The 56618-nt window shown below is 56.3% G+C and carries 58 protein-coding genes and 1 other annotated feature (2 of these 59 cut by a window edge); of the genes, 24 read left to right on the forward strand and 34 right to left on the reverse strand.

What is annotated here, in order from left to right; translation table 11 throughout:
- The 5 genes from F1381_RS01620 to F1381_RS01635 all read right to left on the reverse strand — a co-directional run.
- Window positions 1–463, reverse strand: partial view of a class I SAM-dependent methyltransferase gene (locus F1381_RS01620; RefSeq protein WP_151733073.1) — the 5' portion only. Its footprint begins 314 nt before the window's first position; 463 of the gene's 777 nt are visible here — the first part of the coding sequence; its start codon is at window positions 461–463; its stop codon lies off the left edge, out of view.
- A gap of 36 nt (window positions 464–499) precedes the next feature.
- Window positions 500–1012: a GNAT family N-acetyltransferase gene (locus tag F1381_RS01625; protein ID WP_151733074.1), complete on the reverse strand. Its 513-nt coding sequence runs from the start codon at window positions 1010–1012 to the stop codon at window positions 500–502.
- A gap of 28 nt (window positions 1013–1040) precedes the next feature.
- Complete coding sequence (locus F1381_RS01630) at window positions 1041–1628, reverse strand: TetR/AcrR family transcriptional regulator (RefSeq protein WP_151733075.1); 588 nt, start codon at window positions 1626–1628, stop codon at window positions 1041–1043.
- 86 nt (window positions 1629–1714) lie between these two features.
- Window positions 1715–1945, reverse strand: a complete 231-nt coding sequence (locus F1381_RS28045; protein ID WP_187355138.1) for a hypothetical protein — start codon at window positions 1943–1945, stop codon at window positions 1715–1717.
- Between the two features lie 300 nt (window positions 1946–2245).
- Window positions 2246–3154 (reverse strand): L,D-transpeptidase family protein, encoded by a 909-nt coding sequence (locus F1381_RS01635; RefSeq protein WP_246187866.1) that lies wholly within the window; start codon window positions 3152–3154, stop codon window positions 2246–2248.
- Between the two features lie 200 nt (window positions 3155–3354).
- Between F1381_RS01635 and F1381_RS28710 the strand changes: the two genes are divergently transcribed.
- The 6 genes from F1381_RS28710 (at window position 3355) to F1381_RS01665 (ending at window position 10157) form a co-directional block, all read left to right on the forward strand.
- Window positions 3355–3813: a hypothetical protein gene (locus F1381_RS28710; RefSeq protein ID WP_246187867.1), complete on the forward strand. Its 459-nt coding sequence runs from the start codon at window positions 3355–3357 to the stop codon at window positions 3811–3813.
- A 199-nt stretch (window positions 3814–4012) separates the two neighbouring features.
- Window positions 4013–5008 (forward strand): ABC transporter substrate-binding protein, encoded by a 996-nt coding sequence (locus tag F1381_RS01645; RefSeq protein ID WP_151733076.1) that lies wholly within the window; start codon window positions 4013–4015, stop codon window positions 5006–5008.
- A 120-nt stretch (window positions 5009–5128) separates the two neighbouring features.
- On the forward strand, window positions 5129–6814 hold the full coding sequence (locus tag F1381_RS01650) for a helix-turn-helix domain-containing protein (protein WP_151733077.1): 1686 nt from the start codon (window positions 5129–5131) through the stop codon (window positions 6812–6814).
- A 573-nt stretch (window positions 6815–7387) separates the two neighbouring features.
- On the forward strand, window positions 7388–7981 hold the full coding sequence (locus F1381_RS01655; protein ID WP_151733078.1) for a hypothetical protein: 594 nt from the start codon (window positions 7388–7390) through the stop codon (window positions 7979–7981).
- Between the two features lie 171 nt (window positions 7982–8152).
- On the forward strand, window positions 8153–8887 hold the full coding sequence (locus tag F1381_RS01660; protein WP_151733079.1) for a glycerophosphodiester phosphodiesterase: 735 nt from the start codon (window positions 8153–8155) through the stop codon (window positions 8885–8887).
- Window positions 8888–8891: 4 nt separating this feature from the next.
- The gene (locus F1381_RS01665; protein ID WP_151733080.1) at window positions 8892–10157 is read left to right on the forward strand and encodes an SLC45 family MFS transporter; all 1266 of its coding nucleotides are present in this window, start codon (window positions 8892–8894) and stop codon (window positions 10155–10157) included.
- A gap of 60 nt (window positions 10158–10217) precedes the next feature.
- Here the strand turns inward: F1381_RS01665 and F1381_RS01670 are convergent, their stop codons facing one another.
- A complete protein-coding gene (locus F1381_RS01670; RefSeq protein ID WP_151733081.1) occupies window positions 10218–11069 on the reverse strand; it encodes a GGDEF domain-containing protein in 852 nt (283 codons plus the stop codon).
- Between the two features lie 289 nt (window positions 11070–11358).
- On the opposite strand from F1381_RS01670, the gene F1381_RS01675 reads away from it, so the two are divergent.
- From F1381_RS01675 to F1381_RS01700, 6 genes are all read left to right on the forward strand, one after another.
- Window positions 11359–12510: a phosphodiester glycosidase family protein gene (locus F1381_RS01675; RefSeq protein ID WP_151733082.1), complete on the forward strand. Its 1152-nt coding sequence runs from the start codon at window positions 11359–11361 to the stop codon at window positions 12508–12510.
- A 185-nt stretch (window positions 12511–12695) separates the two neighbouring features.
- Window positions 12696–13682 (forward strand): helix-turn-helix transcriptional regulator, encoded by a 987-nt coding sequence (locus tag F1381_RS01680; RefSeq protein ID WP_151733083.1) that lies wholly within the window; start codon window positions 12696–12698, stop codon window positions 13680–13682.
- An 82-nt stretch (window positions 13683–13764) separates the two neighbouring features.
- Complete coding sequence (locus F1381_RS01685) at window positions 13765–14217, forward strand: SRPBCC domain-containing protein (protein WP_151733084.1); 453 nt, start codon at window positions 13765–13767, stop codon at window positions 14215–14217.
- Between the two features lie 212 nt (window positions 14218–14429).
- Window positions 14430–14687 carry a FeoA family protein gene (locus F1381_RS01690; RefSeq protein WP_151733085.1) on the forward strand — a complete coding sequence of 86 codons (258 nt, stop codon included), beginning with the start codon at window positions 14430–14432 and terminating at the stop codon, window positions 14685–14687.
- Complete coding sequence (locus F1381_RS01695) at window positions 14680–15411, forward strand: FeoB small GTPase domain-containing protein (RefSeq protein ID WP_151733086.1); 732 nt, start codon at window positions 14680–14682, stop codon at window positions 15409–15411. Before F1381_RS01690 ends, F1381_RS01695 begins: the two co-directional genes overlap by 8 nt.
- Complete coding sequence (locus F1381_RS01700; RefSeq protein ID WP_151733087.1) at window positions 15389–16798, forward strand: nucleoside recognition domain-containing protein; 1410 nt, start codon at window positions 15389–15391, stop codon at window positions 16796–16798. Before F1381_RS01695 ends, F1381_RS01700 begins: the two co-directional genes overlap by 23 nt.
- A gap of 746 nt (window positions 16799–17544) precedes the next feature.
- Here F1381_RS01700 and F1381_RS01705 read toward each other — a convergent pair.
- Window positions 17545–18975, reverse strand: coding sequence for an aminotransferase-like domain-containing protein (locus tag F1381_RS01705; RefSeq protein ID WP_151733088.1), 1431 nt, complete (start codon window positions 18973–18975; stop codon window positions 17545–17547).
- Between the two features lie 158 nt (window positions 18976–19133).
- Between F1381_RS01705 and F1381_RS01710 the strand changes: the two genes are divergently transcribed.
- Window positions 19134–20114, forward strand: coding sequence for a DMT family transporter (locus F1381_RS01710; protein WP_151733089.1), 981 nt, complete (start codon window positions 19134–19136; stop codon window positions 20112–20114).
- A 97-nt stretch (window positions 20115–20211) separates the two neighbouring features.
- On the opposite strand, the gene F1381_RS01715 is transcribed toward F1381_RS01710, so the two are convergent.
- Window positions 20212–21381: a YsnF/AvaK domain-containing protein gene (locus tag F1381_RS01715; protein WP_151733090.1), complete on the reverse strand. Its 1170-nt coding sequence runs from the start codon at window positions 21379–21381 to the stop codon at window positions 20212–20214.
- A gap of 346 nt (window positions 21382–21727) precedes the next feature.
- On the opposite strand from F1381_RS01715, the gene F1381_RS01720 reads away from it, so the two are divergent.
- The 4 genes from F1381_RS01720 to F1381_RS01735 all read left to right on the forward strand — a co-directional run bounded on the left by F1381_RS01720 (window position 21728) and on the right by F1381_RS01735 (window position 25211).
- Window positions 21728–22039, forward strand: a complete 312-nt coding sequence (locus tag F1381_RS01720) for a (2Fe-2S) ferredoxin domain-containing protein (protein ID WP_151733091.1) — start codon at window positions 21728–21730, stop codon at window positions 22037–22039.
- A 163-nt stretch (window positions 22040–22202) separates the two neighbouring features.
- The gene (locus F1381_RS01725) at window positions 22203–23066 is read left to right on the forward strand and encodes an AraC family transcriptional regulator (RefSeq protein WP_151733092.1); all 864 of its coding nucleotides are present in this window, start codon (window positions 22203–22205) and stop codon (window positions 23064–23066) included.
- Window positions 23067–23145: 79 nt separating this feature from the next.
- Complete coding sequence (locus tag F1381_RS01730) at window positions 23146–24135, forward strand: aldo/keto reductase (RefSeq protein WP_151733093.1); 990 nt, start codon at window positions 23146–23148, stop codon at window positions 24133–24135.
- A gap of 167 nt (window positions 24136–24302) precedes the next feature.
- On the forward strand, window positions 24303–25211 hold the full coding sequence (locus F1381_RS01735; RefSeq protein WP_151733094.1) for an aldo/keto reductase: 909 nt from the start codon (window positions 24303–24305) through the stop codon (window positions 25209–25211).
- Window positions 25212–25286: 75 nt separating this feature from the next.
- On the opposite strand, the gene F1381_RS01740 is transcribed toward F1381_RS01735, so the two are convergent.
- Both F1381_RS01740 and msrA read right to left on the reverse strand, forming a co-directional pair.
- Window positions 25287–26018 carry a ZIP family metal transporter gene (locus F1381_RS01740; protein ID WP_151733095.1) on the reverse strand — a complete coding sequence of 244 codons (732 nt, stop codon included), beginning with the start codon at window positions 26016–26018 and terminating at the stop codon, window positions 25287–25289.
- Between the two features lie 85 nt (window positions 26019–26103).
- Window positions 26104–27081: a peptide-methionine (S)-S-oxide reductase MsrA gene (gene msrA / locus F1381_RS01745; RefSeq protein WP_151733096.1), complete on the reverse strand. Its 978-nt coding sequence runs from the start codon at window positions 27079–27081 to the stop codon at window positions 26104–26106.
- Between the two features lie 181 nt (window positions 27082–27262).
- Here msrA and F1381_RS01750 point away from each other — a divergent pair, with 181 nt between their 5' ends.
- Window positions 27263–28459 (forward strand): MFS transporter, encoded by a 1197-nt coding sequence (locus F1381_RS01750; RefSeq protein WP_187355139.1) that lies wholly within the window; start codon window positions 27263–27265, stop codon window positions 28457–28459.
- Between the two features lie 6 nt (window positions 28460–28465).
- On the opposite strand, the gene F1381_RS01755 is transcribed toward F1381_RS01750, so the two are convergent.
- From F1381_RS01755 to F1381_RS01775, 6 genes are all read right to left on the reverse strand, one after another.
- Window positions 28466–29884, reverse strand: coding sequence for a M20 family metallopeptidase (locus tag F1381_RS01755; RefSeq protein WP_151733098.1), 1419 nt, complete (start codon window positions 29882–29884; stop codon window positions 28466–28468).
- A gap of 54 nt (window positions 29885–29938) precedes the next feature.
- Window positions 29939–31162, reverse strand: coding sequence for an MFS transporter (locus tag F1381_RS01760; protein WP_151733099.1), 1224 nt, complete (start codon window positions 31160–31162; stop codon window positions 29939–29941).
- A gap of 179 nt (window positions 31163–31341) precedes the next feature.
- Window positions 31342–32643, reverse strand: coding sequence for a helix-turn-helix domain-containing protein (locus F1381_RS01765; protein ID WP_151733100.1), 1302 nt, complete (start codon window positions 32641–32643; stop codon window positions 31342–31344).
- 138 nt (window positions 32644–32781) lie between these two features.
- Window positions 32782–33111 (reverse strand): hypothetical protein, encoded by a 330-nt coding sequence (locus tag F1381_RS01770; protein WP_151733101.1) that lies wholly within the window; start codon window positions 33109–33111, stop codon window positions 32782–32784.
- On the reverse strand, window positions 33098–33274 hold the full coding sequence (locus F1381_RS28050; protein ID WP_187355140.1) for a hypothetical protein: 177 nt from the start codon (window positions 33272–33274) through the stop codon (window positions 33098–33100). The genes F1381_RS01770 and F1381_RS28050 overlap by 14 nt, the downstream gene beginning before the upstream one ends.
- Window positions 33271–33522: a hypothetical protein gene (locus F1381_RS01775; RefSeq protein WP_151733102.1), complete on the reverse strand. Its 252-nt coding sequence runs from the start codon at window positions 33520–33522 to the stop codon at window positions 33271–33273. Before F1381_RS01775 ends, F1381_RS28050 begins: the two co-directional genes overlap by 4 nt.
- Window positions 33523–33722: 200 nt before the next feature.
- Here F1381_RS01775 and F1381_RS28055 point away from each other — a divergent pair, with 200 nt between their 5' ends.
- Window positions 33723–34007, forward strand: coding sequence for a DNA-directed RNA polymerase subunit alpha C-terminal domain-containing protein (locus F1381_RS28055; RefSeq protein ID WP_187355141.1), 285 nt, complete (start codon window positions 33723–33725; stop codon window positions 34005–34007).
- A gap of 95 nt (window positions 34008–34102) precedes the next feature.
- The gene (locus F1381_RS01785) at window positions 34103–34519 is read left to right on the forward strand and encodes a GNAT family N-acetyltransferase (protein ID WP_151733104.1); all 417 of its coding nucleotides are present in this window, start codon (window positions 34103–34105) and stop codon (window positions 34517–34519) included.
- A gap of 951 nt (window positions 34520–35470) precedes the next feature.
- Here the strand turns inward: F1381_RS01785 and groL are convergent.
- The 7 genes from groL to F1381_RS01825 all read right to left on the reverse strand — a co-directional run bounded on the left by groL (window position 35471) and on the right by F1381_RS01825 (window position 40685).
- Entirely contained in the window at window positions 35471–37099 is a 1629-nt protein-coding gene (gene groL / locus F1381_RS01795; RefSeq protein ID WP_151733106.1) for a chaperonin GroEL, read from the reverse strand.
- 66 nt (window positions 37100–37165) lie between these two features.
- Window positions 37166–37447, reverse strand: coding sequence for a co-chaperone GroES (groES, locus tag F1381_RS01800; RefSeq protein ID WP_151733107.1), 282 nt, complete (start codon window positions 37445–37447; stop codon window positions 37166–37168).
- 264 nt (window positions 37448–37711) lie between these two features.
- Window positions 37712–38479, reverse strand: a complete 768-nt coding sequence (gene tatC, locus F1381_RS01805; protein WP_151733108.1) for a twin-arginine translocase subunit TatC — start codon at window positions 38477–38479, stop codon at window positions 37712–37714.
- Between the two features lie 111 nt (window positions 38480–38590).
- Window positions 38591–38827 carry a twin-arginine translocase TatA/TatE family subunit gene (gene tatA / locus F1381_RS01810; protein WP_151733109.1) on the reverse strand — a complete coding sequence of 79 codons (237 nt, stop codon included), beginning with the start codon at window positions 38825–38827 and terminating at the stop codon, window positions 38591–38593.
- A 139-nt stretch (window positions 38828–38966) separates the two neighbouring features.
- Window positions 38967–39452 (reverse strand): MogA/MoaB family molybdenum cofactor biosynthesis protein, encoded by a 486-nt coding sequence (locus F1381_RS01815; RefSeq protein WP_151733110.1) that lies wholly within the window; start codon window positions 39450–39452, stop codon window positions 38967–38969.
- Window positions 39453–39584: 132 nt separating this feature from the next.
- On the reverse strand, window positions 39585–40058 hold the full coding sequence (moaC, locus tag F1381_RS01820) for a cyclic pyranopterin monophosphate synthase MoaC (protein ID WP_151733111.1): 474 nt from the start codon (window positions 40056–40058) through the stop codon (window positions 39585–39587).
- Window positions 40059–40061: 3 nt separating this feature from the next.
- On the reverse strand, window positions 40062–40685 hold the full coding sequence (locus F1381_RS01825; protein ID WP_151733112.1) for a 5-formyltetrahydrofolate cyclo-ligase: 624 nt from the start codon (window positions 40683–40685) through the stop codon (window positions 40062–40064).
- Window positions 40686–40928: 243 nt separating this feature from the next.
- Between F1381_RS01825 and abc-f the strand changes: the two genes are divergently transcribed.
- Window positions 40929–42884 carry a ribosomal protection-like ABC-F family protein gene (abc-f, locus tag F1381_RS01830; RefSeq protein WP_151733113.1) on the forward strand — a complete coding sequence of 652 codons (1956 nt, stop codon included), beginning with the start codon at window positions 40929–40931 and terminating at the stop codon, window positions 42882–42884.
- Between the two features lie 372 nt (window positions 42885–43256).
- On the opposite strand, the gene F1381_RS01835 is transcribed toward abc-f, so the two are convergent.
- From F1381_RS01835 to F1381_RS28060, 9 genes are all read right to left on the reverse strand, one after another.
- Window positions 43257–44813 carry a 2-isopropylmalate synthase gene (locus tag F1381_RS01835; RefSeq protein ID WP_151733114.1) on the reverse strand — a complete coding sequence of 519 codons (1557 nt, stop codon included), beginning with the start codon at window positions 44811–44813 and terminating at the stop codon, window positions 43257–43259.
- A gap of 200 nt (window positions 44814–45013) precedes the next feature.
- Window positions 45014–45309: a binding site (T-box leader), on the reverse strand.
- Between the two features lie 738 nt (window positions 45310–46047).
- A complete protein-coding gene (gene tsaD / locus F1381_RS01840; RefSeq protein WP_151733115.1) occupies window positions 46048–47112 on the reverse strand; it encodes a tRNA (adenosine(37)-N6)-threonylcarbamoyltransferase complex transferase subunit TsaD in 1065 nt (354 codons plus the stop codon).
- On the reverse strand, window positions 47109–47633 hold the full coding sequence (gene rimI / locus F1381_RS01845) for a ribosomal protein S18-alanine N-acetyltransferase (RefSeq protein ID WP_151733116.1): 525 nt from the start codon (window positions 47631–47633) through the stop codon (window positions 47109–47111). Before rimI ends, tsaD begins: the two co-directional genes overlap by 4 nt.
- Entirely contained in the window at window positions 47630–48460 is an 831-nt protein-coding gene (tsaB, locus tag F1381_RS01850; protein ID WP_151733117.1) for a tRNA (adenosine(37)-N6)-threonylcarbamoyltransferase complex dimerization subunit type 1 TsaB, read from the reverse strand. The genes rimI and tsaB overlap by 4 nt, the downstream gene beginning before the upstream one ends.
- Complete coding sequence (gene tsaE, locus F1381_RS01855; RefSeq protein WP_425495239.1) at window positions 48457–48948, reverse strand: tRNA (adenosine(37)-N6)-threonylcarbamoyltransferase complex ATPase subunit type 1 TsaE; 492 nt, start codon at window positions 48946–48948, stop codon at window positions 48457–48459. The genes tsaB and tsaE overlap by 4 nt, the downstream gene beginning before the upstream one ends.
- A gap of 124 nt (window positions 48949–49072) precedes the next feature.
- On the reverse strand, window positions 49073–50059 hold the full coding sequence (locus F1381_RS01860) for a DMT family transporter (RefSeq protein ID WP_151733119.1): 987 nt from the start codon (window positions 50057–50059) through the stop codon (window positions 49073–49075).
- 157 nt (window positions 50060–50216) lie between these two features.
- Window positions 50217–50927, reverse strand: coding sequence for an HAD family hydrolase (locus F1381_RS01865; RefSeq protein ID WP_187355142.1), 711 nt, complete (start codon window positions 50925–50927; stop codon window positions 50217–50219).
- A 97-nt stretch (window positions 50928–51024) separates the two neighbouring features.
- Window positions 51025–51210, reverse strand: a complete 186-nt coding sequence (locus F1381_RS01870; RefSeq protein WP_151733121.1) for an H-type small acid-soluble spore protein — start codon at window positions 51208–51210, stop codon at window positions 51025–51027.
- Between the two features lie 27 nt (window positions 51211–51237).
- Window positions 51238–51408 carry a hypothetical protein gene (locus tag F1381_RS28060; RefSeq protein ID WP_187355143.1) on the reverse strand — a complete coding sequence of 57 codons (171 nt, stop codon included), beginning with the start codon at window positions 51406–51408 and terminating at the stop codon, window positions 51238–51240.
- A 273-nt stretch (window positions 51409–51681) separates the two neighbouring features.
- Here F1381_RS28060 and ku point away from each other — a divergent pair, with 273 nt between their 5' ends.
- From ku to ligD, 3 genes are read left to right on the forward strand one after another with little or no spacing between them, the layout of a single operon-like run.
- Complete coding sequence (ku, locus tag F1381_RS01875) at window positions 51682–52641, forward strand: non-homologous end joining protein Ku (protein WP_151733122.1); 960 nt, start codon at window positions 51682–51684, stop codon at window positions 52639–52641.
- Window positions 52642–52693: 52 nt separating this feature from the next.
- Window positions 52694–53647, forward strand: coding sequence for an ATP-dependent DNA ligase (locus F1381_RS01880; RefSeq protein ID WP_151733123.1), 954 nt, complete (start codon window positions 52694–52696; stop codon window positions 53645–53647).
- A gap of 28 nt (window positions 53648–53675) precedes the next feature.
- On the forward strand, window positions 53676–54557 hold the full coding sequence (gene ligD, locus F1381_RS01885; protein WP_151733124.1) for a non-homologous end-joining DNA ligase: 882 nt from the start codon (window positions 53676–53678) through the stop codon (window positions 54555–54557).
- 196 nt (window positions 54558–54753) lie between these two features.
- Here the strand turns inward: ligD and F1381_RS01890 are convergent, their stop codons facing one another.
- Window positions 54754–55590 (reverse strand): YitT family protein, encoded by an 837-nt coding sequence (locus F1381_RS01890; RefSeq protein ID WP_246187887.1) that lies wholly within the window; start codon window positions 55588–55590, stop codon window positions 54754–54756.
- 196 nt (window positions 55591–55786) lie between these two features.
- A protein-coding gene (gene cls, locus F1381_RS01895) for a cardiolipin synthase (protein WP_151733126.1) crosses the window boundary here: on the reverse strand, window positions 55787–56618 show its 3' portion. The gene runs 599 nt beyond the window's last position; 832 of the gene's 1431 nt are visible here — the last part of the coding sequence; its start codon lies off the right edge, out of view; the stop codon is at window positions 55787–55789.

The following is a 56618-nucleotide window of genomic DNA, read 5'->3' on the forward strand; positions in this document are numbered from 1 at the left end:
AATAACCGCGCAGATGTCCCGCACTACCGGGCAACGCGCAATCCTCCGGCGTACGGTCCTGAACAAACAGCCGGCCCCGCGGACGCAGAACTCTCCAGGCTTCGCGGAAGCAAACGTCCAGCTCGCTGATATGGTGGATCAGTGCCCGCTGCAGCAGCAGATCATAGCTTTCCGCCGGTTGCGGGATATTCAGGGCGCTCCCTTGCCTAAAGGATAGGTTAGAAATTCCGCGGCAATCCGCTTCTGCTCCCTGCAGCATCTCCGCTGAGAAATCCATACCGGTCACCTGCCGTGCACCCGCGAGCGCCAGTGCCCTGGTATAGATGCCCCCGCCGCAGCCCAGATCCAGAACCGCCTTGCCCTGTATGGCGGAGAAATCCCAAATCAGCTGAATCCAGCGGCTATCCGCTGTCCTGGCGGTATAACTGTATTTATTGGTGCTGTCATGAAAATTGATCGGCATGCGGGAAGCCCCCTTCTCCATAATGCATTACGCCGCTTACGGCGCCGGACTTACCTCCAGGCTGGTCTGCATCTCAATGGATACAATCTTCTGCCCGTCCGGATTGATCAGATACTTGTACCCGCAAGGCTGAAAGCCATGCTTGCAGTAGAACAGCAGCGCCCGTGTATTCGTGCAGTGGTAAAATAATTTAAGCGTCCGCAGCCCGTACTCACGCCGGGCGGTGTCCTTCATCGCAGCAATCAGCGCAGGAGCTGCTCCGGTACCGCGGCAGGCGGGGCTAACGATGACATTCCCCAGCCAGCAGCTGCCTGAGGCCTCGTCCAGGTCATACAGATTGGCATATCCGAGCGGCCCGCTGCCGTCTTCGGATACAATGACCGTCGGGCTGAAGCGGTTCTCCAGCGCCCGCTGCATTTGCTCCGCAGTCAGCGGATGATGGAATTTCGGGCTGATGTTAAATACCTCGGCGGCGTCAGCGGCGAAGGTGCAGACTGTCTCCAGATCGCCCGGCTGCAGCGCCCTGGCTTTAAATCCTGTTAACTCCATACAGAAGAATCCCCCCGGCTTTTGCGGATTAAGGCCCGATCATGCGGAGCAGCAGCTCGATAGTCGTTTCATCCGGCTTCTCGTGCATCCGCATTTCGAGCAGCATCAGGTTCTGAATCAGTGTGGCGAACAGGCTCATCAGCTGTACGGGATCACCCTGCATCACCGTTCCGTCTTGCTGACCTTCAATAATAAGGGTACGCAGCAGTTCCTTGTTGACTCTTCCGCGCGCACGGATGACTGCTTTATCGCCGTCGCTCAGCAGATCGGTGGAAAGCGCCTGCAGCAGTACCAGATAGGAGTCTGCGCTGCCCTCGCGGGGCAATGACAATTCGGCAAGGTAGCGGAATTTATCTTTTGCCGTCCCCTCCATCTCAATCGCCGTCCGCAGCTTGTCTTCATAGCTGTGCTGCCCTTGCTCGATGACCGCGAGCAGCAGTTCTTCTTTGGATTTAAATGAGTTGTAGACATGTCCATGACTGAGACCCGCTTCGGCGGCAATATCGCTGATTTTGGCGAGCAGTCCTTTGCGGGCAAATATACGGGCTGCGGCATCAAGAATCTGCTGGCGCCGCTCCCCGCGCAGTTGCCGGTCGCGCTCCGGATTACGTGGCATTGTTAATGAATCCTCCTACTGTGATCAGGTATTTACAGTTTACCAGAGCCGGAGGAAAAAACACCATTGTTTAGGACAAAGTTTGCTTACCTGAAACTGAACCATAAGCATAATGAGTCTGCCCTAGAACCAGGTTTCTTTACAACATCGGTTGCTGAAAATTGTAGTTTTAATTGTTGTTCTCTGTCTCTGTATTCTACTGCGCTATCGTCTAAAGTGGTTATTTCGTCAATAGACCCGATATTATCTACGTATACATAAACAATGTTCTTCTCTTCATCAATGGCCGTCATTTTTATATTTTCTTGTTGAGCCATTTGTTGATTAAGGTCTGTTTGGACATTCAATAGATGTTTTAATGAGTGCTTTGTGGAATGATACTTAACCGTGCTATCTAATTGAACGCCACTATTAAACGTTTCAGTTTGCTCATTTTAAAATCACCTCATAATGGTGTATACAATGCTGACCAGCAGCACTTCCTCATAATACCAGTACATTTGAAAATATATCCATTCCTTTTTTGTACTAGATTTTGCCTTTCTATCTCATTCTATGACGATTGTAGAAAAAAGCCGTCCTCTGCAATGGTCGAGGACAGCTTCATTTAAGCACTCTTACGGGATCGTAATGGTTCTGCCTGCAGGGTCCCACTTGAACTGCACTCCGAATACCTGCGGAAAAGCGCTCAACGGGATCATCAGCCTACCGTTCAGGTACCGGGAGGGTAATACTTTAAGCTTCTTGCCGTTTACTGTAACGGCATCGCCGAGCGGTTTCATCACTGCCTTGTGACTACCCAGCGTAATGACCAGCGCGCCGCCGGCCTCCTGGCTCAGTCCCGCGCCGAGCACATTCGCCGTCTCCCGCAGCGGGACGTATACCCGCGACTCGGCCAGCAGCAAAGGCTGCTGCAGCTGCACCACTTTTCCGCCGGCAACGATTGTACCTTCAAAGGTCTGCCCGCCTAGCGGATAGCCGTGCTTCTTGGCAATCTCCTCCATCCCTTTTGTGGTGGACGTAATGATGACCTTCGTGTTCTTCGGTACCCGCGGATACAGCCAATGGATATCCTCATTATGCATCCGGATGCAGCCTGCGCTGACATATTTGCCGATGGACGCCTCATTGTTGTTCCCGTGGATGGCATAGGTGGTGCCCATCGTTCCATTCACTTCAAGCCCCAGCCAGCGGTCGCCTAGCGGATTGGCCGGATCGCCGCCGGGAATCTTCTCCTTGTAATACGGGCGGTTCTTCACCTTGACCACAATTTGGAAGGTGCCCTCGGGAGTCAGCTCCCTGGTCTTCCCGGTGGCTACCGGAAACACCCGCTCCAGTCTACCTGCCGTGAAGAACGCGAGCTGATTGGTCTTTTTGTTGACGATGATTAAATCGGATGAAGCTGCGGCTGAAGCCCTGGTTCCCGCAAAAGCAAAGCTGCCCATGCACAACAACAATAACGCGATGGCAAGCGCCGTCAGGCGTGTGCCGACAGTCCGCTGCCGGACGGCCGTCTGCAGATTCATGTTGCTACACCTCCAGGATTGGACGAATATGGTAATTTATATTCCGTTCTACATAGACGCAAACGGCCGGCATTAGTTGCAGGGGAACCTGTACCCTTTTTGCCGGGGATGTCCAAATCTGACGCCTTGGTGAATATTCCTGAACCGGCCTCGGGATAATAAAGCCGCATAACAAAACCAATGCCAAGGAGGCAACCGCATTGTATTCCAACATTTCGAACCAGATTAACCAGTGTGAGCAAATCATCCAGCAGCTGGTGAACCAAACCCAGCAGGCCAGCCAAAATTATCAGCAGCTGCTGCAGCAGGAGCAGCAGAACGCCGCCCGCCTGGAAGAGCTGTCCCAGCGGGAGCAGAAAGCAGCCCAGATCATCCAGACTGCGCTGCAGGGCCACCATACTGCAATTCAGCAGCTGCAGCAGGTGACACAAAGCCTGCGGCAGATCGAGCAGAGCTCCGCAGCGGGTTACAGCACCGCAGGACAGTCCTTTAATCCGGTGCACACGCCGGCGTTTACGCCATCCTTTAACCAGCAGCCTCTGCACCTGAGCCAGGCGCCTGTGAACACTGCATTCGGCTCGCAGCAGCAGGCACATATCCCTTCTTCCATGGGACAATCCATCGGCTCGCCTATGAACCAGGGCCGCAGCTTCCAGTAACTCCGTGCTTTAATACAGGCCGCCCGGCTGCAGCAGCTTGCTGTGGAGGGCGGTCTTTTGCATCCAGCGCGCTGAATTGTACATATAAAAATACCCTCATTCGGTTTGTCCATTGAGCAGTGAAGAGCAATCCCTTATCATAATCCTTAATTGAGATTGATTATCATTATTGTCGATCGAACTTTTAGGGGGTAAATAGATGAAATACATGAAACAGCCTGTAGCGCTCCTATTTCTGATGTTCCTGATGAGCACTTTACTGCTGGCATGCAGCAGCGGAGATAACGGTGCGGCAGCAACCGGAAACGGCAGCAACACAGCGGCGGTCTCTCCATCGGCGTCAAGCGCCAGCGAAGCAGATTGGACTTATACCGACTCAGTAGGACATACTGTGCAGATTCCTGCCCATCCGGAACGGATCGTCTACTCCGGAGAAACTTACGGTGACCTGGTTGCCCTAGGTGTAAAAGCGGTCGGTTATCCGCTGTCGATGGGTGAAGGGAAAATGTTTGAGGATCAGCTCGGCGGTGTGGAGGATGTGGAGTTCCCGATCAACCTGGAAAAGACGCTGGAGCTTCAACCGGATCTCATCATTTATGCCGGAACGGATGAAGCCGATTACGAAGCCTTGTCCAAAATCGCCCCGACCGTGATCTTCGATACCTTCGCCCCGCTGGAGGAACGGATGCCGGAGATCGGCAAAATCCTGGGCAAGAGTGACGAAGCTGCTGCATGGCTGGACCGGTATAAAACCGCAGAAGCAGCGATGTGGCAGCAGCTTAAGGATGCCGGACTGCAGGAAGGCGAGACCGCCTCGGTCTTCACTTATTATCCGGGGGACAGGCTGTATGTAATGGCCGGAACCGGACTGCCGCAGATGCTGTACGAGGAGAACGGCTTTACGCCGCCCCCTGCCGTCCAGAAGGTGATCGATGAAGGCATGGGCTTCCAGCAAATATCGCTTGAGGTGCTGGAGGAATTCGCCGGCGACCGGATCTTCATTCTGACTCCTGTAGACCAAGAAGCCCAGGTATCGACAGAGACGATGAAGCAAAGCCCGATCTGGCAAAGCCTCCCTGCAGTCAAGAACGGGAAGGTCTATACCATGGATATTATGAAAAGCTCCAGCGATGCCGCAACCCGGAATTGGCTGCTGGATGAAATCCCTAACATACTCGGTCAAACGGGCAAATAGGCCGCACGGACAAATACAGCGTTCAAAAAGAGGCGAATCAACAACTGTTGATTCGCCTCTTTCTTTTTTATACAATGAAATAATTGATAATCATTCTCACCGGTGAAAGGAGCTTTGCCCATGCCTGTACTACCCGCACCGCCTGTCCCGCTCCGTTCGCTGCTCTTTCAGTTGGCCGAGGCTCATCATGTGGTTCAACCGCTTTCTTGTGGCCCGCTTCCCTCCCATCCTGATTGCCATACCCTTATTGTGGTTGCTGCAGGATCGGGACTGCTCCGTTTCGGCGGCCGGATGATGTCCATACATGCAGATATGTGTTATCTGCCGCCTGCCGGCGCGCCCCATGCGATCGAGGCAGAGAGCGGAATGCTCGACTACTGGGTGTTCCGCTTCCGGGTCCTGCGCGCTGCAGATGAGGTGGAGCCTTATACCGGAGAGCTGTTTCCGGGGAAAATAGAGCTTCTTTATCATCCGTTCAACAAAATCATCCGGCTCGCCCAGGAGACGGCTGCAATCAGCCCTGAACAGGGTCATGAAGTCGATCAATTGAAACGTCAGCTGAAATTCCAGGAGCTGCTGCTGCTGCTGTTCGAGCATCATCATCCCTCCTGCCAGGTGCCGAGTCCGGCTCAAGCTGTAGAAAGCACGGTTCAGTACATACAAGAGAATTATACCGAGAATGTCACAGTCAAACAGCTTGCTGAGATGGCCGGAGTATCGCCCTGGCAATACACGCCGATCTTTCAGAAGCTTACCGGGAGGAAGCCGCTCGACTATCTCGCCGAACAAAGGATTGAGCGCTCCAAGCAATATTTGCAGGAGACTGCCGAGCCTGTCCGCGAGGTCGCCCGCCTTGTCGGCTTCGCCGACGAGTACTACTTCAGCCGCCGTTTCCGCCAGAAGACCGGAATGTCGCCGGGGCAGTACGCTCTGGAGCACAAGCCGCGGACACAAGCCACAGACTGGACCGGTCATACCGTGGAAATCCCGGACCGCCCCCGGAGAATTGTCTATCACGGAGAGACGATGGGCGATCTGCTGGCCCTTGGCATCAGACCGGTCGGCGGGGACAAAGCTTTCACGCAGAACAGCGTTTTCAAGCACCGGCTCAAATCCGTGGCCAATGTCGGTTTTCCGCTGGACCCGGCGGTCACGCGGTCTTTAAAGCCCGATCTGATTATTCTGGCGAGTCCCGATGAGCAGGTTTATGAGACGGCAGCGGGCATTGCCCCGACGCTTACCTTTGACACTTTCGCGCCGCTTGAGCAGCGCATGCGGATCCTCGGGGAATGGTTTGGCAAGCAGCAGGAAGCCGAAGCCTGGATTGCCGGATATACCGGCAAAAATGCCGCCATGTGGTCACAGCTTTACCGGCAGTCGCTGCGGCCGGGTGAATCCGCCACCGTGCTGATCTACGACCACGGTGACCGGCTGTTTGCTATGGGTACCACGGGACTGTCCAGTGCCCTGTACGTCCCCGGAGGCTTCCGGCCTCCGCAAGCGGTCAAGTCCATCCTGGACGCCGACCTCGGCTTCGCGGAAATCTCTCCGGCACAGCTGCCCCATTATGCAGGCGACCGGCTTTTCATGCTGGTCCCCATACGCAAGGACTCGCGGGCAGCCATGGAGCGGCTGATACGGAGCCGGCTCTGGAGAAGTCTCCCCGCTGTACAGCGGGGCTGCGTATACTTGCTGGACGGCGCCAAATGGAATTTCGGCGATGCTTTAACACGGGAGAAGCTGATAGCACTGCTGCCTAAGCTGTTTGCACGGCAAAGCGACAATTCCTTCTCCCGTATGTGCTGATTGCACGTTTGACCTTGGCGGAGCGAGCCGGCTCCGCCGCATGCAATAGAATTGATCAGCAAATCAATGATTAAAATAGCTCCAGGACAGAAAAATACATATCACTGCTATTAAGAAAAAGAGGATAGAAAGCCGGGGATTTGACCGGAATTTGAAGCCATAGGCACCAAAAAATATCGCGGCCGATAATTTAGCGATACCTTGATAATATCCATAATCCGCAAAAAATGAACTGCTAAAGACTACTGCAATAAGCAAGGCGGATATAATAAGAATTTTAAACCATAAGGGCTCCCATAAAAATTGTTTATACATACCGATAATTCGCTGCATTATGGTCTCCCCCTCCATTAATAGATATATGTAATTATAGCAATAAATCACCTTTACCGGCATATCTATTAGTAACCCTCATAGGCTCACAAAACTAAGCCCACGCTTACGAAGCAAGTTTTGTACGCAGCCGACTCAATGATGCTTTGCTCACAAAACTAAGCCCATGCTTACGAAGCAAGTTTTGTACGCAGCCGACTCAATGATGCTTTGCTCACAAAACTTTTAGGAGGCGGTAACATGCTTTATGCCACTGCCATCATCTGCGCCGCGGCCGGAATTGCCCTCTTGCTCGCGGCGGCGGTGCTGCAATTTAGGCAGCCTGCGCCATCTGCCCCGGCGGTGAATATGCTGGCGCGCTCGCTGGCAGGCTTCAATCTGAACTGCCCCAAGCAATTCATTACGCCCGACCAGTCGCACATCATCGCGCTGGACGAGAGCGGCAAATCCATGGCCGTCGGCACTTATCTTCCGGGCGCCGGGGCGCCGCCTGTGGCCAAGCTATATTCCTTCGACGCCATCCTGGGCTCCGAGCTGGTGGAGAATGCCCTGACCCTCAGCAAGGTTAGCAAGACAAGCCGGATCACGAGCAGCCAGGTGCGTTCCAATTTCATGGCGCACCATGGTCCGGCATCCGCAGCAGCGCCTGAACCTGCTGAGGAGGTCAATGAGCTGGTCCTCAAAATCTACCTGCAGAACGAAGACACCCCCGTCCTGTCGATCCCCTTCCTTCCCGGCCAGTCTCCGGCCAGAAAAACCGATCCGCAATATAACGAAGCCATCGGCGAAGCCCGGCATGTGCATGAGATGATCCGCGGGATTGTGTCGGCATGACACAATCTCTTTTTTTATCATCACAATGTAATCTCCCGGTAAAATTTCAAGAAACGGCAATTTTCCTTCCGCCCGGTACAGGGTTATCCGGCACGGTGTGGAATACAGAAAGGGAGGTCCGCAGCGATGCGGCCCCATCAACCTTTTACAGAGTCGGAGGGAATCACTTACATGAACATCATTAATTTTGCACATCGCGGCGCATCGGCAGTCTGTCCGGAGAATACCATGGCGGCATTCCGCAGAAGTCTGGAGCTCGGAGCAACCGGCATCGAAACCGACGTTCAAATGTCCCGGGACGGCAGGCTGGTGCTCATCCACGACGAAGAGCTGAGCCGCACAACAACCGGTACGGGTTTCATTAAAGACCATACTTGGGGCGAGCTGCAGCAGCTCGACGCCGGTTCCTGGTTTGCCCCGGAATTCCAAGGGGAGCGCCTGCCGCTGCTGGAGGATTTGCTGGAGCTGCTGCAGGACCGCGATACGATTCTGAATATTGAACTGAAGAACGGCGTCTTTCTGTATCCGGGGATGGAGGAGAAAGTCATCGCACTGGTGAGGGCTTACGGGCTGACCGAACGCGTCGTATTGTCCAGCTTCAACCACTATTCCCTCGCGTACTGCAAATCGCTGGCGCCGGAAATCCGCACGGGAATTCTGTATGGGGAAGGGTTGTACCGTCCATGGGATTATGCCGCCACCCTGCATGCGGATGCGCTCCATGCATTTCACTTCGCCGTCTTGCCGGAATTCGTTACCGAAGCGGCTGAACACGGCGTGGTCTATCATCCCTTCACCGTCAACGATCCCAAACGGATGGCCGAACTGATCGACGCCGGTGTGGCGGGAATCATTACCGATCACCCGGACATGCTGGCCGGGCTGCTGGCTGCCAGGGGAGTGTGACTGTGTGAAAAAAGTCTGGCTGCTCGGCTTCGGCTTTTTCAGCATCAGCATCACCTGGAGTTTATATAATGCGTTTGTTCCGTTCTTCCTGGAAAAATATGTGCACAGCGTCGCTCTCATCAGCTTTATGATGACGATCGACAATTATTTCGCGCTGTTCCTGCAGCCGTGGGTCGGCAACCGCAGCGACCGGACCGCCACCCGGTTCGGGCGGCGGATGCCTTATCTGCTGGTCGGAATGCCGCTGGCGGCCGTGCTTACCATGCTGCTGCCTTTTCACAGCGGGCTCTTCACGCTGCTGCTGTTCATGATGATGATGAACCTGGCGATGAGCCTGTACCGTTCGCCGACCGTGGCGCTGATGCCGGATATTACGCCGGATGCGCAGCGTACGAAGGCCAACGGACTGATTAATTTTATGGGCGGCGTCGGCTCCATCCTGGCCTTCGGCGCAGGCTCCTTCCTTTACGAGACAAGCCCGGCGCTGCCCTTTCTGGTGGCCGGACTGATCACGCTCCTCTGCCTGTTCATTGTATCGCGCAGCATCAAGGAGTCCAGGGACGGAGTGAACCGGATTGCGGATCCAGCCGCAAAGGCTGCAGGGCAAGATGCCGCGGATCACTCCGGGCCGGGGACGGCAACCGGCGTGTCAGGTAAGCCTCCGCGCATCTCCCTGCTGCGGCAGTTGGACCGGACTACGGTATGGCTGCTGGCTGCGATTTTCTTCTGGTTCGTCGCGTATCAGGGCGTGGAGACCCTGTTCACCCTGTACGGCAAAAACCATTTAGGGCTTAGCGAGCAGGCGGCTTCCTTCTCGCTAACATTCTTCTCGCTGGCATTTGTGATCTTTGCCATCCCGAGCGGGTGGCTGGGCGGACGTTACGGGAAAAGGAAGGTCATTACGATAGGCGTCATCGGGCTGATGACGGTGTTCCTACTGGTGAGTTTAACGGAGAATCTGCTGGCTCTGCGGGGGCTGCTGCTGCTCGGAGGCATGTTCTGGGCCTGCATCAATATTAATTCCTATCCTTTTGTAGTGGCGACGGGTACTGAGGAGAGTATCGGGACCCGCACCGGCATGTATTATCTGGTCTCCTCGCTGGCGGCGATCAGCTCTCCGCCCCTATTGGGACTGCTCATCGACCTGACGGATTACTCCATTCTGTTCTATGCGGCTGCGGTCAGCATGGCGCTGGCTCTCTGCAGCCTGTTCCTGATGAAAGGAAGCGGCACCAAGGCCGGAACCGCCGCCTATTCCCGGAAAGCGTAAAGCTGCAGGGATTAATTCCCCGCAGCCTGCTGTTATCTGCTATTCTCCGGCGGTTCCGGATCAATTGGCCTTGGAGCTGCCGAGCCACGGCACCGGCTGTACCGGATTGCCCTGGCGGTAGACGGCATAACGTCCTTTGCCGAGCTGCTTGGCGCTGTACATGGCGGAATCGGCTTCTTTCAGGAGGCGTGCCCGGTCAACCTTGCCCTGGCTTAGCGTAACGCCGATGCTGACCGAAAGATAGACATTATGCTGCTCCAGCAGATAGTGGCCGTTGACCCGCTCCATGATCTGCACGGCGAGCCGTTCGGCCTCCTTCCGCCCGCAGCGCTTGGCGATAATCACAAACTCATCTCCGCCGACCCGGAAAATATGCCGTTTGTTCTTCAGGGAGAACTGCTGCAGACTGCCGCCGACCGCCTGCAGAAGCAGATCTCCGATATGGTGGCCCATACTGTCGTTGATCGACTTGAAGCGGTTAAGATCCATATAGAATACGGCAAGCTGCTCGCCCGGTTTGCAGCGATTCCAGAAATGCTCCATGCCGTTCTTGTTCATCAGACCGGTTAAAGTGTCTTTGTAAGCCAGCTCCTTGAGCTGTTCCCGCTCTGCCAGCAGCCGGCGGGTCCAGCTGAACAGCCAGAGAAAACCGGCAATTGTCAGAGCATACAGCCCCATGACCACGATCTGGCTGCCTTCGGGCTGCACAAACCCGGAGATGGTCTGCTTGCCCAGCAGATGCATCATGCATAATGCGCCGCCTGCGGCGGCAATATTTAGGCTCGTGCGAACCGCACGGGTCTTGGAGTCTTTGCCGGCGAAATGCCGGGACAGCCAAAGCATGCCATAAGCGGCCGCTGCCGCGATGAGAACGGTACATACGATAAATAGATAATTGCGTGCTTCTTCCAAGGACAATCACATCCTTCAGCTACTGTTAATCTATTTATCGGCAGACGCCGTCCGTTCTTTGATGGAAGGTTCTGGCGTCTCTACTCCTTCTGCACATGCCCGTATACAGATACTCCCATCCTTCGGAGCTCAGCCGCCCGGCAATACCCGCCGCCTGGAGCAAGCCTTCTGACCGATTGACGATGCGCGCATGTTATATAATAATGAATTCGGCTGCTAACAGTGGTCCATACATACATTCTTGGTTACAGCAGAGCCGCTGTACAAGTTAAAGGAGACTCACCGTCTTATGAAAAAAGCAAGCATTCTGATCCTCTCCCTCTTCCTCTCGCTCACGGCCGTATTCTCCGCGCCGCAGTCCGCAGCCGGAGCAGCAACGCCCAAAAATGCCGCGTACCTTGACAAGGCAAATTCCGCCTTCGTCCCGCTGCGCTCTTTAAGCGGCCTTGACGGCATCGTCACCACTGTGAAGAATGACGGCAGCATCATCATTGCAAGAGGCGACCGTACGCTCAGCCTGGTCCGCGGCAGCATGAGCGCAGCAGACGCAAGCGGCCGCACGTTCAACCTGGCCAAGCCGGCCTTCGCCAGCGGCGGAACCACCTATGTTCCGCTCTCTGCGGTAAGCGGCGCGCTGGACATCGCGCTACAGTGGGGCAAAGCTCCTGTATCGCTGACGCTGACAGCGGGCGGGGACTCGGTCACCCTGCCCGTACAGAGCGGCAGTCTGATTGCGTCAGACACGCCTGCGGCGTCAAGCGCGAAGCGCACATTCAAAGTAGGCGGCAGATCGTTCACGGTGCAGATGGTTACCGTGTCCCTGCTGCATCCCGCGGTTAGTCTGAATGCCGTTCTGGCCGGCAATACAGTCGGCAAGACCGAGGCGCTCGGCAGTATAGCTAAGCGGAGCCAGGCGCAGGCTGCCATTAACGGTACTTTTTTTGACGCCTATACAAAAGATGCCTATAAAGCCCCTTACGGCTATATCGCCAGCGGCGGCAAGCTGCTGAAGAACAGCCCCGGTGACAAGCGGACGGTCTTTGTATACGATAGCAACCTCCTGGCCGACCTGGTGCCCGGGGGCGAATTCATGGACCGCTTGAACAGCGGAGCCGTAACCGGAGCCATTCAGGCCGGCCCCCGGCTGCTGACCAATGGCCAGGTGGCCCTGAATGTTGCCGCCGAAGGCTTCAAGGACCCGAAAATCCTGACCGGCGGCGGTGCGCGAAGTGCCCTGGGGCTGACCCGCGACCATAAGCTGATTCTGCTGACCACGGGCGGCGCTACCATTCCGCAGCTGGCGCAGATCATGAAGCAGGCCGGAGCCTATCAGGCCATGAACCTGGACGGCGGCGCTTCCAGCGGCCTGTACTACGGAGGCAAATATTTGACCGAGCCCGGCCGCCTGATCAGCAATGCGCTGGTCGTCAAGACCAGGTAACTCCTCCGCAGCTTCAGGCATTCGGAGCGGCATTTTATAGCTGGAGTGCCTTTTTGCTGCGCGAATTCCAGTGCTCCGCCGGGAAGGGGGATTGCAACAAGGGGGATCTTCCCGGAAAATAAAGCTTGTGCACGAGCAGCCTGCGGGCTGCTGATTTCACCGTGCACCAAGGAGGATTCGCCGCTATGGCTAAAGCCGATCACATGCTGTCCATTCTGTGGATGCTGCGCCAGCGCAAAAGAACCGCCGCTGAGCTGGCGGCTGAGCTGGAGCTGAGCATCCGCTCTGTATACCGTTACATTGATGCGCTCTGCGCCAGCGGCGTCCCCGTCATGGCGGAGGCCGGTCCCGGCGGCGGGTATAGCCTGCCGGAGCATACCGGAGCCGCTCCGCTGTTCTTTGACACGCAGGAGCGGAGGGCGCTGGTGCAGGCCTCCGCATTCGCCCGCGGATGCGGCTACCCGTATGAAGAGGCGCTGGAGCGGGCCATCGCCAAGATACAGCTCCACAGCAATGATGCGCAGCTTGCGCAGATGGGGCGTGATGCAGCCGGCATTGAGATGCTGCATACTCCCGGGGCTGCCCTCTCCGGTCTCCTCGCTGAACTGGAGGCCAGCGCTGCGGACGGCTTTACACTCCAGATGGACTACCGCAAGGCCGACAAGGCCGGAGACAGGCTCACCTCGCGTCAGGTGGACCCTTACGGGCTTGTGTTCTGGAAAGGCCAGTGGTATATGGCCGGGTACTGCCATATGCGCGGGGACATCCGCAACTTCCGTGTAGACCGGATCGCCGGGCTGCAGCGGACGGAAGCGCGCTTCGCCCGTCCCGCAGCTTTCTCGGCGCGGGAATTTCTGCTGCGGGCGCTGCTTCCGGACCGTGAAGCGGAATCTCCGCTTGTTACTTTGATCATCGAATCGCATGAAGAGGCGCTGAATGACCTGTGCAGCCACTGGCTATTCGGCCATATCCTGGTCACGCGCGAGCCCGGCCAGGCTCAATTTCTGCTGGATGAAGCCACCTTAGACCGGTATGTACCTTACTATCTGCTGCCCTACGGTAAGGCACTGAAGATCCTCAAGCCCGTCCAGCTGAACCGGCGCCTTGAGGCCGTTGCTGCCGGGCTGGCCGACTATTACAGCGAGGCAGCCTCTAATAATTATGATTGCTGACCGTAACTGTCAGTGATTACCGGATATACTGGAGCTAGTCCAGGACAGTACTGGAATCACAGCATGGACAGGAGGCAGCGCAATGAAGGAGCTTAAATATGAATTTTACATTGGAGGCACACCGGCTAAGGTTTGGGAGGCTCTGGTGGCGCCGGAGCAAGTGAAGCAAATCTATTACGGAAGTGTCATCCGCTCCAGCTTCGTCCCCGGAGAATTACTGGAGTATGTCGGTCCGGGAGCTGATGGCAGCGGGACGGTTCATGTCTATGGCACACTGCTGGAGTTCGTACCGGAACAGGCCCTGCGGTTCACGCACAAGGTCGGCCCCTCTTATCTAAAGGGCGGGGAGAATTACGAATCGCGTATTTCCTGGCTGCTGGAGCCTGCCGGCGGCTACACCCGGCTGACGCTGATCCACGACAGCTGGCATCCGGAGGATGCCTCCTATGCTCCCAGCGAGCGTGCCTGGTGGCAGATTTTAAGCAATATTAAGACTTTGGTGGAAACCGGCGGCACGCTGGATTTCGGATTTTAAACCGACTGCGTGTGCATATAATTGCCGCAGGAAACGAGCAGAGCAGTGATTCCCCTGTAATGGGCCGCTGTTCTGTTTTTTTCTTTCCTGCAGGAAACTTTTTTGTTGTCAGGACAAAAAGATATACATATACTAATCTTGTGGAAGTGTACAATAATTGTTCGCAGACTCAGCTTTTGTTTACTATACCAACACAGGAAGAAGGAAATTACATGGCCGCTGCCGGCATTCCATTGTCCGAAGCTGTGAACGGAAGCGTGTTGCGCATTACCGGTATCGATGTCCAGGGGGTGCTCCGCAGAAGGCTGCTGGATCTCGGTTTTGTGGTCGGCAACGCCGTGGAGGTGCTGCGGCGCAGCCCGCTCGGCGACCCGGTCGCTTTCCGGGTGAGCAATACTACGATCGCACTCCGCCGGGAGGAGAGCTCGCTAATCTATGGAGAGTTGATTGGAGGCGGAAGAGATGAGTAAGTTCACTGTCGCGTTTGCGGGAAATCCGAATACGGGCAAGAGCACACTGTTCAACCTGCTGACCGGGCTGCGCCAGCATACCGGCAACTGGGCGGGCAAAACCGTGATTACCGCCGAAGGCGAGTTCACGCATAACGGTCACACCTATAAAGCGGTCGATTTGCCGGGAACCTATTCGCTGTACTCCAATTCCGCAGATGAAGAAGCCGCCAGGGATTATATTATATTCAAACAGCCCGATGTGACACTCGTAGTTCTGGATGCAACGTCGCTGGAGCGCAACTTGAATCTGGCTCTGCAGGTGCTGGAGATTACCGGCCGGGCGGTAGTCTGCATCAACCTGATCGACGAAGCCCGGCGGCTCGGAATCGGGATTGATCTGAAGGCCATCGCGGAGCGGCTCGGCGTTCCGGTTGTAGCCATTTCTGCGCGGAACGAGATCGGGATCGGGCCGCTGCTGGATCAGCTCGAACGCGTGGCCACCGGCGCGGTTGCCGCACAGCCGCTGCGGATCACCTACAGTGAAGAGATTGAGCGCGGCATTGCCGAGCTTACTCCACTGGTCGAGCGGACCGTCGGCTCCCGTTACCCGGCACGCTGGATTGCCCTGCGGCTGCTGGACGGAGACGACAGTCTGCTGGCTGCGCTGAAGGACCATATGGAACGCAAGCCGATAACAGGCAGCAAGGAGGCGCTGGGACATGGAATTACAGCCTGCCATTAACGGGGAAAGTGCGCTTGATTCTTTGCGGACGGCGGCCAGGAAGCTGGCCGACAAGGGAGCCATCCGCGACGAGATTGTCGGCGGAATCTACGGCGTATCGGCCGAAATTTGCGGCCGCGCCGTCACTTACCGCGACCGCAAAAAGCTCGGCAGCACCTACAAGCTCGACAATATCGTCACCTCGCGGCTCTGGGGCTTCCCGATTATGCTCGCCGGACTCGGGCTCGTATTCTGGATTACCATTGCCGGCGCCAACTATCCGTCCAGCTGGCTGGCCTCCCTGTTTGGCTTCATCGAAGGTTATCTGACGGCGGGTTTCAATGCCATCCATGCTCCGGCCTGGCTGCATGGTGTACTGGTGCTGGGGCTGTACCGCGGCACCTCGTCAGTCATCAGCGTCATGCTGCCGCCGATGATGATCTTCTTCCCGGTCTTCGCGCTGCTGGAGAACTTCGGGTATTTGCCGCGCGTCGCTTTTAATATGGACCGCCTGTTCAAGAAATCCGGCGGCCACGGCAAGCAGGCGCTGACCATGTCGATGGGCTTCGGCTGTAACGCTGCCGCCATCATCTCTACACGCATCATCGAATCGCCGCGCGAGCGGATGCTGGCGATACTGACCAACAACTTCGTTCCTTGCAACGGCCGCTGGCCTACGCTGATCCTGCTCTCCTCCATGTTCATGATCGGCTCGGCGGCAACCGGCGCGTTCAGCACCCTGGCCACGGCGCTTGTGCTGATGGGCATCGTACTGGTGGGCATTGCCGTTACGCTGACCGTATCCTGGGTGCTGTCCAGAACCGCACTGCGCGGCGTGCCGACCCACTACACCCTGGAGCTTCCGCCGTACCGCCGCCCGCAGATCTTGAAGACGATCCTTCGCGCCTCCAAGGAGAAATCCCTGAATGTGCTGACCCGGGCGATCGTCGTAGCCGCCCCTGCCGGAATCATCACCTGGATTCTCGGCAACGTAACTGTCGGCGGTGACAGCGTGCTGAACCATATAGCAGCCTTCTTTGATCCCTTCGCCCAGTTGCTTGGCCTTGACGGATTCATTATTATGGCCTTCATCCTGGGCCTGCCGGCCAACGAGATCGTCCTGCCGATTCTGCTCATGGGCTACATGTCCTCGGGTGCCATGGTCGATATCGACGGCCTCGGCGGAATCAAGGACATCTTTCTGGCCCAAGGCTGGACCTGGCTGACTGCGCTGAATATGATGCTGTTCTCGCTGCTGCATTATCCGTGCGGTACGACGCTGGTGAACATCTACAAAGAGACCAAGAGCATGAAGTGGGCGGTGCTTTCCGCCGCTATCCCGCTCGCCATCGCCATCGCCGTCACGTTCGCGGTGGCCCTGGCAGCCCGGCTGCTCGGCTGGGTGTAAGCCGCCCGGACGGTTGGCGGACGCAAGCAACCCGAAGCACCCGGACTATGCCGCCACCTGCGGCAGGTCCGGGTGCTTCGGTCCGGCCGGGACCTCTTTGTCCGCCCCAAGGGGGCCTCTCCTTTCATGCTGCGGTCATCACCAGCTGCGATCATCACCAACTGCGGACTCTTCTCTCCATTCTGTTACTACTGTCGTTATTTGTTACACGTTATTTGTTACACGTTACTTGTTACACGTTACTCGTTACACGTTACTTGTTACTCGACACCTTATTGCTCGCTGCCGGGGCTTCTAATTCGATTTTCGCCAACTAAATCCGGTTCTTTGGCGGCGTTTCAGCATCTAAGTGGATTTCCGCCAACTAATCCAGCCTATTCAGGTCGATTCGCCCATTACCGCTACAATTAAGTAGCAATTATCGAACTAAATGTCCAGCTTATTCCCGAACCGCTCCATTTAAGTAGCACAAATCCAATTAAACCTTCAAGCGGATTAATATTGCTTGTTCTCACCTTTAACAACAATACTCTCGAACAAAGGAAGGCTCAGCGAAGAGGCCTGTAGCAGTCAACCTGTATTAATCCCTTATATTCCTCGCACAAAACAACAACTTGCTATTACTGTTCAAACACTAATAGCCATGCAGCTATGAACGAGACTGAGCTTTTACAGCACATTCCCCGGCCGTACGCTCTCCCGTGGGCAACCGTTCTTCTGCTACACGGGTAACATCCGCACACTCCTCACACCTCACGCGCCAGCTCGGTCAGGCGCCGGATTCCCGTGCGCAGGACATGCTCATTGGCAAAGGAATAACTGAGGCGCAGCCATGAGGTCATCCCGCCGAGCGGATCGCAAATGGCACCGGGTACAAAGGCGATCGATTCCGCCAGGCAGCGCGCAAACAGCCTGTCGACCGAGACCGTCTCCGGCAGCTTCACCCACAGATTCAGCCCCCCTTGCGGAGGCGTCCATTCCCAGCCTGTTCCCGCCAGCTCCTCCTCCGCTATCTCCTTATGGACCTGAAGGGCAATCCGCAGCTTATCCAAATGACGCTGCAGCCGCGGAGACGTGTAGTAATGCAGAAAAATTTTCTGGTTCAGCAGCGGAGTTCCGTTGTCCGCCAGCGATTTCGCGGTAATCAGCCGCTCGGCGAACGGATAGCGGCAGGCCACAGCGCAGATCCGCAGGCCCGGGGCTACATACTTGCTGAAGCTGCTGATGTAAACGACCCATCCTTCCGTATCATAAGCAAAGAAAGGCGGCGGCGGCTCCGCGCCGAAATACATATCGCGGAACGGATCATCCTCGACGAGCAGACAGCGGTAGCGCTCCGCCAGCTCCACCATCTGCTTGCGCTGCACAGCCGGAACCGTAACGCCGGTCGGATTGTGATGCGTCGGGTTCATGTAGAACATCCGCGGCTTGTACCGCCGCATCAGCGCCTCCACCTCCTCCAGATCGTACCCCTCCGGCGTAATGGACACCGGCACCAGCCGGGCGCCGGCCCGCCGGAATATATCCAGCGCCACGCTGTACGTCGGGCGCTCTACAAGCACGGCATCCATCGGCCCGAGCACGATGCCGGCGATCAGATTGATCGCCTGCTGTGCGCCCGAGGTGATGATAAGCTCCTCCGCCGTCAGCTGCAGCTTGTGCCGGCGGCGGAAATGGCTGCTTAGCGTCTCGCGCAGCTCGCCGTCGCCCTGCACAGAAGAGTAAGTGCCGAGCACTTTCGGATAGAGATCGAACACTTTTTTGACATAGTCGGAGAGAAACAGATTGGGCAGAAGCCCCGGATCAATCAGCGCCTGTGAGAACTGGTACTCCACCGGCAGCCGCTGAATGTCCGACATTGCATTCGTCAGCGCATACGTGGCCACGGCCGCCCCCGCAGCGGAAGCGGGAGCAGCCCCCTCATCTCTGAGGCCAGGCGAAACATAATAACCCGACTTGTCTTTAACGTACACCCTTCCGCAATCCGCAAGCGCACGGTATGCCTTGAACACCGTCAGCCGGTGAACCTGCAGCTCCCCCGCCAGCAGCCGGATGGACGGCAATTTATCATGCACCTGCCATTCACCGCGCTCCATGCGGTTCAATATATAATCGCACACCTGACGGAACAAAGGACTCCCCTGCTCCGTCTCCGCCAGTCTTGCCAATACCGTCATCCCCCTTGGCGCCATTCACATCTTCCGTATTTCCTGTATTGTAACCTATTTTAGCCCCCATCTGTTCTGTATTGCCAAATCTGTTCTGTCCCCTACCCGCTATGATTAACGAAATACTTTCCGCAGCCATTATTTTCACGCAAAGGGGTTACATGAACATGGTTATGTTAGCTTATTCACTGGTCTGTCTGATCTTCGGCACGACCTTCCTGGCAATCAAAGTCGGCGTGGACGCAGGGGCTCCGCCGTTCTTCTCCGCCGCCCTCCGGTTCTTTCTGGCCGGCTCCCTGCTCTTTCTGTGGTGTCTCTGGAAAGGCAAGGCCCGCTTGTCGCTGCTATGGCGCCGGGAATTGCTGCTGACAGGGGCACTGCTGACCTTCGGCACGTTCTCCACTCTGTATTGGGCCGAGCAGTATGTATCCTCCGGACTGGCCGCTGTACTGTCAGCGACGGGTCCGATGATGATTCTGCTGCTGCAGACCTCCCTGCTCCGCCAGCGGCCACCGCGCCGCTCCATGCTCGGCTGCCTGATCGGCTTCACCGGAGTCCTCCTGCTCGTCCTGCCCAGCCTTGTCATTGACCTGTCGCCGCTGTGGCTGACCGGCTGTGCCGCAGTGCTGGTGGGCGAATGCTGCTATGCTGCCGGTACGCTCTATTCCAAGAAGGTCACCACCGCTTTCGCTGACCTTTCGCCCGTCGCCCTGAACGCCGTGCAGATGATGTACGGCGGAGCGCTGATGTTCCTGCTGTCGTTTGCCGCGGAAAAGCCCGATCCCTCGGTGTTCCTCTCCCTGCCTACCGCCGGTTCCCTGCTGTACCTCACCGTTGCCGGTTCCATGGTTGGCCATACCCTGTTCTATTGGCTGGTAGCCAAGACGAATCCCGTATTTCCGGCAACCTGGCTGTATATTTCGCCGCCGATCGCCGTCTTTGTCGGTTTCCTGTTCTACGGGGAGCCGGTGACCTGGATAACGGTACTGGGAGTGGTCACCATCATTGCCGGAACGGTGCTGGTGAATCTGGAGGCATTGAAGCAAATGCTGTCGAAACGCAAGCAATCAGCCGGAATAGCTGCACCGCCGCCGGATAATTCCGGGGAGACGCCCCGGAAACTGCCGCATAGCCGTTCTGCCGTTTAAAGGCCTGGCGCACATAAAGAGGGGCTTCCAAGGTACGGCATAACCGTTCCCTGGAAGCCCCTCAACCCTGCTGCAGCCTATACGCGCACCGCTTGAATTAACGGGTGCGGCTGTGGTCGCGCAGCAGCTCACCGTCGGCGTTCACCTTCACATCGCCCGATTTGTCCACCCGGGCCTCTTCGCGCTTCACGGTATCCTTCACCTGCTCCGTACTTTGCACTTCGCGCTTATGAATATCAACTTCGCCGGTGACCACCGTATTTTTGCTGACCTCCACCTTCTCCTCGCTCACCGGGATGCGGATTGTCTCTTCTTGGCCAATCGTCCCGGCCGCCGTGTCACCCGATACCGGACGGCGTTCAATGACGATTTCCTCATGGGAGACAGGAACATTAATGGTCTTCTGCTCCTCCACGATTTCCTTGCGGACATTCACTTCACCCGTCTGCACCCGGTTCTTGGAGACGTCCAGCTGCTCCTCGCGCAGACGCAGCTTGCGTTCATCTTCTTCCAAATCGTTCACCGGGGCGCTCAGATCAGCAGGTTCCGCCGCCATTCCGTGGCGTGTGCCGGAGTACGCATCCCCGGTCATGCCCGGTCTGTCCACATCGGCCAGGTTACGGGTTTCCGGAACACCCTGGGCCGCCGAGTTCATGGTGTCCAGCCCTGTATCGTGGCGGCCTTCCAGCCCTGAACCGTTGAAGGCAGCATCCACCGTATCGTTGACGGAACGGCCGGCAGTATCCGCTGTGTTATCGTTAATATCCGTCAGATAGCGATCGGAATTGGCCGAGTTGTGTTTGCGGAATACAGCATAGACTTGTCCAGCTTCACTGTCGTCCGCATCCACCATAACCAGAATGCGTCCTTCATCTACATAACTGTCATAGGTTTCCGCTTCATCCTCGGGAATGCCCAGCCCGATCAATCCGCCGACCAGGCCGCCGGTGCCTGCACCGACTGCCGCTCCCGCTAACGTAGCAGCGATAGGGCCTGCGGCAATAATCGGACCGATGCCCGGAATGGCCAATGCCCCGATGCCGGCGAGCAAGCCTGTCACACCGCCGAGCACACCGCCCGTCGCGGCTCCGGAAGCAATACCTTCGGGTGCTTTGGTGCCAGTCTCATTACTGATGCTTTCCACGTCGTCCTTATTTCGGGCAATGACGGAAATGTCCTCGGTCTGGAAGCCGCGTGCCTTCAGATCTTCAATAGCGCTCGATGCTTCATGTTCTGTATAGAACACACCTACGATTTTCTTATTCATCACGTTTCCCTCCTGAATGTTCAGTAGATTTGAGTTGGTCAAGCAGTGTTTCATAGCTTTTAATTAACCACCTCTCCTGCCGTTAAACTGGCAAAAAAACAATACCCGGGCAGGTCCAGAATTAAATTTCTGAAACAGGAAATCTGCTCCTCCACCAAAAAAAAGTCACAATTCATTCAAATCACCGACGTCAAAGTCAGTTTATATAACACAACTGTGATGCTTTATGCCTATTTGTTAACCATTTTAGAATCTTGGGCCGAATCTCATTACAGATTTAGTAAAAAGGACTATACTCCTCATATGATATGTGAATATTTCTCACAATCTTTAAGGGGGCTTGTTCATGAATATGCGGTTAAAGGTACTGAAAAAGCATTTGCTGTTCTGCTGCAGCGAGCATTGCAACAATCAGGATGTGGAGGACGTAATGCAAGCATTCAAGGAGCATCTGGTCGAACAGGGTATCAACAAGACTGTCAAAATCAACAAAACCAGCTGCCTGGGGCTCTGCGGCAACGGACCGTTCGTGATCGTCTATCCTGACGGTGTCTGGTATTATAATGTGACCACCGAGGATGTCCCGCGCATCGTTGAAGAGCATCTGGTGGGCGGCGAGCCGGTAGAGGAGCTGGTGATGCTCAAGATGGAAGCCTAAAGCCGCGCTTTCCAAAAATATCCTAAGAAAACGCATGCCCTGTCTCCGCTCACCTGAGCGCCGGGGCTTTTTTGCGTTTGATCCGCCGCAGCTGTTGTCATGTATAATAGGAGTAGCCACTCTCTTATCCAGAACAACTTCTATATAGAAAAGAGGCTGCGGCATGGCTATATTCAAATACAACTCTGCGCGCCCTTCCCGGACCGAGCCCGATCTTCACCTGCACTACTGGGGCCGGGAAGCCTGCGCTCCCGGGCACAGCGTCGGCCCGGGCATACGCGATCTGTATAAAATTCACTTTATCCATGCGGGAACCGGCAAGGTGACGGTCGGCGGACAGACCCATGTCCTTGGCGCCGGACAGGCCTTTCTGATCTACCCCCACATCGTCACCCATTATGCGGCCGACCCGGCCGATCCCTGGACGTATTCGTGGGTTGCTTTTACCGGGGCGGAAATGGAGCCGCTGCTGGCCCGGACTTCGCTTACGCCGGAGCAGCCGGTATTTGCCATGGATGACGCGCTGATGCCCGCACTGTATGACCGGCTTTCGGAAGTGGATACAGACGGAAGCCAAACCGGCGGCAACGGCTCCGGCCTGCTGCTCAAAAGCATCATGTATGAATTCCTTGATCTGTTGCTGCGGACGGTTCCGGCTTCCAAAAGCACAGTGTCCCTGCCCCGCCGGCGGAGCATATATGTCGAGGAATGCCTGCACTTTCTGCACGCCCATTACGGTGAGAACATCACTATGGAGATGATGTCCGCCTCCCTGAAGCTGGACCGTAAATACCTCTCCTCCTTGTTCAAACGCACGGTAGGACTGCCGCCGCAGCAATATCTGCTGAGCTTCCGGATGACCAAAGCCTGCGAGCTGCTGGCCGGGACCGGCTGCACCATCGGAGAGATCTCGCGCTCGGTCGGCTATCAGGACCCGCTGCTCTTCTCGCGGATGTTCAAGAAGGTAAAGGGCTGCTCGCCCAAGGATTACCGGAGCCGCCATGCCGGAAGCGACATTGTTCTATAAAATGCGGTCATGCTGACATTCGCTTGTCTATCCCCATCCGCTACAATAGGAACGAATCTCGTTAAGGAGGAATTCTCTTATGTATGAAGCAAGTTCCGCCCGTTATGACGGAATGAAATACAACCGTACCGGCCGCAGCGGGCTGCTGCTGCCGGCGGTGTCGCTCGGCCTGTGGCATAATTTCGGCGGCATCGACGTGTTCGAGAACGGACGCGCCATGATCCGCCGGGCCTTCGATCTCGGCATCACCCACTTCGATCTGGCTAACAACTACGGACCGCCCGCCGGCTCCGCTGAAGAGAGCTTCGGCCAGATCCTGAAGAAGGACCTGCTGCCTTACCGCGACGAGCTGATCATCTCCACGAAAGCCGGCTATTACATGTGGCCGGGTCCGTACGGCGAATGGGGCTCCAAGAAGAACCTGGTCTCCAGCCTCGATCAGAGCCTGAAGCGGATGGGCCTGGAATACGTCGATATCTTCTACCATCACCGTCCCGATCCGAATACTCCGCTGGAGGAAACGATGGCCGCGCTCGACCTGATCGTACGCCAGGGCAAGGCGCTGTATGTCGGCATTTCCAATTACAGCGCCGAGCAGACCCGCGAAGCGGCGCAAATTCTCCGCCGCCTCGGCACGCCGTGCCTGATCCACCAGCCGAACTACTCCATGCTCTCGCGCTGGATTGAGGACGGGCTGCAGGATGTGCTGGCCGAGGAAGGCATTGGCTCCATCGTCTTCTCGCCGCTGTATAAGGGCATCCTGACCGACCGCTACCTGAACGGGATTACACCCGACTCCCGCGCGGCCGGACCGAGCGTCTTCCTCTCCGAGAAGGAGATCACGGAGGAAGTGCTGGGCAAGGTGCGGCGGCTGAACGAGCTGGCCGCCGCCCGCGGCCAGAAGATGTCGCAGCTGGCCTTAAGCTGGGTGCTGCGCGGCGGCAAAGTGACCTCCGCACTGATCGGCGCCAGCAAGGTCAGCCAGATCGAGGATGCGGTGGCTGCGGTGCATGCCCCGGAATTAAGCGCGGAAGAGCTGGAGCAGATTGAACAGATTTTGCGCGGATAGAACCTGGACGGCATAGCCGGCTGATACAGACCGGCCGCCTCATACAAAAGACGGCAACAAGAGCGGCCCTCCAGGAGGGGACTGCCCGGGTTGCCGTCTTTTGCTGCCGGAATGCTATAATAACAGAAGAACAGCGATAAGAAATTCCGCACCCGAAAGGAGTACCTATGAACAGAAACCGTTTGGGCCGGTCCGAGCTGCTGATCAGCGAATTGGGCCTGGGCTGCATGTCCCTCGGCACCGAGGAGAGCACGGCAATCCCGATTATTCATGAGGCGCTGGAGCGGGGAGTGAACTTCCTCGATACATCCGATCTCTACGATGCGGGACGCAATGAAGAGATTATTGGCCAGGCGCTGCGCGGACGGCGCGGAGAGGTCATTCTCGCCACCAAGGTCGGCAACCGCCGGATTCCCGGCCGGGAAGGCTGGGTCTGGGACCCCTCCAAGGCGTATATCCTGTCGTCGGTGAAGGAGAGTCTGCACCGGCTGCAGACGGATTACATCGACCTGTACCAGCTGCACGGCGGAACGCTGGACGATCCGATCGACGAAACCATTGAAGCCTTCGAGCAGTTGAAGCGGGAAGGCGTGATCCGCTATTACGGTATCTCCTCCATCCGCCCGAATGTCATCCGGGAGTATGTACGGCGCTCCGGCATCGTCAGCGTCATGAGCCAGTACAGCCTCCTCGACCGGCGGCCGGAGGAGGAAGTGCTGCCGCTGCTGGAGGAGCACGGCATCGGCGTCCTGGCGCGCGGCCCGCTGGCCGGCGGTATCCTGACCGGGCAGGGCCGGCAGAAGGCTGAGCGGGGCTATCTGGACCACAGCCCCGGAGAGCTGCCGGCGCTGCATGCCCGGCTGCTCGAAGGCTGCCGCGCGCCGCGTACACTCCCGCAGGCGGCGCTGCATTATCCGCTGGCCGCGCCTGCGGTGGCGGCGGTTATCGCGGGCGCAAGCAGCACGGAGCAGCTGCGCGGCAACCTCGCGGCGATCGAATCGCCGCCGCTGACCCCGCAGGAGCTGGAGGCCTTGCGCGCCGCCAGCCCGGTCAACCGTTACACCGCGCACCGGTGAAACGGCAAGAAGCTGCCCCAACCCTTTGGCCGGTTGGGGCAGCTTCTTTAAATTATCCTGCTCTCATCTTCCCGCTCAGCCGAAGAATTGCGTAATGTACAGCATGGCGAGCAGCCCGGCAATGAACGAATAGGTCGATGGCCGCTCATAGCCATGCCCGTGGCTCTCCGGGATCAGCTCCTTATAAACGATAAAGAGCATGGCCCCTGCGGCAAACGCCAGTCCGTAGCCGACCACGTTATGCAGATAACTGGCTGTAAAATAACCGATGACCGCCGATACCATCTCCATCAGTCCGGTTAACGCGGCCATCCCCACCGCTTTACCCTTAGAGGCGCGGGAATTCATCAGAAAAACAGCCAGGATGAGGCCTTCCGGCATATTCTGGGCGCCGATGGCAATGGCCACCATCGGGCCGAGGCTGGCCTCTTCACTGGCGTAACTGAAGCCCGTACTGAGCCCTTCCGGAATGTTATGGATGAACAGCGCGATCATCACCAGCAGCGCTTTTGAATCCATATTGGTGAAGCCCGGTTTATTCTCCACATCGATATGCGGAATGTTGTGCTCGATCAGATCCAGCAGCAATACGCCGGTAATCAGCCCCAGGCTAAGGGCAATAATTCCCGATTCCTCGATCGCCTGCGGCATCAGGCCAAAGGCGGAGGCGGACACCATAATCCCGGCAGTGAAAGCGACCAGAATATCCTTCCACTGCTCCGATAACCGCCGGACAAACAGAATCGGAATGGCCCCAAGCACCGTCGCCATGGCCGACAGAAAGCTGCCAAGCAGCGCATTAACCAAATAAACAACTCCTTTGCTGGACAGGACTCTATAAGTTCAGTTTATGCGCGGGGAGACTGCGGATATGCCGGAGAGCAGTCCGGGATCAGGTAAGCTTCTCACCGCCGCCTCCATACTTCTCCAGTCTGCGGTCCGCGAGTTCCGCTTCCGGAATGAAGCGCAGGGCCGCCGAGTTCACCCGGTAATGCGGCTTCGCCGGCTCTGTACCCCCGCCCTGAAGCAAATACCCGAGAAACGCCCCGCTCAGCCTGCTGCGCAGCGCCGTCCGCACTTGTCCGCCGCTGTAGTCGGCTTCTTTGCGGATGAGCCCCTCCCGTTCGGGCTTGGTAAAGCCCGGCCAGCCGTCGCCGGCATCGAATTTGTCTCCTGAGGCGAACAGCGGATCGCCGCTGATGACATCGACATACAACCCGGCTGCGAAATGATCCCAATAGGCGTTGTCGAACGCCGGCTCCATCGCTTTGTTCTGCGTGACTTCGTACTGCAGCGGCGTCAGCTGCCTGCGCAGCCGCTGTTCATCCGCGCGGGTATTCCAGTGGCGCTCCGCGAATTCGCTGCGGCCGGAAGCCTTCAGATACATTTTGTAATCCATGGGAAGGGTCTTATAGTAAGCCTGATGCAGAGCCTCGGCCGGATAAAACGGCGCGGCGTCCCGGATCTCCGTCACAATCGGCCGTTTGAACCGCCTGCTGGCGGCAAGCGCCGCCTTGGACTGCTCCGCCGCGCGCCGCTGCTGCGTGTTGTGAACAAATATCGCCGTCTTGTACGAATGCCCGCGGTCCATGAACTGCCCGCTGTCGTCCGTCGGGTCGATCAGCTGCCAATACAGGTCCAGCAGCCGCTCATACGGAAACAGCTCCGGCTGATACGTAATCTGCACCGCCTCCAGATGCCCGGTGGTCTCCATCCCCACTTCCTCATAGGTCGGATTCACCGTATGGCCGCCCGTATACCCCGATACGACCGAGAGAATCCCCGGAAGCTCATCAAACGGCTTGACCATACACCAGAAGCACCCGCCGGCGAAGGTCGCCAGCTCGGCCTTTATTCCAGCTTCACTCATTGTCCCACCCCCTTTCAACACTGCCAATATAATCATTTATACAGATTTACGGTTGCCAAAATCCTTAAAGAAACGGGATTTCACCTCAATCAGATTAAATGATTGTAGCTGTTATTGTAAGAATAATGCAGTATAGATGTGGGACTTATATTCAACAAATTATAATATACAGAGGAGCCGATTGAAAATCTTTAAGAACCGTGAATTAGCCGTCGTATTGACCATGGTCGCCATCTTTTTCATGTGCACCAATATGTACCCTTCGTTCGTCTCCATCCTGATTACCCGGTGGGGAGGCAATTATAACGCTGTCGGCATCATTATGACGCTCGCCAGCCTTGCGCCTTTAATTGCCGCCATACCGGCCGGCTTTGCCATCAGGAAATGGGGACTGCGGCTCCCGTTATTCGGGGCAAGCATGATTTCCGCCGCGTTTTGTTTTCTTCTGTTTCTGTTTCCTTCCCTCATCCCGCTGCTGGCGATGTTATCCGTAATGAAAGTAGCCGAAATCTTCTTTGCGGTGGGACTGCAGACACATGTGGCTAATCTTAGCTCCGATCTCAACAATGATATGGATAAGAATTATAGCTGGTTTATGGTCTATGCCTCCGTCGGCTCTTTAATCGGTCCCATCGTGGGCGGTTATCTGGCCGATCAGGCAAGCTACAGCTCGGTCTGGTTACTGCTTACAGTAACGCTGGTCGCTTTATCGTTCTTTTCCTTTTATCTGTCGAATACGCTTTCCGGTCAACAAACGAAGGGAAGCAGCAGGAGAACCGGCCTCCGGGAGCTGCGCCGGGTGATGAACTGGAAGATTGCCATCGGCATGCTGGTTGGCAGCGGCGTGCTGTTTGCCCACGGGGCCAGATTCCTGTTCCTCCCCATTTATCTGGAGAATATAGGGTACACCCTTACCTCTATCGGTTTCATTATGGCAGCCCGGTCGCTGGCGGCCATTGCCAGCCGGTCCATTCTTGAGATGACGATCAGGCTCGCGGGCGGACGGACCGCAGCCTTGGTGCTGTGCTCCATTGTTCTGGCCGTTTCCATTGGCATTATTCCGCTATGCAATAACTTCCCGCTGCAACTGATTAACTCTGTAGTTATCGGCTTCGCCATGGGTCTGGCCATTCCCCTCAGCAATACGGTTGTCGCTGACAGCGCCGACCCGGAAGAGCGTGCGGTTACCATAGGCGTAAGCCAAACCGTGAACCGGGTCGGCCAGCTCCTCAGCCCTATTGTATTCGGCATGCTCTCCCAGCATTTGGGCGTCAACGCCTCCTTCTATCTTGGAGGAGCGGTTCTCCTGCTTATCTCTGTCACCGTTATTTATCTGCTGGTCATCGGAGATAAGAAGACCGCCCCGCTTCACCGTTAACCTGATTTATCTGCGCGGCGGCATCTGCCCCTCTGGAATCAGGGGCATATAAGCCTGGCCTTGCAGCCGCTCCCGATGCTCCGTTTTGGCTTCGGCAATGACTGCAGGATTCTCCAGCGCCTCGATAGCGGTCCCGGCAATGGTCTTGGCCGCCTGCAGCATCCCCTTGTGGGCTAGCGGCAGGGTTCCCTGTGCCACCGTCTGCCAGGTATGGAGCGCAGTCCCGAGCGCCCAGCATGCAGTCATACACTGGGCAGTTGGTACGACCCAGCTGACATCGCCTACATCCGTGGAGCCCGGCATTACCGGTTCTACCGGATAGAGGGGAATAACCTCGTCGGCAATGGCCTTGTCCTTCAGCCGCAGGGCTGTCCGGGGGTCCATCCCGTACAGAGCGGCCTGGATATCTTCAGGGGAGAGCGTAGCCCGGATCGCTTCCGCATAACGCCAATCTTCGGCATCATAATCCGGAATGCCGGCCGCCGTAAGGTTGGCGTGCATTACTTCAGCAAGCTTCCGGTTCGGAATCAGGCTGCCCGCAGCCCCTTCAAATTCCGTCTCCACGCTTGTGCCGGTCATCAGCGCAGCACCTTTGGCGATGTCGTACACCCGGCTGTACAGCTCGGTCACCTGATGCTGCTTCGGTGCGCGGATCAGGTAGGATACCTCCGCATAAGCCTGGACCACATTCGGCGAAGCGCCGCCGGAATCGGTAATTGCATAGTGCACCCGCGCTTCCGGAATCATATGCTCCCGCAAATAATTAACCCCTACATTCATCAGTTCAACCGCATCGAGCGCACTCCGGCCCAGATGGGGGCTTGCCGCGGCGTGGGCGCTTCTGCCGGTGAATTTGAATTTCACGGCATAGTTGGCCAGCGAGCTTAAATTCTGCACCAGCGCCGCCGTGTAGGGATGCCAGCTGAGCGCCAGATCGGCATCGTCGAACAGACCGGCCCGGGCCATATAGGCCTTGCCGGACCCGTACTCCTCTGCCGGACAGCCGTAATACCTCACTGTCCCTTTAAGTCCTGTGCGCTGCATGTAGTCTTTGACCGCCACGGCTGCGGCCAGCGCACCGCTGCCCAGCAGGTTATGGCCGCAGCCATGCCCGTTGCCGCCTTCGGCTATAGGCTCCGGCCGGGCCAGCCCGGCTTTCTGGCTTAATCCCGGCAGCGCATCGAATTCGCCCAGAATCGCTATGACCGGGTGGCCGCTGCCGTAGCTGCCGACGAATCCCGTCTCCAGCCCCGCAACCTGCCGCTCTACCCGGAAGCCCTCCTGCTCCAAAGCTCCGCACAGCAGCTCCGCCGATTGCCGCTCTGTGAATGCAACCTCTGCCTTCGCCCACAGCTCATCGCTCAAGGCGGTAAAGCTCTCCCTCTTCGCTTCGATAATTTCCGAAAGAACTGCCATTCTTGTCATAGTTCAGAACCCCTCTTCAATGGATTATTTAACAGCCACGGGAAGCACAAGGACTCAGGACACTTGCTCTTCCGCAGCTACGCCCTTGTTATAATTCAGGCCAAGCAGCGCCACGACACAGACTGCAGCGCAGCCGATCAGCAGCCAGGAAGCGGCATCATACGAGCCGTCAAAAGCATCAACCATGAATCCGATTGCCGTTGGGGCGGCAAACCCCGCCAGCTGTCCGCCCGTGTTCACCATTCCCATAGCGGAGCCGGTGGAATGACTCGGAATCCGCTTCAGCACGATGGCCGGCAGCAGGATCAGCACGAAGGCCATGAACAAGCTGGTCACCGATTGGTACACCATAAAACCGGTGACGCTGCCGGCGGTAAACATGAGGTAAATCATAACGCCGATAATTGCACAGGAGACTGCACCGGCCAGACGTTCCCGGCCTCCGGCCAGCTTGTCGAGCAAATACCCGCCCGCAAACAGCCCTACGAAGGAAGCCAGGCTGGGAATCATCTGCAGCACTCCCAGCGATTCGAGCGACAGGCCGCGGACATCGACCAGATACGTCGGCAGCCAGCCGGATAGCCCCCAATTCACCGCGTAAATGCAGAAATAAGCGATCAGCAGGCCCCACAAGAGCGGCATTTTGAATAATTCCTTAAATCCGGCCCGTACAGCGGGCAGCTCATCACGATCCGGTTCCGCAGCAGCGGCCGACCGCGGATTCTGAATAAACATCCAGTACAGAACGGCAAAGACAATGCCGATTCCTCCGATGTACATAAACATGTGACGCCAGCCGATGGATTCCAGCACCGTCGTCGCGAAGAGCGGGGTAATGAACGCCATCAGGCCGCCCGATGTCAGCAGAATGGACATCGCTCTGGCCCGCTTCTCCACCGGAAACGACTCGGCGATCAGCTTCGAGGCGGCAGGCTGAAAGCCCCCTTCGCCGATGCCGAACAGAAAGCGGACCACCAGCATGGAGCCCAGCGACCAGGCTGCGCCTGTGAACCCTGTGAAGATCGACCATAACGTAACGGCAGCGATCAGCACTTTTCGTGAACCCAGCTTATCCGCCAGCCAGCCCCCCGGCATCTGCATAAGGGCATATCCGGCAAAGAAGGAACTGATCACAATCCCTTTCGCCGTGGCGCTCAATTGCAAATCCTCCGTAATCGGCAGTATCGCATAATTCATGACATACCGGTCCAAATTCCCAAGCGACCATCCTACAAATAACAAAGCCAAAATCCAATTGCTGCCCAGCGCCTTCCGCATGCCGCGACCCTCCCGTTTCCCATACATATTTTATTTAAGGACTAATAAAGGATAATTTCCTTATATACATAATATAGAAGGTCGTCTGTTTTTTCAACGGTTTTTTACGATACATAACGCTACGGCGTAATAATATATTACATTAACATTCCGCAAAAAAAGGCACCCGCCAAGGATGCCTAGCTGAACCGGTATATTTTACTAGGCCTTCCGCGTACGCCGGGCGCTTCTTCGCCCACACATTCGGCGAGTCCGGCATCGGCCAACTCGGTCATGATCCGCCTGGCATTGCGCTCGGTCATCTGCAGCTGTGCGGCCACATCTTTGGCGGTGAAGTGCTCCCAGCCCATTTTTCGTACAAGCGCCACTACTTTATTGAAGGTCTTCACGCTGATACCGCTGCTGCGCAGCTTCCCGGCCACTTCCTGATCGTCTGTGCGGAACGAATACGCCAGCGTCTCCTCTTCCTGGCCTGCGGACTCGACAATGACTCCGTCCTCCTGGACGATAACGATGCGCCGCCCCGTCTTCTCCTTCGATTGGCGCAGCGCACGGTGCGCATTCGTCTCCGCCGAGAACACGGTTACCCCGTAACCCACGCCTACCGCGACCCCCGAACCCGTGGTGGCCGCCAGGTAATCGACCGTATCGCCGAGCAGCGCAAGCTCCCGCTCAATCGCCCCTCTGGTGCTGAAGAGGATATAGCGGCCCCCGCCTTGTTCCATCAGGGTTCCGTCCAATTTCTCGCTCAGCTGGATCAGCTCTTTTTTGATGTCGAGCTCCAGGTGCTGCAATTGATAGGAGGTCGGCAGCTTCTCCGCAATCCGGTCATAATTCTCCAGTTCAATAATCTCGATCCCGATCTGTGTATCCTTAAAATAAGAGGTCCGGACCTTCTCGGCGAAGAGGCGCAGCGACTGGATAATCTCCAGGTTGCTGGGAGAAACCGTATATGCCGGCACCCCTTTGTCCTTCAGTCCCGCCGCAACGTTCGGAAAACAAGTGATCGCCCCATCCGTTCTCCCCTCCTGCCAAAGGTCCTCATGAAAGCCCAGCAGCTCTTCGGGATCGGCGTCGAGCTCATAAATGCGGGTGTACAGCTCTATGCCGGCATTCTCGATCAGCTTTAAGGCATGTTCAATGAACCCTTCATTCTCGGGCATATCGATGCTGATCCGTCGCGGCAGCCCGCCCCGGGTAAACGCCAGATCCAGCAGGCTTTTGTAGAACCCCGACTCCGTCACCCAGACATACTCCACTCTATCGGCGGAACCCAGCGCTTTACAAGCAAAGCTGTAAGGAATTGGACCGGAGCAGAGCCAGGAATCCACTTCCTTGTCATGCCTGCGGATAATATCCACCGTCTCACGCGGCTGCACATAGACAAATGGCCGGAAGGCAATTTCCGGTTCAAATATATTGGCAAGACCCCCTATGCGCTCAACCGAACCTGCAGGTCCGATAATTCCTACTTTGTACATGGCTTTTCGTCCTTCCCCGTTCCAGTCATCATTCCTCCATTATACTCCAGAAGTGAGGAAGGAACGCAAGCCAGAGCCATTCCGGTGCAGCAGCAAAAAAAAGACCACCATAAATCCAGTGGCCCCGATGCTCCCCGCCTATTTGTCGTGGTTGCTGTCCCATATATCCTTATGCCGCAGTCCCGCGAACACCAGCAGGATCATGGTCACCACCATCACAAATTCCCTCAAGGTATTCGATAAGCTGTCCACATTATAGCCAAAAACAATATTGAGCCTGCCCCACAACAAATTAAAGCAGAGCAGTGCAACGCAGGCATAGGTTAACCATACACTGCGGAGATATAGATTATGGGTGCGCTTCGGCCCGTTTCCGATAAAATATTTGCTGTAACGGACCACATAAGCTGTAAACACAACACATCCGGCCGCCTCCAAAGCAATCAGCAGCAGATCAATAACGTCCATGAAGATCATCCCCTCTTTTGCCTAAGCCGGAACGGTGCAGGTCGATTAGACTGTCCATATCGTTTGACGCATAAGCCTCCTGGATTTTCCCTAGCTTCTCAATTTCCTTAGTGACGCGACTGGGCTTGACTTGATTTTTTCTGAATAAATCGAGGAGTTTCACTTGTCAACGACCTCCTCACCATTGGCTTTTTCGGTGACCCCTTTTTCAATCAGAAGCTTGACGAGCGCGCGATTATATTCATTGAGCTGTTTCTCATTCTCTTCATCGCGTTTCTGGTAATTCTGAATAATCTTCTCCTTGTTCGCGATTTGCCTGATACACCAGATTAAGGCAACCGACAAGAGAACATTTAGCACGACCGATCCATTGTTGTTCTGGAACAGGCCGGCCAATGCATCGAGATCCATGGTTATCCCTCCGTTTCACTGTGACAAACTGTGAAGTATCCGGAGCCCCCGCCCAGTTCCTCGTGAAGTGTGTATATGAATATTCTATTCTTGCAGTGCCGGAAGGATTGGGTGTACAAGTATATATTAGAGTTACATTTTTCAAAAATGTGGTTATTATAGCATACAGTTTCCATTATAAATCTCAGGAGATGAAGAGTATGGGCAGCACGTTCACAGCAACAGGCACTCCTTTAAAGTATCAATTTCCGATGGACGAAGTTTACTATAAACAATCCATCTATATCCTGGCCAGCGGCTCCCGCCGCAACCCGCGCAGCATCGCCCGGGTGCTAAACGCTTTGCATGACAACGGACTCCGCACGATCGGAGATGTTCTCCGTACCAGTCTCGACGATCTGCTTAAATTGCGGAATTTCGGCAGCACCGGACAGCAGATTCTCCTGGAGCTTCTGGAGAACTTTGGGCCCGGCAGTAACTTATAAAAAACTTATTGAACTATTCTTACTCTTGCCCTGGCTTTCCGCGAATTGTACATTGAGAATATTCGGGTTGATCTCATCATTGGAGGAATAATGTAATGAACATATCTTTTGCCACCGACAAGGATTACGATTGGATCAAAGAACGGGACCGCCATCTCGCGGAGAGATTGATTATCCCCAAAATTGCGGGCAAGGAAATCTACTTATTGCGCGATGAGCAAGAAACGGTCATTGGGTGGATGCGTTACGGGTACTTCTGGGACAATACCCCGTTTATGAACATGCTGTGGATTGACGAGCCCTACCGTAACCATGGATTGGGGAAAGAAGTGGTCCTATTCTGGGAGAAGGAAATGAAGCAGCAGGGCCACACCCTGATTATGACTTCCACACAGGCTGACGAGGGTTCCCAGCACTTTTACCGGAAATTGGGCTACCGCGATGCCGGCTGCCTGCTGCTGGACACCCAGCCCCTGGAGATTATTTTGATTAAAGAGTTGGGCAGTAATTAAGGGATACCTCATGGGTTTCCAGTGAACCTGTACAATTGAACTTGGGTGGGAAAGTATCGCCTCCCGATCGAAGGTGAAAAGTTCTGCTCCAAATTTCATCTAAAAGTTAACGCCATTTGCCGATCTGTTAGCATAATAGTACGTGTATTTCCTTTACCATCAAATATAACTGAGATTTAATAAATCCTTGTGTCATCCTCAAACCTTTTGGCCCACTCTGTTTCTTTCAAGTACTGCCCGCTGTCTGAATCGTAAGCATAATCCAGGTTATTCTCAAGATCATTTAGATAATGATCTTATTTTTAACGCCCTAATTCATGTAATATTAGCAATGTCTTGAAAGGGCTTTAGAATAATGGTTATTAACCATACTAAAGGGGGTAGGTTGTTTCATGACGTATTCAGTTTCAAATATACAATCCACAAGTTTCTCCATTTCATTATTAGTGATACTTTTAGCTTTAATAGATCTAACAATAAAGAAGTATTTCATTGTTGAAGAATTAAATAAGATCTCAGATACGAATGGAAAGAATATCAATAGGTGGGTAACAGGACTACTTGCTGTCATTAGTTTGTGTATTTTCTTCTTCGTTTTGGATACAACGAATATCAACTCACTTAAGTGGTTCTGGTTAATATTATTTATAGTTGCCATGGGACAACATGCGTTTATCGAATGGAGGTATTTGAAAGGCTCGAAAGAATACGTTATTACACTTATTAAACTAGCAGTCGGATTAATATACATCTTAATTTTTATTTTCTAAACATTGATTTCATGTTCAAGTCAAATCCCATCCATCCGCCTTCGAACTCCTGCTTGTTATCAGCGACCTTTCAAATCCGACACAAGGAGGCTTACCCAAGTGTACAGGGATCGTCGCAGGATCAAAAAAAACCCTTGAAAAGCCCGTAAATCCAGGCTCTTCAAGGGTTTAGTTAATTCACTTACATCATGCCGCCCATACCGCCCATGCCGCCCATGTCAGGCATAGCTGGCTTTTCCGGTTCTGGTTTGTCGGCGATCACAGCTTCGGTAGTCAAGAACATTGCGGCTACGGAAGCGGCGTTCTGCAGGGCAGAACGGGTTACCTTGGCAGGGTCAACGATCCCTGCTTCGAACATGTTCACCCATTCGCCGGTAGCGGCGTTGTAGCCGATGCCCACGGTTTCTTTCTTCAGGCGGTCCACGATAACGGAACCTTCTTCGCCGGCATTAGCAGCGATCGTGCGGATCGGCTCTTCCAGGGAGCGGAGCACGATGTTTACGCCGGTCTTCTCGTCACCGAAAGCTTCAACAGCAGCTACAGCGTTGTATACGTTAATCAGAGCTGTACCACCACCGGATACGATACCTTCTTCAACCGCAGCGCGGGTTGCGTTCAGGGCGTCTTCGATGCGCAGCTTGCGCTCTTTCAGTTCGGTTTCAGTTGCAGCGCCTACTTTGACTACGGCTACGCCGCCGGCCAGTTTAGCCAGACGCTCCTGCAGTTTCTCTTTGTCGAACTCGGAAGTCGTTTCTTCCAGTTGGGCACGGATTTGGCTGACGCGGGCGTTGATGTCCGCTTTGTCGCCGCTGCCGTCTACGATTGTAGTGTTTTCTTTGGTTACGCGCACTTGACGTGCGTTACCCAGTTGATCAATGGAAGTGCTCTTCAGGTCCAGACCCAGCTTCTCAGTTATCACTTGGCCGCCGGTCAGGGCAGCGATATCCTGCAGCATTGCTTCGCGGCGGTCGCCGAAGCCTGGGGCTTTAACAGCAACTGCATTGAAGGTTCCGCGCAGCTTGTTCACGATCAGCATCGCTTGAGCTTCGCCTTCGATGTCTTCGGCGATGATCACGAGCGGACGGGCCTGCTGTACGATCTTCTCAAGCAGCGGCAGAATTTCTTGAGTGCTGCTGATCTTCTTGTCGGTAATCAGGATGTACGGGTTGTCGAGCACAGCTTCCATTTTGTCGGTGTCCGTAATCATGTACGGGGAAATGTAGCCGCGGTCGAATTGCATGCCTTCTACCACTTCAAGCTCAGTCAGGAAGCCGCGGGATTCTTCAACGGTGATAACGCCGTCTTTGCCCACTTTTTCCATAGCTTCGGCAATCAGTTGGCCTACTTCGTCGTCGGCAGCGGAGATTGCTGCTACCTGAGCGATAGCCTGGGAATCCTCGATCGGCTTAGCGATCTTCTGCAATTCGGCAACAGCTGCTTTAACCGCTTTGTCGATGCCTTTACGGATAACCATCGGGTTCGCACCGGCAGTTACGTTCTTCAGACCTTCGCGGATCATGGCTTGAGCCAGAACCGTTGCTGTTGTAGTACCGTCGCCGGCTACATCGTTGGTCTTAGTGGCCACTTCTTTAACGAGCTGGGCACCCATGTTCTCGAAAGCGTCGTCCAGTTCGATTTCTTTGGCGATGGTCACACCGTCGTTGGTGATCAGCGGGCTGCCGAATTTCTTCTCCAGCACCACGTTGCGGCCTTTAGGTCCGAGCGTTACTTTTACCGCGTTTGCCAAAGCATCAACCCCGCGCAGCATCGAGCGGCGGGCGTCTTCACTGAATTTGATTTCTTTTGCCATGTGTATAAACCTCCCGGAAATTTGAATTATAGTAAGTAAGTTAGGCTATGCTTATGAACGGTCTTCTTAGCCAAGAATCGCGTGAATGTCGCTTTCTTTCATAATCAAATATTCTTTGCCTTCGTACTTGATTTCGGTTCCGGCATACTTCGAGAACAGAACGCGGTCGCCTTCCTTCACTTCAAGCGGAACACGCACACCGTCCTTCAGAATACCGCTGCCTACAGCGACGATAGTGCCTTCCTGCGGTTTCTCCTTGGAGGAGTCCGGAAGCACGATCCCGAAAGAAGTCGTTTGCTCCTGCTCGGCAGGTTGTACCAATACGCGTTCACCTAGTGGTTTGATCATGAAAAATAGCCTCCTTTAAAATTATGTTGTTAAACTTGAACACAAAGTTGTGGGGCTGAATCCAGCCTGCTCAGTAACGTTAGCACTCGACGTCCTTCAGTGCTAACAACAATTTTTATGATACTCAACTTGCTGACGGATTTCAAGTCTTTTACGTAAAATCATCGTTCTTTTTAGGAAAAATATAGGCCTTCCCGGCTTGTCTTCCGATTCCCCTCTAACATTCTATCCACCACCGGACAAAATATGCCGCAGCTATACCGGTTAAGCTTCCGTGCGGACATAGCGCGACTCCAGGGCGGCATCGGCCGCAAGCTGCTTGCGGAACACCAGTGCCGACAGAAAGACACTGAACTCGTAGAGAATCACCAGCGGAACGGCGACCAGAAAATCTGAGATGAAATCGGGCGGCGTGATCACCACGGCAATAAACGCCAGGGCAAAATAGGCGTACCGCCGCATCTTCTTCAGCCGCAGCGGATTCAGAATCCGCAGCCGGGTCAGGAACATGACCAGCAGCGGCAGCTCAAACAGCAGAGCGAGCGGTACGACCAGTCCGAACATGAAGCTGAAGTATTGGGCTATGCCATACGTCTCCGTAAGTCCCATACTGCGGGTTACGGAAACCGTGAACGACAGCGCCAGCGGAAACACAATATAGTATGCAAACAGCAGTCCGAGCACGAACAGGACCAGCACGTAAGGAACATAGCGCAGAGCTGCGCTCTTCTCATGCGGCCGCAGCGCGGGAGCGACAAACGCCCACAGCTGATAGGCGGCGAACGGCACTGCCGGTACGAGGGCGACTACCATAGCAATCTTCATATACATCCCGATGCCGTCCCAGAAGGAAAAAGCGTGCAGCACAAAACGCTGCGCCTGCTCGGCTGCGGTCAGGTACCCGTAAACCGGCTCCGCTATGGAAAGCCCGGCTGCCAGCCCGGCGGCAAACACGATCAGCACGTAGATGATCCGTCTGCGCAGCTCGGCCAGATGCTGCACGACGGTCATTTCTTCGGCTTTGCCAGCCATGGGATCACCACCAGTCGGTCATTTATTAGTTTAGATGCTGGCGGAACAAGCAAAGAGGCGCTTCTCCCGGCTGCAGAGAGCCGGGGATGTACGCCCCGGATTAACGGTATCTTATTCCGGCAGGCGCTTGTCCTGCGGGAGCTCTGCCGACGCTTGCGGCGCAGCCGGATTAGCCGGGCCCGCCTTGGACGGCTCGGACTCGCTGATGATATCGCGCGCACCGTCCTTGAATTCCCTGAAGGTACGTCCAACCGCCCGGCCAAGCTCAGGCAGCTTGTTCGGACCAAAGAGCAGGAGCGCCAAAATAACGAGCAAAATAATTCCTGGAGCACCAATCGTACTTAGCATGCTGTCCCTCCTTGTCACTCATCCGTACGCGGCAATGTTATTGATAAACAAGATTATCATATCATAAGAGGTGTCACACTTTCCAAGCGGCCTCCCGGTCCGCTTGGAAAGGCGTTTACTGCCGGACGCTATTCACCGGTTATTGGCGGAATTGACCCGTGACCATCAGCAGCGCTTCGGGCAGCTGGTCCATAATGGCGGCCAGATTCTCATGCACGCCCTTCGGTGTGCCCGGAAGATTCACAATCAGTGTTCTGCCGCGGATGCCGCAGATGCCCCGGAACAGCATCACCGAACGGTTCTTCTGCATAACGGTGCTCCGCATAGCCTCGGACAGCCCCGGTACTTCCCGCTCGATCACACGCCGCGTAGCCTCCGGCGTCACATCGCGGATCGCCAGCTCGGTTCCGCCGGTGGTCAGTACCAGATCGGCCTGGAAGTAGTCCGTCAGTTCGATCAGCGCTGCGATAATCTCATCCTCTTCATCCGGCACGATCCGGTACTCAATAATTTCTCCTCCCAGTTCCTCCTCGACCAGTTCACGAATAACCTGGGCGCTCGTGTCTTCCCGTTCGCCTCTGGCTCCTTTGTCGCTGGCTGTCAGGATGGCTGTCTTCCACGCCATAGGTTGTCCCTCCCTCTCCATGTGCTATGTATGGCCGGCTGCTTGGCAGCCTGCTTCACGCTTGTCGTCCCGAAAGACCCGGTCCGGCCCGCTTTGAGCGGGATATCAGGCCGGGCATCCCTCCTGCTGTTCTTATGAATCCAGCGTGTAATCCCCGTTCTTGCCGCCGCTCTTCGCCGCAAGCTGCGTCGGTCCGATCACCATGTCTTTCTGCAGCGCTTTGCACATGTCGTATACGGTGAGCGCAGCGGCCGATACGGCGGTCAGCGCCTCCATCTCCACTCCGGTGCGTCCGGTGGTCTTGACGGTCGCTTCAATATAAAGTTCATCTTTTCCGTTGTCCGCAAAGCGGATGTCTATGCCGGTCAGCGGCAGCGGATGGCACATCGGAATCCAGGATGATGTCTGCTTGGCCGCCATAATTCCGGCTACCTGAGCCACGGCAAGCACATCGCCTTTACCGATGTTTCCTTCCTTGATGGCAGCAAGCGTACCGGGATCCATCTTCACCATACTGCGTGCAGCCGCCGACCGCTGCGTAATTTCTTTGCCGCTTACGTCGACCATCCGCGCCCTGCCCTGTTCATTAAAATGAGTCAGCTCCATGGCCTATCTCTCCCTTCTGCATGGAATAAGCCCGTCTTCCGTAATCAATATATCCATATAAGCATCATGATTATCCATCGGCACATCCGGGATAACCTGCTCGCCGTATGCCAGTCCGGCCCACAGCGGGGGCCTTGCTCCCGCCCGGCCGGCGGATGTCCAGTCAGCATACAGCCGGTCATAATAGCCCCGGCCGTATCCCAGACGGCCTCCGCGCCGGTCAAAGGCAAGCCCCGGCACGATTACTGCACCCGGAGTGCAATCCATGGGAACAGGCTCCGCTGCCGCCGGCTCCATAATGCCGTAGGCTCCTGGCGCAAGCTCGTCCCAATGGTTCACCCGGTGCAGGCTCATCGCTCCGGTCTCCCGGATGACCCGCGGCAGCAATACCGTGATGCCCCTGGACCAGGCACCGTCAATCAGCGGACGGCAGTCCAGCTCGGAACGGAACGGCACATAAGCAAGCAGGGTATTCACCTGCTCCCCGTCCAGCCATTCCAGCGCCCGTTCGCAGGCTGCGGCTGACCATCTGCTCCGCTGCTCTCCCGCCAGCGCGTCACGTACGGCGGCTCTCTCCGCCCGCAGCGCCTTCTTCAGGGCTGCCGGCGGCGCTGCTTGGCCCGTCATCGGCAGATGCCTCCTTCTCTCCTGTGCACAGAATTTCACCTGTATGTAAATTCAGTTTACCACTCTTCTCCCCGCTTCGCCAAGGTTGAAACATTAACGTTGTTAACCGAATTGAATTGTTCAGGCCCTCGCACAGGTTAAGCTTTTCATGTACACTATATAGAAAAGAATTACCGGTGTGCCGGCCGTGGGCAACGTTCCGGTGCACCGGGTGAATATTGTAGGGCGGAGGTTTCAATCAGCATGCTTCTTCAAGCGACAGGCATCACTAAATCATACGGAATTACGAACGTCCTGGACGGTATCAGCCTGCAGGTTAATGAGAAGGAACGGGTCGGTCTGGTCGGCGTCAACGGCGCCGGCAAGTCCACCTTCCTGCAGATTCTCGCAGGCGAAATGTCTTATGACGGCGGTCAGATTCATAAAGCCAAGGAGACCACAATCGGCTATCTGGCCCAGAACAGCGGGCTGCAGTCGGATAAGACTATAATGGAGGAAATGCTGGCCGTCTTCGCGCCGCTGATTGAGGCCGAAGCCGAGCTGCGCCAGCTCGAGCAGCAAATCTCCGATCCCCGCTTGGCCGAAGATCCCAAGCGTTACGAGGAACTGCTGGAGCGGTATGCGAAGCGCTCGGACTGGTTCAAGGACCACGGCGGCTATGAGATGCAGACGCGGATCCGCAGTGTCCTGCACGGAATGGGCTTCGGCGATTTCCCGCCGGATACCGCAATATCCACGCTCAGCGGCGGGCAGAAGACACGGCTGGCACTGGCCCGTATTCTGCTGCAGGCTCCCGATCTTCTGATGCTGGATGAGCCGACCAACCATCTCGATATCGAGACGCTCACCTGGCTGGAGGATTATCTGCGCAGCTATTCGGGCGGCATTCTCGTCGTCTCCCATGACCGCTATTTCCTGGACCGGCTGGTGACGACCATTGTGGAGATTGAACGGCATCAATCCCGCCGGTACACAGGCAACTACAGCAGATACATGGATCTGAAAGCGGCAGAGTATGAAACCCGCATGAAGCAGTACGAGAAGCAGCAAGATGAGATTGCGCGGCTTGAGGATTTCGTACAGCGCAATATCGTACGCGCTTCCACCACCAAGCGGGCGCAGAGCCGGCGCAAGGCGCTGGAGAAGATGGAAAGGATGGAGAAGCCGCTGGGGGAACTGAAGAAAGCCAGCTTCTCCTTTGAGTCGGATTTCATGTCGGGCAAGGAAGTGCTGCAGGTCCGCGATGTGGCGGTAGCCTTCAGTGAAGATGCGGCCCCGCTGTTCCGGAATGCCTCTTTCGAGCTGCGGCGCGGCGAGACGGCGGCGCTGATCGGTCCGAACGGGATCGGTAAATCGACGCTGCTGCAATGCCTCACAGGCAGCCGCCAGCCTTCGGCCGGCACCGTGAACTGGGGAGCCAAGGTCAAGATCGCGTTCTATGATCAGGAGCAGACTGCACTCAATCCGAACAATACGGTGCTGGAGGAGCTATGGAGCGAATACCCGATGCTGGAGGAGGCGCGGATCCGCACGGTGCTCGGCAATTTCCTCTTCAGCGGCGAGGATGTCCTGAAGAAGATTTCCGCGCTCAGCGGCGGAGAGAAGGCACGCGTCTCCCTTTCCAAGCTGATGCTGCGCGGTGCCAACATGCTCATCCTCGACGAGCCGACCAACCATCTGGATCTCGTCAGCCGCGAGGTGCTGGAAGCGGCGCTGATCGATTTTGACGGCACGCTGCTCTTTATTTCCCATGACCGTTACTTCCTCAACAAAATGGCCGAGCGCGTGCTGGAGCTGCATCCCGGAGGCATCGATCCTTATCTCGGCAACTATGACGATTACATGGAGAAGAAACGGGAGCTTGCAGCCATCGCCCTGGAGGAAGCCGAACAGGCCGCCGCCAAACGCGTACGAAGCTTGGAAGCTGACAGCCCGGTTGCCGAGAAAGGAACCGCCAGCTCTTACGAAGCCGACAAACAGCAAAAACGCGAGGAGCGCTCACGCCAGCGCAAAATCGCCGAACTGGAGGACCACATCTCCCGTCTTGAAGCAGAAATCGCTGAACTGGAGCATGAAATGGCCCAGCCGGAGATTTTCCAGGATTATATCGCCCTTCAAGCCCGTGAAACGAGCCTGAGCGACAAAAAGGACCGCCTCACCGCATTATTCGAGGAATGGGAGAATCTTGCCGCAGAATAGGGTAAATATATTAAATAAATATTTTTTAACTGTTCCCGATTTGTTCATATTTCGTTATCCACAAGCTGATCCACAGCTTTCGTGCATAACTCACCCTAAAAAAAGGCCCCCGGGGCCTTTTTTTAGGCTTTAAATCGCACCTTTCGTTGTCAAGAACTTTTTATCCACCGAATTATCCACATTATCCACAATCGCCACAGATTATTTCCCGGGAATAAATCCACTGCTAGAGGGCTGCGGAAAAGGGTTGGTATTGCTGATTTTACACGATTTTTACACAAGTAGTACGGAATATGTGGATAACGTTGTCCACACCTTGACAAATACAGTATTCGCTATTTTACGAGTTTTTTCGTCAAAGGCGCATGAACACTAATTTAAGCTGAGGATCTGCTCCTCTGCCCCGGCGGCAAGCAGCGCTGCATTGCAGGCGGCGACATAAGCCAGCCCTGCGGCCATTACGATGTCCGGGTGGATGGCTGTCCCGCGGAATTTGCCGCCTTTCCACTCCACCATAACCGCGGCCTCGGCCTGGGCGTTCCCGCCGCTGCCGAGCGAATGCAGCTCCAGCCCGTCAAAGCCGATATTCTCGGCAATCCCCTGGCCGATAGCGGCAATGACCGCCTCCAGCGGTCCGTCTCCGGTGCTGGTATAGGATTCTTCCCGGCCGCTTCCCAGATGCCGGACCGTGACGGCAGCCACGCGGCGCGGCGCACTGCCGGCCAGCACCTGTACCTCGCCCAGCTCATAGATCTGCGCCTGCTGGCCGGTGGTGCTGCTGACCATCCGCAGCAGCTCGTCATCGCTGACCGACTTCTGGCGGTCGGCCGTTTCCTTAAAAGAGGCATACAGCGTCTCCAGCTCTGCCGAATCGAGGGCAATACCGTATTTGGCGGCGCGGTCCTTCAGGGCATGCCTGCCGGAATGCTTGCCGAGAATAATCATATTGCGCGGAATGCCCAGCCGTTCCGGGTCCATAATCTCATAGGTGCTGCGGTCCTTCAGCAGACCGTCCTGATGGATGCCGGACTCGTGCTGGAAGGCGTTTCTGCCGACCACCGGCTTGTTATAGGCTATGGGAAAATGCATGGCCCCGCTGATCATCCGTGACGTGTCATACAGCTTATCCAGCACAATTCCCGTTTCTGCCCCCAAGGCATCGCCTCTCGTCTCCAGCGCCATGACCAGCTCCTCCAGCGCACAGTTGCCGGTCCGCTCCCCGACACCGTTGACGGTCACCTCGATCTGCGTGGCGCCCCCGGCAATGGCCGCCAGGCTGTTCGCCACCGCCAGGCCCAAATCATTATGGCAGTGGGCGCTGTAGCTGACCTTGTCCCCGCCTCTGGCGCCCAGCCGCACCTGCCGGAACATTTCGCCGTACTCCTGCGGCAGCGCGTACCCTACGGTATCCGGCAAATTGATAATGCTGGCCCCTTCCTCGATCACGGCCTCGACCATCTCGATAAGCTCGGCAATTCCCGTCCGCGCCGCATCCATCGCCGTAAATTCCACTACGTCGCAGAACTGGCGGGCATAAGCCGTCATCTCGCGGGCGGTCGCTACCACCTCGGCCCTGCTCTTACGCAGCTGATGCTGCAGATGAATGTCGGAGGAGGAAATGAACAGGTGAATCCGCCGCCGTGCGGCGTCCCGGGTGGCCCGGACGGCGGCGTCGATATCACCGCGGACAGCCCGGGCGAAGCCGCAAATCTCAACGCCCTGCAGACTCCGGGAGATCGCCTCCACCGCTGCGAAGTCGCCGGGGCTGGATACCGGAAACCCCGGCTCCAGCACATCCACGCCGAGCTCGGCCAGCTTGTGGGCCAGGATGATCTTCTGCTCGGGGGTGAGGCTTGCTCCCGGCGCCTGTTCCCCGTCGCGCAGCGTCGTGTCAAAAATCTGAATCCGTTTCTTCACCGGAATAATCATAATAATCTCCTCCTAAGGTTTAGATGACCTAATCAAGCTATGGCGCAGTGCCGCACGTCGACTTGCGACACTGCATCTTCTCCCGCCCACTGCTGCCGGCAGCATGATGGAGAGCGGCTCGAAGCCTTACTCTCCGGCATTGTTCCGGGACCGGGAAGCTCCCGGCCTCCCGGAACAATGCAAAAAACCCGCCGTCTCATCAAAGAGACGGCGGGTTACACCCTCCGCGGTACCACTCTTCTTGACGCCGGGTGATTGCCTGTTCAAGCATCTCACGCCGCTGGCGTCCAGCTTCGCTCCATCTGCCCGCCCGGCGACCCTGCAGGTGTGCGCCTTACGGGCAGATGGAGTCCGGTAACGGGGACACCGTAGCGGCATACTAGCTTTCCGCCGCTCCGCTCCCGGGCGAGATTCAATGCTTCCGGTGACTGCGTCGCACCTCCCCGCAGCTCTCTGCACACCGTAATCATCTACTGCTCCCGTTCATCGCGTTTTACTCTGTTTACAATTTTTATACATCCTCTTGCGTTGGATCGTGCCGTTCGATCACCTTACCAGCTAACGACAGCCTTACTTCTAAGTGGATTTTCGCCAACTAATTTGACTTTTCTCAGCGATCTGGAAGCATTAGTTTGATTTCAGCTACTTAAATCCTTCATTACTCCACTCCCAGAACATATAAGCCCGAATTAGTTGGCGGTTATCCATCTAGTTCTCTAGCATGCAACAAATCCGCTAATTTAAGTGGTGAAAATCGAATTAGCCTCCACACACGCACATCGGCCGCCGCCGCACCGCGCATTCCAAAGACGCCAAAAAGCCTGCCGTCTCTATTCAAGAGACGACAGGCTTGAACTGTCGCGGTACCACTCTTGTTGATATTGCTCAAGTAGCGCCATTATAGCCGCCAAGCAATATCCCCTCATCAACCTGCATACGTGCAAAGTGTATCCACACGCTTCCGTATCAGGCCACCCGTTCACGGAGGTTACCCGTAACCGTGTACGCCGGCTGAATGTCCTGATCTGACCTGACAGACATGCCGTTTCCACCGCTCCGCTTCCGGACGAGTTCAGGATTCCTTCGGCTGATTCGCACCTTAACCATCAGCTCTCTTGACCCGGAATGACCCTACTGCTTCCGTTCATCGCGTTTTCGCTTTATAGAATTGAATTGTCAAGATTATACCTGTAAGCCGCAAAAGCTGTCAATAGCCGGAATGGCTGGGATGCGCTTATTCCTGTCCATTCTCTCCGTCAGCTACGGACCACTGTTCCAGCGACAGGCCCGGATCAGCGACCATATCCAGCGGCGTACCGCCGTCATGCAGCCATTTCACATAAGCCGCTGCGCCGATCATCGCCGCATTGTCGGTGCAATATACCGGCGGCGGAATAATCAGCTCAATCCGCTCCGCCTCGCAGCGGGCGGCCAGCGCTTCCCGCAGGCCCTTGTTCGCAGCTACCCCGCCGGAGAGCAGCAGCTGACGCGCCCCGGTGGCGCGGACGGCGCGGACCGCCTTCTCGACCAGCACCTCGACGACGGATTCCTGGAAGCCGCGGGCGATCCCCGCGACATCCGGCGTCAGGCCCTTCATCTTGCTCTGGTTCACCACGTTCAGCACTGCCGACTTCAAGCCGCTGAAGCTGAAATCATAGGAATCCGGCTCCAGCCATACCCGGGGCAGCGGTACCGCCTCGGGCGCTTCATGCGCCAGCCGGTCCACATGGGGGCCGCCGGGATAGGGAAAGCCCAGCGCCCGCGCCACCTTGTCATAGGCTTCACCGACCGCATCGTCGCGGGTACGGCCGATGATCCGGAACTCGCCCTCGCGGGGCATGTCCACCAGCTCCGTATGCCCGCCGGAGACGACAAGCGTCATGCAGGGATACTGCAGCTCTTTAACCAGCCGGTTGGCGTAAATATGCCCGGCGATATGATGCGTGCCGATCAGCGGCTTGCCCCAGGCGAGCGCCAGGCTTTTGGCCGCAACCACGCCTACCAGCAGCGCACCCACGAGTCCCGGGCCCTGCGTGACGGCAACGGCGGTAAGCTGCTTTGGCTCTACGCCCGCCTTGGCCAGCGCCTCTTCTATAATAATCGTAATGACCTCCACATGCTTGCGGGAAGCCACCTCGGGAACGACGCCGCCGAATGCGCGGTGCGTCTCAATCTGGCTGGAAATGACGTTGCTCAGCACCTCCCGGCCATCCTTGACGACGGCGACTGAGGTCTCATCGCAGCTCGTTTCGATCGCCAGTATCAGCACAGGCTGACTGGCGCCTGTAACGGTGTTCATCTAGAATCCACTCTTCCTTCCATCAGGCCCTCTTTCCCGTATTCCGGCAGATCCGCCCACATGATCAGCGCGTCCTCACGGTTGTCCGAGTAATAGCCCTTGCGGGTGCCGGCAGGCCGGAACCCTTTTTTACGGTATAAATTTTGCGCGATCGTATTGGAGACACGCACTTCCAGCGTAATCGACTTCATCCCCAGAAAAGCCGCCGTCCGCATCAGCTCATCCAGCAGGCGCTCGCCCCATTTGCGGCCGCGGTATTCCTCCAGCAGGGCAATATTGGTCACATGGGCTTCGTCGACAATCGCCCACATGCCGGCATACCCGATAATCTGCCCTTCCAGCTCCATCACCATATATTTGGCAAAATGGTTATGGGTCAGCTCATTGCGGAAGGCCTCCTCCGTCCATGGCATCGTAAAGGCTTCATGTTCAATTACGAGGATGTGGGGAATATCCTCCAGCTTCATCAGGCGGAACACAAGCCCAGTTTGCGGATCTATCGTCCGTTCCGAATCCGTCATTGCTTCTTCAGGCTCCCTTCACTGCTCCGGCGCAGATTAACCTCCGCTTCCGTGAGCTGGGTGTAATTGGGAATCAATCCGTGAATCTCCTCTACCCTGCTGTAAGGCCCTTGTTCGCCCAAATAACCGACCCAGCGCCCCTCCAGCTCATAAGGCAATACCTGTACATGCCCCTTGTCCGGCAAAAGCCCCAGCGCTGCCGCACTTCCGTGCAGCGCGGTCTCGCCGACGAACCACAGCGTGCGCGGCTGCGCTCCTGCTGCGGCTGCCTTCTCCAGGCGCGCTTCCAGCTGCTGCACCCAATCGGCCATCAGGCGGATGCCGTCCGGCTCGAGCCTCTGCGGAGGCAGCTTACCGTCCGCGGCGAACAGCGCCGTGTAGGCCTGTCCGCGCCGCGCGTCCAGCAGCGGAATAATCCAGTCCGTCCCGGAACCGGATACCCCTGCAGCGGCATCGTCCTCCCCGGACTGCCGTGAAAGCCCGGCCTCATAGCCGCCCCAGGCCAGTGCATGCAGGCTGGACACCCCGGTCAGGGGAGCCTTCCAGGCCCAGGCCAGGGTCTTGGCGGCGGTCACCGCAATGCGCGTCCCGGTATAGGAACCCGGTCCGACCCCGACGATGACGCCCTCCAGCATTCCGGCTGCCGTCCCGGTTGCGCTCAGCGCCTGCTCGATGATCGGCAGCAGGTGCACAGAGTGATTCCGCTCTCCGGTGGCATTGATCTCATGCAGCAGCCGCCCGTTCTCGGTAATAGCTACACCCAGCACAGCCGTTGCCGTATCCAGCGCCAAAAGCCGCTTGCGCGGCCCGTTATTTTGAATAGTCATCTTAAGTTACCCCACTTCTCCGTCAGAGCCCGGCACATGGCCGCATACGGCTCTCCGATTCCGGTCACCGTAATGACCCGTTCATCCACATCCGCAGTTTCGATCTGTATGTTCAGCCGCTCCGGCGGCAGCAGCTCCGCAATCAGACTGCTCCATTCCACCAGACATACGCCCTGCCCGTAAAAATATTCGTCGAGACCGAGCTCATCCGCCTCCTCCAGCGACAAACGGTACACATCCATATGATAGAGCGGCAGACGGCCCGCGTATTCCTTGATAATGGTGAAGGTAGGGCTGTTCACAACGCCTTCCACTCCCAGATGGCGGGCAAAGCTTTGCGAGAAAGCTGTCTTGCCTGCTCCGAGATCACCGTCCAGACCGATTACCATACCCGCCGCAGAAAGGGCGGCGAGGTCGGCCGCAAGCCGCTGCGTATCCTGCAAGCTGCAGGAACGGGTGGTGAACACCGCTAAAGCATCATTATTCAAGCTGCAACCACCTCTTTCGCTGATCATCCATTCCTTGCCGGATCGCAATATTATTCATTATATCGGTAGGATACTTTTACCGCAACAATCCGGCTCCCGGTAATCCCGGACAGATGCCGGCAGGTCAAGCGGAGCGGCGGGAAGAGTTCTTGCGGGGTGCAGCGGCTCCGCTGCCTGCGCTTCCGGAGAAGCGGCTGTGCAGCACCATGCCGCCGATAATGACGGCTATGCCGATCCACGACAGCGGGGCCGGCGCCGGCGCGGACACGATCAGCATCTCACCGAGCAGCGCAAACAAAACCTCCAGCGACTGTGTAGCCTCTACTCCCGCAAGCTTGCTCATGCTGCCGCGGACCATATCGGTTGCGCGGAAGAACAACACCGTTGCCACGACACCGGAGGACATAGCCACAATAAGCGATTGTACGGATTGTCCGGCGGAAGGCAGTCCGCTGTCCGCAAGACCGTATACAGCCAGCGCCAGCCAGAAGGGCAGGCTGGCCAGCGTCATCCCCAAAATGCGCTGGAACACATCCAGCCGGTCTCCGCACAGCTCCATGGTCTTGCGGTTGCCCAGCGGATAAGCAAAGGATGCGGCCAGCACCGGGACTATGCCCAGCAGGACCTGAGACAGCGCGATATGCCGCGCATGCTCCGCCTGGAGCAGCGCCACTCCGGCAAGAATGATCAGGGACAGGCCGAGGCCGCGCAGGGGAATTCTGCCCCGCCTGATCACCGGGCCTTGCGGCCCGTCCACCCGCTCCATGAAGAGCGGCGCAAGCAGGGAACCGGAGATGATCGTGATCTGCCAGGTTCCGGCGGTCAGCCATCCCGGTGCATACGCGGCGGCGAAGCACAGCGGCGCGTAGAACAGGCCGAAGCCGACCGTTCCCCACAGCAGCCACGCTCCCGGCTTCTCCCGCATCGCTGACAACAGCGGCTTCAGCTTCCCCCGGCCGGCGACAATTGCCAGCAGCAGCGGCAGTGTAAACAGATAGCGGAGCGAAGCGCTCCAGGCCCAGTGTCCGCCGGACAGCTCCATCCGCCGGTTGAGCACAAATGTAATTGCGAAGAACAGCGCCGAAGCGACGCCAAGCATAATGGGACGCAAACAGGATCATCCACCTTTTTCCTTAAGGAATCTCATCCCAATATAGGGCGCTTGTGCGGGCCTCGTCAACCTCTATGTAAGCTATATCCGCAGGCTTATCGTTCCAAACCATAAACGGCGGAACAGGAGTATCCCCCGCCCGCCGATTCATGCCAGTTCAACAATGATCAATACTCCGCAGCAACCCTTCAAGCTCGCCCAGGTTACGAATCGTATACCGCTGGCCGCAGGCGAAGCCCGCCAAATCCCGGTCCAGCAGCACCGGGATCATACCTGCGGCGGAAGCGCCGGAGATGTCCTTAGGCTCATTGCCGACATAGATCATCCCTTGCGGCTCTGACTGTAATTGGCCGGCCAGGATGCGGTAGCCCTCCGGACGGGGCTTGCGGAATCCGGTCTCGGCGGAAGTAACCACCACATCCACGTACTTCTGAATGGGGGCAACATCGGACATCACGAGCTCCCTGTTCATGCCATAGGGTACATCGGTCAGGATCCCGATGCTGATCCCTTTTTGCTTCAAAGCCCGAAGCGCCTCTTCCGTATCCGCAAAAGCCCGGGAGGTCTGCTGAAAATAAGCAAAGAATGCCTTGATGGCAACGGGGACCTTCAGGAGATCAGCCTGCCAGGCTTCGAGAACCTCGGTAAAGACCGCCGTATCCGTAACTTCAAGCTCCCGGGGATTCTCACGGGTATTATATTTGGATAGAATCCATTCTCCCTGGATCAGCAGTTCCTCTGCACTCTCCATGCCAACCGCTGCGCACACTTGCCCCAGCGCTTTCCGAAAATGCGCTTTGAAGCTTCCACCCGCAATTTCATCATAAGTAATCAAGGTATCGCCCAGATCAAAACCGATCGCCCGCATGGCCGCCGCCTCCATTTCCGGCAGTGTACATTTGTTCTGCCGTTTGAATCAGCGTAACAGCAATGGCGGGCGTCCGCTGTGCTTTTTATACCGCGGCTTAACTTCCTTGCTCCTCCAGACGGTCTACGCCGACAGTATGCACATTGGTTGGACGCGAGCCCACCTGCACCGTCGCCATGCCGTTTGCCTCATCCACATGCTCAATCCATACCGGCTCACCATCCAGATGCACGGAGATCATCTCCTTGGAGGCGTAAATATCCTTTGCGCGTTGAATGTCCATGTTGTTCCTCCTATAGGTAAAAGATAATTATTCTTCAGGCACCGGCGGCTCGCCGATCGTATCCCCGGCGTCCAGCAGTCCGGATTCTCCGACCTCCTCCTCTGCCTCTGGAGCGACGATATTCGCCCAGTCGACCACATCGGCCGGAATATCCTGCTCTGATAGCGCGTCAACCCACTCATTCCCGTTGCGTTCCAAGCAGCAGCCCCCCCTATCAGCATTAATGACGGTTAGCCCGCCGAATTACTCCTGCCCGCCGCGTATATTTTTTCCCGCGCTTCACAAATAATGCATCCGGCAAAATAACCCCACAAAGCGGGGCCTTACAAGGAAGCTGCTCAGGTACTTTGCGGGGACTCCGGAATCCTAATAAATTCTGGCTAGAAAAAGCCCCGGCTCCCCATACTATACAAAACGCCACAACGTTTCTGATCTTATCCCCACGCACTTATACAAAGGAGGCGTTCATACATGCATACCGTCTGGAAAGGGGCAATCAGCTTCGGTCTGGTCCACGTTCCGGTCAAAATGTTCTCCGCCACGGAGGACAAGGATATTTCGCTGCGCTACATCCACAAGGAATGCGGCAGTCCGCTGTCCTATGTGCGCAAATGCCCTGTCTGTGACAAGGAAGTCGCCTGGGAGGAAATCGGCAAGGGCTATGAGTATGAAAAGGGCAAATTCGTCCTGTTCAACAAAGAGGAGCTGGACCAGCTGACGGAAGAGAGCACCAAGAACATTACGATTCTCGATTTCGTCGATTTGACGGAGATCGACCCGATTTATTTCCAGAAAACCTATTACCTCTCCCCGGACCAGGCGGGAACCAATGCTTACCGCCTGCTCATGGAGGCCATGCGCCAGACCGGCAAGATCGGCATCGCCAAGATCTCCATCCGCTCCAAGAGCAGCCTGGCGGCGATCCGCGTGCTGGCGGACTGCCTGGCGATTGAGACGATTTTTTATCCGGATGAAGTGCGCCCGATCTCCCAGGTGCCTGGGCTGCCGGAAGCGGGAGCGGTCAACGACAAGGAGCTGGATATGGCCAAGCTGCTGATTTCGCAGCTGTCCACTCCGTTTGAACCGGAGAAATATACGGATGATTACCGCCAGCGGATGCTGGATCTGATCTCCCACAAGGTTGCGGGCGAAGAATACCATATCGCGCCGGCGAAGCAGGAGGCGAACGTCATCGACCTGATGGCTGCGCTGCAGGCCAGCATCGAGGCCGTCCAGCCTATCCCGACCGATCCGGGAACGTCCGGCGCCGCTGCTGCGGGAGCCAAGCCTGCCGCCGGGGCCAAGCGGAAGACGGCTAAATCCAAAACCGCTGCCGCGGCTCCGGTCGTCCACGAAGCGACCGGCCCGATCCCGGTCATTGCGCCGAAGCCGAAGCGGCGCACCGCCAAGAGCAAAGAGACGGTCTCCTGAAGCCGCTGAAGCACCGCTGCCGGAGACCGACTACACTTGGGGAGATGATGCCATGAAGTTGAAGCCGATCACGCCGTTTGAACCTGTGCTGGCAGCGGCGCTTCCCGCAGGTCCCGGATGGATTGCCCAGATTAAATGGGACGGTGTACGCATGCTGTGCTACCACGACGGCGGGGAGACCGAGCTGATTAACCGGCGCGGCAACCGCAGGACGATGCAATATCCTGAGCTGGCTGAATCGCGGAGCTACTGCCGGGCCGGCTCCTTCATACTGGACGGCGAGGTGATCGCGCTAAGCGGCGGCAAGCCGTCCTTTCATGAAGTGATGCGCCGCGACAGTCTGCGCAGCGAGGCGGCCGTCCGCGCGGCGCTTCCGGCGGTGCCGGTGCTGTATATGGTCTTCGACATGCTGTACTGCAACGGCGAATGGCTGCTGGACCAGCCGCTCACGCGGCGCCAGCAGCTTCTGGGCGAGATGCTGCTGCCCCATCCGCATGTCCAGAACGTGCCGAGCTATACCGATCCGGCACAGCTGTACACCGCCGCGCAGACCAATGGTCTGGAAGGCATTGTATGCAAGGATATCACCAGCGTCTATGCGCCCGGCGGCAAGGACAAGCGCTGGCAGAAGCGCAAGATCATTGCCGATGTGACGGCTGTCGCCGGCGGGGTAACCTACCGGGACGGCATTGTCAACGCCCTGCTCTTCGGGCTATACGATGACGAAGGTAAGCTCCACTACATCGGACATGCGGGCGCCGGCAAGATGACGGCAGCAGATTGGCGCAGGCTGACTGAACTTGCAGAGACGCTGGCGTCACCGCTCATGCCCTTCGAGGCCCCGCCGGAGCGGAGCAAGGGTGCGCGGTGGATCAAGCCGGAGCTCGTATTCAAGATCCATTTCCTGGAATGGAATCCTTCAGGCACGTTCCGGCAGCCGGTCATCCAGGCCCGGGTTGATCTCCCGCCCTCCGCCTGCCGGCTGGAGCAACGGGCATTCCTGTAAAGCATTCATCACTTAAGGAGGTTCAGCTATGCCGGCAACCATCAAGGGCTCAATTACCGTAGACGGGCAGGAGATTACGGTCACCAATCCCGATAAGCCGCTCTGGCCGGAAGCGGGTATTACCAAACGCATGTATCTGGAGAAGCTCGCCGCCCTGTCGCCTTACCTGCTGCGGTATTGCCGGAACCGGCTGCTGACCGTCATCCGCTACCCGCACGGTGTAACCGGCATGTCCTTTTATCAGAAAAATGCGCCGCATCCCCTGCCGCCTTTCGTTCATACCGCAGTGCAGGACAACATTGAGTATATCGTCCTGCAGGGATTGCCGGAGCTGCTCTGGCTGGGTAACCTGGCTGCACTGGAATTCCACCCGTCGCTCCATACCGCCGGCAGTGACTTGCCCTGCGAATGGATGATCGACCTGGATCCTTCGCTGGAGGTGGAGCCGCGGATCATGGAGGCCGCCGCTCTGGTCGGCGATGTGCTGAGCTCGCTCGGGCTGGCCTCGGTTCCCAAGACCTCCGGTGCGACAGGGGTGCAGATCATTGTGCCGGTACGGCAGGGTGTAACCTTCGATGAGCTGCGCAAGATCGGGCATTTCGTAGGCCGCTATGTCACCGAGAAACGCCCGGATCTGTTCACCCTGGAGCGGCTGAAGAAGAACCGCGGCGATAAAATCTATTTCGATTACCTGCAGCATTACGGCGGCAAGACGCTGGCCGCACCTTACACACCCCGGGCACGTCCACGGGCCACTGTCTCTACCCCGCTGCTGTGGGAGGAGGTCCGCAGGAATGTCTCCCCGCTGGATTATCACCTGCTCAATATTGTAGAACGCCTGCAGTCCATGGGGGATCTCATTGCCGGGGTGCCGCCCCAGCCGGTGGAGGCCATTGTTTCCAGGCTGTGACCTCCGGTATTTAATGGTCGGAACAAGCAATAAGCCCGCTGACACCTGTACAGGCAGCGGGCTTATCCTTGTTCCAGTTCTTCCGGTCTGGAAGGTATGCTATATAAGAATGCGGTACTGTGCACCGGATTGAATACGCTGAGTTTCGTAAATATACCTTCCTTCAAACGGCATTATGGCAGGGGTTCCGCCGCAACTAATGAATCGCTTTTTTCTTAAAGCGGCCGCCCTTGACATCATGGATGTTGCCTATGGCAATGAATGCATCGGCATCCCAATCTTCTACAATGGACTTCAGCTTGGCTTCTTCCAAGCGGGTAATAACCACAAAGATGACTTTCTTGTTCTCTCCGGAGAAGCCTCCTTCTCCATCAAGGTAAGTAACGCCGCGTCCGAGACGCTCGGTCAGCGCTTCGCCGATATCGCGGAATTTATCGCTGATAATCCATACCGATTTCGATTGATCCAGACCTTCCAGCGTAATGTCGATCAATTTAAAAGCAATATAATAGGCAATGAGTGAGAACATCGCATTGTTCCAGCCGAATACAAAGCCTGCGGTGGAAAGAATGAATACGTTGAAGAACATAACAACCTCGCCGACGGAGAAAGGCAGCTTCTTGGCAATCAGGATGGCCACAATTTCCGTTCCGTCCAGCGACCCGCCGTATCTGACGACCAGCCCGACGCCGACACCGAGAATGACGCCGCCGAATACTGCAGCCAGAAGTGGCTCTACAGTGATCGGGTTCACCGGGTGCAGCAGCTGTGTGCCGATGGACATTACAACGACGGCAAACAAGGTGGAGATGGCAAACGTCTTGCCAATTTGTTTATATCCGATAACCAGAAAGGGAAGATTGAGCAGGGTCAATAGAATCCCGAGGGGAATATCGAAAATATGAGACAACATAATGGAAATACCGGTGATTCCGCCGTCGATCAAATGATTGGGAACGAGAAAAATCTCCAGCGCCACCGACATCATAGCCGCACCGAGCACCATCATCACAATCCGCTGGGCCAATCTCATGGTCTTGGCAGCACCGGATTTACGCGGCTGCTTCTCCTCCTCATTCGTAAATACCTGTTGACTTACAGTCATAGAACTCCCCCTCAAAAGAAATCAAAAAAGAATAATATATCTATATTATATCACAAAAGAAGCCCAAAAACGGAACCTGGCATATACCCGCATTCGAAAAACATGATTTTAGCCCTCTTTTTTGTCATAATAGCGGCGAAAACAGCTGACAAAGACCTTGGATAAGCTTGACTTTCCATCCTCTTTTCATAAAAATTTGCGGGTCGATAAACTCGCTGTGCTTCAGATCCCGGCTGAAATCTTCCGCCAGGCTATTTATCCGTTCCGGATCAAACAGCACCGTCGTGAGCTCGAAGTTGGAATAACAGCTGCGCATGTCCAGATTGGCGCTGCCCACAGTGGCAAACAGGCCGTCGATGACCATGACCTTAGCGTGCATAAAGCCTGCAGTGTAGCGGTAGAACTTGACTCCGGCATCCTGAAGATTCTCCACATAGGATAGAGAGGCCTGATACACCAGCTCACTGTCCGGCTTACCGGGTATCATGATCCGCACATCCGTCCCGCCCAGAACTGCATTTTTGAGCGCACGGCAAATCGCCGGATCGGGGATGAAATACGGCGAAGCAATCCAGATCCGCTGCCTGGCGGCCCCGATGGCTGCCGTGAATAAGGCCGGGGTGGCATCGACTGCCCGGTCGGGTCCGCTTGGTATAATCAGGACCGGTTCCGCGCCCTTTCCGCTGTGCTGCGGAAACAGCCGGGGATGACCTTTGGCATTGCCCGCAGCCAGCTGCCAGTCTCTCAGAAACACATCCTGAAGACTATACACGGCATCGCCTACAATTCGTACATGCGTATCCCGCCAAGCCCCTGTCTGCGGATCTTTGCCCAAATACTCCTTTCCCACATTAAGCCCGCCGGTAAAGCCGACCGTCCCGTCCACAACAACAATTTTACGGTGGTTGCGGTAATTGAACCGGCGGGAAGCAAGGCCGGACAGCGGCCGCAGAAAG

Origin of the sequence: Paenibacillus tengchongensis (assembly GCF_008973665.1) — a bacterium.
In the GTDB taxonomy this organism is placed as follows: Bacteria; Bacillota; Bacilli; order Paenibacillales; family Paenibacillaceae; genus Paenibacillus_AQ; species Paenibacillus_AQ tengchongensis.

What these genes read in the sequence shown, in the direction of transcription:
- groES (WP_151733107.1), bottom strand. Translation starts at nt 37,447, where the DNA reads ATGATCAAACCACTAGGTGAACGCGTATTGGTACAACCTGCCGAGCAG.
- F1381_RS01785 (WP_151733104.1), top strand. Translation starts at nt 34,103, where the DNA reads ATGAACATATCTTTTGCCACCGACAAGGATTACGATTGGATCAAAGAA.
- F1381_RS28055 (WP_187355141.1), top strand. Translation starts at nt 33,723, where the DNA reads ATGGGCAGCACGTTCACAGCAACAGGCACTCCTTTAAAGTATCAATTT.
- F1381_RS01705 (WP_151733088.1), bottom strand. Translation starts at nt 18,975, where the DNA reads ATGACGGTATTGGCAAGACTGGCGGAGACGGAGCAGGGGAGTCCTTTG.
- F1381_RS01725 (WP_151733092.1), top strand. Translation starts at nt 22,203, where the DNA reads ATGGCTATATTCAAATACAACTCTGCGCGCCCTTCCCGGACCGAGCCC.
- F1381_RS01880 (WP_151733123.1), top strand. Translation starts at nt 52,694, where the DNA reads ATGAAGTTGAAGCCGATCACGCCGTTTGAACCTGTGCTGGCAGCGGCG.
- F1381_RS01890 (WP_246187887.1), bottom strand. Translation starts at nt 55,590, where the DNA reads ATGAGATTGGCCCAGCGGATTGTGATGATGGTGCTCGGTGCGGCTATG.
- ligD (WP_151733124.1), top strand. Translation starts at nt 53,676, where the DNA reads ATGCCGGCAACCATCAAGGGCTCAATTACCGTAGACGGGCAGGAGATT.
- F1381_RS01720 (WP_151733091.1), top strand. Translation starts at nt 21,728, where the DNA reads ATGAATATGCGGTTAAAGGTACTGAAAAAGCATTTGCTGTTCTGCTGC.
- F1381_RS01730 (WP_151733093.1), top strand. Translation starts at nt 23,146, where the DNA reads ATGTATGAAGCAAGTTCCGCCCGTTATGACGGAATGAAATACAACCGT.
- F1381_RS01755 (WP_151733098.1), bottom strand. Translation starts at nt 29,884, where the DNA reads ATGACAAGAATGGCAGTTCTTTCGGAAATTATCGAAGCGAAGAGGGAG.
- moaC (WP_151733111.1), bottom strand. Translation starts at nt 40,058, where the DNA reads ATGGAGCTGACTCATTTTAATGAACAGGGCAGGGCGCGGATGGTCGAC.
- F1381_RS01660 (WP_151733079.1), top strand. Translation starts at nt 8,153, where the DNA reads ATGAACATCATTAATTTTGCACATCGCGGCGCATCGGCAGTCTGTCCG.
- F1381_RS01825 (WP_151733112.1), bottom strand. Translation starts at nt 40,685, where the DNA reads ATGACGGGCCAAGCAGCGCCGCCGGCAGCCCTGAAGAAGGCGCTGCGG.
- F1381_RS01770 (WP_151733101.1), bottom strand. Translation starts at nt 33,111, where the DNA reads ATGGACGTTATTGATCTGCTGCTGATTGCTTTGGAGGCGGCCGGATGT.
- F1381_RS01630 (WP_151733075.1), bottom strand. Translation starts at nt 1,628, where the DNA reads ATGCCACGTAATCCGGAGCGCGACCGGCAACTGCGCGGGGAGCGGCGC.
- F1381_RS01625 (WP_151733074.1), bottom strand. Translation starts at nt 1,012, where the DNA reads ATGGAGTTAACAGGATTTAAAGCCAGGGCGCTGCAGCCGGGCGATCTG.
- F1381_RS01710 (WP_151733089.1), top strand. Translation starts at nt 19,134, where the DNA reads ATGGTTATGTTAGCTTATTCACTGGTCTGTCTGATCTTCGGCACGACC.
- groL (WP_151733106.1), bottom strand. Translation starts at nt 37,099, where the DNA reads ATGGCAAAAGAAATCAAATTCAGTGAAGACGCCCGCCGCTCGATGCTG.
- F1381_RS01735 (WP_151733094.1), top strand. Translation starts at nt 24,303, where the DNA reads ATGAACAGAAACCGTTTGGGCCGGTCCGAGCTGCTGATCAGCGAATTG.
- F1381_RS01715 (WP_151733090.1), bottom strand. Translation starts at nt 21,381, where the DNA reads ATGAATAAGAAAATCGTAGGTGTGTTCTATACAGAACATGAAGCATCG.
- F1381_RS01645 (WP_151733076.1), top strand. Translation starts at nt 4,013, where the DNA reads ATGAAATACATGAAACAGCCTGTAGCGCTCCTATTTCTGATGTTCCTG.
- F1381_RS01655 (WP_151733078.1), top strand. Translation starts at nt 7,388, where the DNA reads ATGCTTTATGCCACTGCCATCATCTGCGCCGCGGCCGGAATTGCCCTC.
- F1381_RS01680 (WP_151733083.1), top strand. Translation starts at nt 12,696, where the DNA reads ATGGCTAAAGCCGATCACATGCTGTCCATTCTGTGGATGCTGCGCCAG.
- ku (WP_151733122.1), top strand. Translation starts at nt 51,682, where the DNA reads ATGCATACCGTCTGGAAAGGGGCAATCAGCTTCGGTCTGGTCCACGTT.
- F1381_RS01685 (WP_151733084.1), top strand. Translation starts at nt 13,765, where the DNA reads ATGAAGGAGCTTAAATATGAATTTTACATTGGAGGCACACCGGCTAAG.
- F1381_RS01815 (WP_151733110.1), bottom strand. Translation starts at nt 39,452, where the DNA reads ATGGCGTGGAAGACAGCCATCCTGACAGCCAGCGACAAAGGAGCCAGA.
- F1381_RS01835 (WP_151733114.1), bottom strand. Translation starts at nt 44,813, where the DNA reads ATGATTATTCCGGTGAAGAAACGGATTCAGATTTTTGACACGACGCTG.
- F1381_RS01695 (WP_151733086.1), top strand. Translation starts at nt 14,680, where the DNA reads ATGAGTAAGTTCACTGTCGCGTTTGCGGGAAATCCGAATACGGGCAAG.
- F1381_RS01865 (WP_187355142.1), bottom strand. Translation starts at nt 50,927, where the DNA reads ATGCGGGCGATCGGTTTTGATCTGGGCGATACCTTGATTACTTATGAT.
- F1381_RS01690 (WP_151733085.1), top strand. Translation starts at nt 14,430, where the DNA reads ATGGCCGCTGCCGGCATTCCATTGTCCGAAGCTGTGAACGGAAGCGTG.
- tatC (WP_151733108.1), bottom strand. Translation starts at nt 38,479, where the DNA reads ATGGCTGGCAAAGCCGAAGAAATGACCGTCGTGCAGCATCTGGCCGAG.
- F1381_RS01650 (WP_151733077.1), top strand. Translation starts at nt 5,129, where the DNA reads ATGCCTGTACTACCCGCACCGCCTGTCCCGCTCCGTTCGCTGCTCTTT.
- F1381_RS01700 (WP_151733087.1), top strand. Translation starts at nt 15,389, where the DNA reads ATGGAATTACAGCCTGCCATTAACGGGGAAAGTGCGCTTGATTCTTTG.
- F1381_RS01870 (WP_151733121.1), bottom strand. Translation starts at nt 51,210, where the DNA reads ATGGACATTCAACGCGCAAAGGATATTTACGCCTCCAAGGAGATGATC.
- F1381_RS28045 (WP_187355138.1), bottom strand. Translation starts at nt 1,945, where the DNA reads ATGGCTCAACAAGAAAATATAAAAATGACGGCCATTGATGAAGAGAAG.
- tsaD (WP_151733115.1), bottom strand. Translation starts at nt 47,112, where the DNA reads ATGAACACCGTTACAGGCGCCAGTCAGCCTGTGCTGATACTGGCGATC.
- F1381_RS01760 (WP_151733099.1), bottom strand. Translation starts at nt 31,162, where the DNA reads ATGCGGAAGGCGCTGGGCAGCAATTGGATTTTGGCTTTGTTATTTGTA.
- F1381_RS01765 (WP_151733100.1), bottom strand. Translation starts at nt 32,643, where the DNA reads ATGTACAAAGTAGGAATTATCGGACCTGCAGGTTCGGTTGAGCGCATA.
- F1381_RS01675 (WP_151733082.1), top strand. Translation starts at nt 11,359, where the DNA reads ATGAAAAAAGCAAGCATTCTGATCCTCTCCCTCTTCCTCTCGCTCACG.
- tatA (WP_151733109.1), bottom strand. Translation starts at nt 38,827, where the DNA reads ATGCTAAGTACGATTGGTGCTCCAGGAATTATTTTGCTCGTTATTTTG.
- tsaB (WP_151733117.1), bottom strand. Translation starts at nt 48,460, where the DNA reads ATGACTATTCAAAATAACGGGCCGCGCAAGCGGCTTTTGGCGCTGGAT.
- abc-f (WP_151733113.1), top strand. Translation starts at nt 40,929, where the DNA reads ATGCTTCTTCAAGCGACAGGCATCACTAAATCATACGGAATTACGAAC.
- F1381_RS01775 (WP_151733102.1), bottom strand. Translation starts at nt 33,522, where the DNA reads ATGGATCTCGATGCATTGGCCGGCCTGTTCCAGAACAACAATGGATCG.
- rimI (WP_151733116.1), bottom strand. Translation starts at nt 47,633, where the DNA reads ATGACGGATTCGGAACGGACGATAGATCCGCAAACTGGGCTTGTGTTC.
- F1381_RS01635 (WP_246187866.1), bottom strand. Translation starts at nt 3,154, where the DNA reads ATGAATCTGCAGACGGCCGTCCGGCAGCGGACTGTCGGCACACGCCTG.
- msrA (WP_151733096.1), bottom strand. Translation starts at nt 27,081, where the DNA reads ATGAGTGAAGCTGGAATAAAGGCCGAGCTGGCGACCTTCGCCGGCGGG.